Here is a 57,671-nt window from a genome sequence, read left to right on the forward strand (position 1 = left end):
GATGTCATGTTGGCAGGAGTTGCCAACTGGTACGGTGAGTCTGAAGAAGCTGAGGCGATTAAAACACAGCTGGCGAACGATAGAGAGAACCTGCGTGCTCGTCTCGAAGCGGAGCGCATTGCGGAGGAGCGCGAGGCTGAACGTATCCGTCTGGCTGAAGAGCGGGCGGAGCGCCGCCGTCTTTCTGCGCTAAAGCAGAAGCAGATTGATTCTGTGCTTGATGACATGGAAGCAGCTCTTACTTGTAGCTTCTCTATGAATGTCACTGCAATAGGCTCGCAGCTGTCCAGCCTGGCGAAGCTGGATAGTGCAAAAGCCCTGAAAATCCGTCCTGTGGTGGGTGAGGAGCTGGTAAATTGCGCATCAAATCTCGGTACTAAAGATCCACTTCAGACGGAAACGCTGGTTGATCAGTTCAGGGCTCTCTTGCCTGCATATCAACCATTGAAGGATTTCAAGCTGGATTTCTGCGGCCATCTTGTTCCGGGTAGTGGTCGGCGAGGTGAGCGCTATACCTGTCGTGACCGTCTTGCGGATGGTGCTAAAGGCCCGGCAATGGTGGTGATTAAAGGATTAAGTGGCAGGCCTCTGGCAGTTGGTAAGTATGAGGTCAGCAGTGCTGAGCTAGCTCAATTCTGCCGCATAGCAGGTCAGTGCGGAGAGCAGACCCCGGAAGTCTCAGCTCTACCGGCAAATAAGTTGTCCCTGGCAACAGCCGAGGCTTATCTAAGTTGGCTCAGCGATGAGACGGGCTACCGCTACCGCCTTCCCTCCGAACAGGAGTGGTTCGCTGCTGCCAGTGCCAGGGGAGAGGATGAAGTGGCAGATCGAAACTGTCACTTGAAGTATGGCGGCATCGAGAAGGGTGCTGAGTTGGTGCCCGCTCGGGCCGGCTCTTCTAACGGATTTGGGCTGCTCAATGCTGTAGGTAATGTCCAGGAGTGGGGGTTAGGTACAGAAGGTGAATTGCTCGCTTTGGGAGGTAGCCGTATTGATCCGATGAGTCGCTGCCTGGCAACCACCAAGAAGCTTCATAATGGACAGCCCGATGAGTTCACTGGTTTCCGTGTCGTTAGAGATGTTAACTAGGTTAAATAATTACCAGCGAATATCGATACGATAGTCAAGTTGGTTGGAATAAAGAAAAAGAGATTAAATCTGGGGGAAATATGCTTGGGCTAAAAAAGAGTAAGTTGGCATTATTTATAGGTGCTGGCTTTCTTGTATCGCAAGTACCGGTTTTTGCCCAGGAGGATGGATCCAGTTTTCGCAGTCGAGTACGGGAAGCCTTTAACCAGGAAACATCTACTATTAATGAAGTAGATGTAACCAAAGATTTCTTGCAGCGCACTTATGAGGCTGAAGACCCTAACTTAAACACTGAAATTCCTGAAGTCGCCCAGAGAAATCAGGGACCTCGGATTACTGTAAAAGAATTTAAATTTCATCGTTTAGAAGAATATCCCGAGTTTGGTATCTCCCGGGAAACCGTGGAGAAAATGGCAGAAGAGCTTCGGGCTAAATTTATGAAAGAGGATCAAATCCTCGCTAGTGGCTATACCGTAGACAACCTTGAAGAGCTGGCAATATTACTCGGTAACATGAATGCTCAGTTTAACCCGGGTGGTTTAGGGCCGGTAGAGCTTAAAAAACTTGTAGGAGTAATTGAAAAGCAGAATAAAGAGAGAGGCTTAAGTTATGGCGATCTTGAAGAGATTGCTGCCGAATTGACAAGCTTCTATCGTCGCCAAGGGCTGTTCTTGGCCCAAGTGCAAATTCCCGCTCAAGATGTGGAAAATGGAGTGGTCACTCTTACGGTACAAGAGGGGCTCCTCGGACAGGTTGTTGCAGAAGATAACGAAGACTACTCGGACGAAAAACTGGCGGAGCCCTTCGAAGACCAGCGCGGCCATCTGGTAAACCACGAGAATATCGAGGAAGGGTTATATTTACTTAATGACCTGCCAGGATTAAATGTTACTGGCTATTTTAGTGCGGGCGATAACCCCGGCGAAACCAAGCTTAATTTAAAGGTGCGTGAGTCGGATTCCTGGCGCGCGTCTTTCAGAGCCGATAATCATGGTTCTCTCTATACTGGTAGTGAAAGGGTTTATGCGACTGTTGACTGGCTGAATCCTCTTGGCATCGGTGATGCATTAACGCTGGGTTACTTGAAATCCAACCCTGAGTCAGATGAAGATTATGGTTCTGATCTCGGACAGATTAGATACAGCTTCCCTCTATTCGGCCCTCGTACCAGATTGGAAATATCAGCAGATCACAATGAGTTTAGTCTTTTTAATGAAGAAGATGATGGTGACGTAGTTAATTTGCTGGAAATTTCAGGTGTAAACAAAAGCTATGCGCTGTCTTTAGATCATAAGTTTCGACGCTCAAGGGATTTCAACCTCACCGGATCCTTCGGCCTGACAGAAAAAAAATCAGACCTGGATGGCGTTATCGAGTTTACCAATGACCACGTTTATGGCGGGGAAGTTGGTATCTATATGGATAGCCTTTCTAATGGCTTCCTTTCAATGCTGAATGTAGTAAGTGCTACCGCACAGTACGGTGAGCATCAAAATGCGGTTGAACCGGGTAGGGGAGATGACTTCAATAAGCTGGCCATTAACACCAGTTCTCTGATCTTCCTGCCTATGCCTTTTACTGATGACCACTCAAGGCTGATTGTAAAAGGAAGAGCCCAATATAGTGAAAGTAGCCTGCCGGGATTCGAGCAGTTATCCCTCGGTGGTGCCAATGGTGTACGCGCCTTCTCCGCAAGAGATTTTTCTGCGGATATGGGGGCAATAGTCTCCGCAGAATGGTATGTAAACTTCCCTGAATTTATGAATCCCATCCTGTTTAATCAGCGCTTGAATGACATTTTCCAGGTGGCGTTGATTGCCGATGTTGGATATGGCTATGTGAATAATTATGAGGATACCGTGGAGGACGATTGGGCTCGATTCTCCGGTGGCGGAATGCTGTTTAAGATGAATTGGAGTGACAGCTTCTCGAGTAAAGTCTCTGTTGCCTGGCCAATTATGTCGAGCTCCTCGATAGTAAATACTGGAGTTGGTGAAGACGAGCCCACCGTCTACGCTGACTTTTCGATTTTTTATAACTGAATAATTACTGTTTCCTGAATACTTAAAAGTAGCAAGGTTCCTCTTCGCAAGGTGCTGGTATGAAAGCCAAAAACAAAAAGCTTGAGTTAAGAAAATTAGCAAGTGCCATTAAGGTGTCAAGTTTTGCCTATGCTGGCCTGTTTGCAGGGCTAATTAGCCCGATGGTTCATGCTGGACCTGAAGGCGGAGTAGTAACCGGCGGTAGCGGCACCATCGATGTTGACGGGACAACAACAACGGTCGACCAGGTAACGGACCTGTTATCGATCGACTGGGATTCTTTTAATTTAAGCGAAGAAGAACTGGTCCAATTCCTGCAGCCAGACTCCTCTTCTATCGTGCTTAACCGAATCCTGGATCAGGATGTCACCACGATCCAGGGTGCGATAGAGGCCAATGGCCACGTTATCCTGGTGAACCCGCGAGGAGTTCTTTTTACCGAAACAGCCACAGTTAATGTCGGCGCTATAACAGCGTCTGGGCTCGATATGAGTCCTGAAGATTTTATGAATGGTGATTTTGCCTTTAAAGGTGAGTCGGGTTCTTCAGGAGTTGTTATTAACCGCGGTGTGATTAATGCATCCAGCGCGGTTCTGGTAGGTAAGCAGGTTACAAACGCCTCTACTGGCTTGATCAGTGCTGAACTCGTCAGCCTGGCAGCAGCCGATGAAGCCTTATTAACTTTTGATGCTGATGGAATGATCGGCATCAAGGTCACTAAAGAGGTTATGGAAAATGACCTAGGCCTCGATAGTGCTGTATTAAATGAAGGTGCCATCGAAGGCGCTCAGGTTTTAATGGAAGCCAGCGTTTCCGGTGACCTGTTTACTGCTGCGGTAAACAATGAAGGCACAATAACCGCTCGTGGTATTGATACCAGCGGAGGCAAGATTCGCTTGTTTGGATCGGGCTCCGGGGTCGTCAATAATGGAACTCTGGATGCATCCGGCAGTGTTGGTGGTGAGGTTGTCCTGGAGGGGGACTTTGCCGAGCACAGCGGAGATATTTCGGTAGCAGCTGACTCTGGCAGTGGTGGTTACGTTGCTGTTTTAGGTGATGAAGTTGTTGTTAGCGGGAATATTGACGCCCGTGGCACTTCCTCTGGTGGCGAAGTCCTTATTGGAGGTGACTACCAGGGGGACAACGAAGATATTCGCAATGCCGAAACCACTGCGGTCACGGCAGAAGCCTATATCGATGCCAGCGGTGTTGGCGATGCCGATGGCGGCACCGTTATTGTTTGGGCCGATGACACTACCGATTTTGGCGGTACGATTCTTGCCGAGTCAGGGGAAGACGGCGGTGATGGTGGCCTGGTAGAAACCTCCGGCAAGATTTACCTGAATCTGGATGAAGACAATATGTTTGTCTCCACCCTGAGTCATGGGGATGGGGAGACGGGCCTCTGGTTGTTAGACCCAGGTTGGATGGAGATTTCTGATACTTGCAGTGGTAGCAATTGTGTCTCAACAGGGGCTATTGAATATGCTCTAGACAGTAGCAACGTCACTATCCAAGTAACGGATGCAGATTCAGGGTCATTCGATGATGGTGACGGTGCAGATACTCTGGAGCCGGGTTCCGGTGACGATGCGGATGCTTTTTCCTATGGTATCAGTGTTGTTGGCAATCTTGAATGGGCTAATAACAGTAACACTCTTTTATTGCAGTCATATGCCGATGTTTCAATCGCTGATGGCGTTATAATTGAGGCCGATAGTGGAACTCTAGATATTGATGCGGGTGGATCATTTACCAACAGTGGGACAATCGATGTTGCTGTATTTGACCTAGCTGTAGGGGTCGACCCTTTTAGTGGAATGGTATCTGATACCACTAATACACTGGGTGATATTACTGCTGCCACGGCTACTGTCACAGGTGGAAGTGGTACGGATATTTTTATCTTGTCAGATAATGATGATGCAATAACCATCACTGGCGATAACGCATTTACACTAGATACTATTTCCTTCAGTGGTATTGAAGAGGTCGATCTGGCCGGTGGAGACAATAGTATTGCGGCAATTGGTACAACGGTTCTTACCGGTACAGATAACGAAGCCACAACCAGCTTAATTGACTTCAGCAATGTCGATAGTGTGACGGGCGGCAGCCTGGAAGGCTCTGATAATGCGGATACCTTTGTAGTAACCAGCAGCACCAGTGTGACCGCTAACAATATCAGCTTCAGCGGCTTCTCTGGCGATATTGACGCGAAAGGTGGAACAGACAGTGTTACTGGTGCTGATAGCGAAGACTGGGCTTTAACCGGTAATGACTACGAAGCGACTAACAACGGCATCACGTTTAGCAATGTAGAAACGCTTACAGCGACCAATGCAGACCTGATCGGTACAACCGGCGCCGACGACTTCGTGCTGCAGTCTGATGCGGATATTGAAGTCTACAACATGACGATTTCCGGCATGTCTGCAGTCGAAGGCAATGGTGGCGATGACAGCCTGGATGCCAGCGCTTATAGCGCAGGCCTGGCTCTGACAGGCACCGATAATCAGGTGACGGCTGAATCCGGCAGTCTGACCTTCAACGATATTGCCAGCGCCATCACTTCTGTTCTAACGGGTACCAGCAGTGCGGACAGCTTTACGGTCGATGGCGACAATGCAGCCTCGACTTATGGGATTGCCTTCACCGGCCTGAGTACGATTGATGCGGCTGGCGGTACCGACAGTGTTACCGGTGCCGATGGTGCGGACTGGACTCTGACCGGGACTGACAAGGAAGCGACCAGCAGCAGTATTACTTTTAGTGCGATCGAGACCATCACCGTAGCCAATGGCGATCTGGTAGGTACAACCAGTGATGATGCCTTTGTATTGCAATCCGATGCGGATATCGAAATTTATGACATGACGGTTTCCGGCATGTCCGCAGTCGATGGCAATGGTGGTGATGACAGCCTGGATGCAAGCGCTTATAGCGATGGTTTGGCTCTTACAGGCACTGATAATCAGGTGACGGCTGAATCCGGCAGCTTGACCTTCAATGATATTGCCAGTGCAAAAACTTCTACCCTAACCGGTACCAGCAGTGCGGACAGTTTTACGGTCGATGGTGATAACGAAGTTACCAGTTATGAGATTGCCTTCACCGGCGTGAGCACTATCGATGGTGGCGATGACACTGACAGTGTCACCGGAGCCAATGGTGAAGACTGGACCCTGACCGGCACGGATTATCAAGCCACCGGCAGCGGTATGACCTTCAGTAATGTAGAAGCGCTGACGGCAACCAATGCAGACCTGATCGGTACAACCGGCGCCGACGACTTCGTGCTGCAGTCTGATGCGGATATTGAAGTCTACGGCATAACCGTTTCCGGCATGTCAGCGGTAGAAGGTAATGGCGGTACCGATAGCCTGGATGCCAGCGCTTATAGCGCAGGCCTGGCTCTGACAGGCACCGATAATCAGGTGACGGCTGAATCCGGCAGTCTGACCTTCAACGATATTGCCAGCGCCATCACTTCTGTTCTAACCGGTACCAGCAGTGCGGACAGCTTTGCGATCGATGGTGATAACGAAGTTACCAGTTATGAGATTGCCTTCTCTGACGTAAGTACGGTCGATGCGGCTGGCGGTACTGATAGCGTTACGGCACTCAGTGTCGTCACCCTGACCGGCACAGATAATCAAGCCTCAACGAACTCGATGCTGTTTAGCAATATCGATAGTGTGAGTGGAGGCAGTTTGCAAGCCTCTTCCGGTGATGATTCGTTTGAGGTCACCGGTGCCAATGCACTGACGGCGAATGAAATCGACTTTAGCAGTATCAGCAGTGTGAATGCACTGGGCGGTGATGACAGCGTTACCGGTGCCGATGGCGAGGACTGGACCTTAACCGGCAACGATTATGAAGCCACTAACAATGGCATCACCTTTAGCAATGTAGAAATCCTGACGGCGGTTAATGCGGACCTGATCGGCACCAGTGGCAACGATGCTTTTGTGCTGCAGTCTGACGCAGATATTGCTATCTACAACATGACCATTTCCGGCATGTCTGCTGTTGAAGGTAATGGCGGTACCGATAGCCTGGATGCCAGCGCTTATAGTGCAGGCCTGGCTCTGACAGGCACCGATAATCAGGTGACGGCTGAATCCGGCAGTCTGACCTTCAACGATATTGCCAGTGCAAAAACCTCTGTTCTAACCGGTACCAGCAGTGCGGACAGCTTTACGGTCGATGGCGATAACGAAGTTACCAGTTATGAAATTGCCTTCTCTGGCGTAAGTACAGTGGATGCAGGCTCTGGCGGCGGCAGTGTAGCTGCGCAGAGTGTTGTGGCCCTGACTGGTACGGATAACGAAGCTACAACCAACTCAATCGATTTCAGCAATATCAATAGTGTGACGGGCGGCAGCCTGGAAGGCTCTGATAATGCAGATACCTTTGTTGTAACCAGCAGCACCAGTGTGACCGCTAACAATATCAGCTTCAGCGGTTTCTCCGGCGATATTGACGCGAAAGATGGAATAGACAGTGTTACTGGTGCTGATAGCGAAGACTGGGCTTTAACCGGTAACGACTACGAAGCGACTAACAACGGCATCACGTTTAGCAATGTAGAAACGCTTACAGCGACCAATGCAGACCTGATCGGTACAACCGGCGCCGACGACTTCGTGCTGCAGTCTGATGCGGATATTGAAGTCTACAACATGACGATTTCCGGCATGTCTGCAGTCGAAGGCAATGGTGGCGATGACAGCCTGGATGCCAGCGCTTATAGCGCAGGCCTGGCTCTGACAGGCACCGATAATCAGGTGACGGCTGAATCCGGCAGTCTGACCTTCAACGATATTGTCAGCGCCATCACTTCTGTTCTAACGGGTACCAGTAGTGCGGACAGTTTTACGATCGATGGTGATAACGAAGTTACCAGTTATGAGATTGCCTTCTCTGACGTAAGTACGGTCGATGCGGCTGGCGGTACTGATAGCGTTACGGCACTCAGTGTCGTCACCCTGACCGGCACAGATAATCAAGCCTCAACGAACTCGATGCTGTTTAGCAATATCGATAGTGTGAGTGGAGGCAGTTTGCAAGCCTCTTCCGGTGATGATTCGTTTGAGGTCATCGGTGCCAATGCACTGACGGCGAATGAAATCGACTTTAGCAGTATCAGCAGTGTGAATGCACTGGGCGGTGATGACAGCGTTACCGGTGCCGATGGCGAGGACTGGACCTTAACCGGCAACGATTATGAAGCCACTAACAATGGCATCACCTTTAGCAATGTAGAAATCCTGACGGCGGTTAATGCGGACCTGATCGGCACCAGTGGCAACGATGCTTTTGTGCTGCAGTCTGACGCAGATATTGCTATCTACAACATGACCATTTCCGGCATGTCTGCTGTTGAAGGTAATGGCGGTACCGATAGCCTGGATGCCAGCGCTTATAGTGCAGGCCTGGCTCTGACAGGCACCGATAATCAGGTGACGGCTGAATCCGGCAGTCTGACCTTCAACGATATTGCCAGTGCAAAAACCTCTGTTCTAACCGGTACCAGCAGTGCGGACAGCTTTACGGTCGATGGCGATAACGAAGTTACCAGTTATGAAATTGCCTTCTCTGGCGTAAGTACAGTGGATGCAGGCTCTGGCGGCGGCAGTGTAGCTGCGCAGAGTGTTGTGGCCCTGACTGGTACGGATAACGAAGCTACAACCAACTCAATCGATTTCAGCAATATCAATAGTGTGACGGGCGGCAGCCTGGAAGGCTCTGATAATGCGGATACCTTTGTAGTAACCAGCAGCACCAGTGTGACCGCTAACAATATCAGCTTCAGCGGCTTCTCTGGCGATATTGACGCGAAAGGTGGAACAGACAGTGTTACTGGTGCTGATAGCGAAGACTGGGCTTTAACCGGTAATGACTACGAAGCGACTAACAACGGCATCACGTTTAGCAATGTAGAAACGCTTACAGCGACCAATGCAGACCTGATCGGTACAACCGGCGCCGACGACTTCGTGCTGCAGTCTGATGCGGATATTGAAGTCTACAACATGACGATTTCCGGCATGTCTGCAGTCGAAGGCAATGGTGGCGATGACAGCCTGGATGCCAGCGCTTATAGCGCAGGCCTGGCTCTGACAGGCACCGATAATCAGGTGACGGCTGAATCCGGCAGTCTGACCTTCAACGATATTGCCAGCGCCATCACTTCTGTTCTAACGGGTACCAGCAGTGCGGACAGCTTTACGGTCGATGGCGACAATGCAGCCTCGACTTATGGGATTGCCTTCACCGGCCTGAGTACGATTGATGCGGCTGGCGGTACCGACAGTGTTACCGGTGCCGATGGTGCGGACTGGACTCTGACCGGGACTGACAAGGAAGCGACCAGCAGCAGTATTACTTTTAGTGCGATCGAGACCATCACCGTAGCCAATGGCGATCTGGTAGGTACAACCAGTGATGATGCCTTTGTATTGCAATCCGATGCGGATATCGAAATTTATGACATGACGGTTTCCGGCATGTCCGCAGTCGATGGCAATGGTGGTGATGACAGCCTGGATGCAAGCGCTTATAGCGATGGTTTGGCTCTTACAGGCACTGATAATCAGGTGACGGCTGAATCCGGCAGCTTGACCTTCAATGATATTGCCAGTGCAAAAACTTCTACCCTAACCGGTACCAGCAGTGCGGACAGTTTTACGGTCGATGGTGATAACGAAGTTACCAGTTATGAGATTGCCTTCACCGGCGTGAGCACTATCGATGGTGGCGATGACACTGACAGTGTCACCGGAGCCAATGGTGAAGACTGGACCCTGACCGGCACGGATTATCAAGCCACCGGCAGCGGTATGACCTTCAGTAATGTAGAAGCGCTGACGGCAACCAATGCAGACCTGATCGGTACAACCGGCGCCGACGACTTCGTGCTGCAGTCTGATGCGGATATTGAAGTCTACGGCATAACCGTTTCCGGCATGTCAGCGGTAGAAGGTAATGGCGGTACCGATAGCCTGGATGCCAGCGCTTATAGCGCAGGCCTGGCTCTGACAGGCACCGATAATCAGGTGACGGCTGAATCCGGCAGTCTGACCTTCAACGATATTGCCAGCGCCATCACTTCTGTTCTAACCGGTACCAGCAGTGCGGACAGCTTTGCGATCGATGGTGATAACGAAGTTACCAGTTATGAGATTGCCTTCTCTGACGTAAGTACGGTCGATGCGGCTGGCGGTACTGATAGCGTTACGGCACTCAGTGTCGTCACCCTGACCGGCACAGATAATCAAGCCTCAACGAACTCGATGCTGTTTAGCAATATCGATAGTGTGAGTGGAGGCAGTTTGCAAGCCTCTTCCGGTGATGATTCGTTTGAGGTCACCGGTGCCAATGCACTGACGGCGAATGAAATCGACTTTAGCAGTATCAGCAGTGTGAATGCACTGGGCGGTGATGACAGCGTTACCGGTGCCGATGGCGAGGACTGGACCTTAACCGGCAACGATTATGAAGCCACTAACAATGGCATCACCTTTAGCAATGTAGAAATCCTGACGGCGGTTAATGCGGACCTGATCGGCACCAGTGGCAACGATGCTTTTGTGCTGCAGTCTGACGCAGATATTGCTATCTACAACATGACCATTTCCGGCATGTCTGCTGTTGAAGGTAATGGCGGTACCGATAGCCTGGATGCCAGCGCTTATAGTGCAGGCCTGGCTCTGACAGGCACCGATAATCAGGTGACGGCTGAATCCGGCAGTCTGACCTTCAACGATATTGCCAGTGCAAAAACCTCTGTTCTAACCGGTACCAGCAGTGCGGACAGCTTTACGGTCGATGGCGATAACGAAGTTACCAGTTATGAAATTGCCTTCTCTGGCGTAAGTACAGTGGATGCAGGCTCTGGCGGCGGCAGTGTAGCTGCGCAGAGTGTTGTGGCCCTGACTGGTACGGATAACGAAGCTACAACCAACTCAATCGATTTCAGCAATATCAATAGTGTGACGGGCGGCAGCCTGGAAGGCTCTGATAATGCGGATACCTTTGTAGTAACCAGCAGCACCAGTGTGACCGCTAACAATATCAGCTTCAGCGGCTTCTCTGGCGATATTGACGCGAAAGGTGGAACAGACAGTGTTACTGGTGCTGATAGCGAAGACTGGGCTTTAACCGGTAATGACTACGAAGCGACTAACAACGGCATCACGTTTAGCAATGTAGAAACGCTTACAGCGACCAATGCAGACCTGATCGGTACAACCGGCGCCGACGACTTCGTGCTGCAGTCTGATGCGGATATTGAAGTCTACAACATGACGATTTCCGGCATGTCTGCAGTCGAAGGCAATGGTGGCGATGACAGCCTGGATGCCAGCGCTTATAGCGCAGGCCTGGCTCTGACAGGCACCGATAATCAGGTGACGGCTGAATCCGGCAGTCTGACCTTCAACGATATTGCCAGCGCCATCACTTCTGTTCTAACGGGTACCAGCAGTGCGGACAGCTTTACGGTCGATGGCGACAATGCAGCCTCGACTTATGGGATTGCCTTCACCGGCCTGAGTACGATTGATGCGGCTGGCGGTACCGACAGTGTTACCGGTGCCGATGGTGCGGACTGGACTCTGACCGGGACTGACAAGGAAGCGACCAGCAGCAGTATTACTTTTAGTGCGATCGAGACCATCACCGTAGCCAATGGCGATCTGGTAGGTACAACCAGTGATGATGCCTTTGTATTGCAATCCGATGCGGATATCGAAATTTATGACATGACGGTTTCCGGCATGTCCGCAGTCGATGGCAATGGTGGTGATGACAGCCTGGATGCAAGCGCTTATAGCGATGGTTTGGCTCTTACAGGCACTGATAATCAGGTGACGGCTGAATCCGGCAGCTTGACCTTCAATGATATTGCCAGTGCAAAAACTTCTACCCTAACCGGTACCAGCAGTGCGGACAGTTTTACGGTCGATGGTGATAACGAAGTTACCAGTTATGAGATTGCCTTCACCGGCGTGAGCACTATCGATGGTGGCGATGACACTGACAGTGTCACCGGAGCCAATGGTGAAGACTGGACCCTGACCGGCACGGATTATCAAGCCACCGGCAGCGGTATGACCTTCAGTAATGTAGAAGCGCTGACGGCAACCAATGCAGACCTGATCGGTACAACCGGCGCCGACGACTTCGTGCTGCAGTCTGATGCGGATATTGAAGTCTACGGCATAACCGTTTCCGGCATGTCAGCGGTAGAAGGTAATGGCGGTACCGATAGCCTGGATGCCAGCGCTTATAGCGCAGGCCTGGCTCTGACAGGCACCGATAATCAGGTGACGGCTGAATCCGGCAGTCTGACCTTCAACGATATTGCCAGCGCCATCACTTCTGTTCTAACCGGTACCAGCAGTGCGGACAGCTTTGCGATCGATGGTGATAACGAAGTTACCAGTTATGAGATTGCCTTCTCTGACGTAAGTACGGTCGATGCGGCTGGCGGTACTGATAGCGTTACGGCACTCAGTGTCGTCACCCTCACGGGCACAGATAATCAAGCCTCAACGAACTCGATGCTGTTTAGCAATATCGACAGTGTGAGTGGAGGCAGCCTGCAGGCATCAACGAATGATGATTCGTTTGAAGTCACTGGTGCAAATACACTGACGGCGAATGAAATCGGGTTCAGCGGTATCAGCAGTGTGGATGCGCTGGGGGGTGATGACAGTGTTATTGGTGCCGATGGTGAGGACTGGACCTTAACCGGCAACGATTACGAAGCCACAAATAACGGCATCACCTTTAGCAATGTAGAAATCCTGACGGCGGTTAATGCGGACCTGATTGGCACCAGTGGCAACGATGCTTTTGTGCTGCAGTCTGACGCAGATATTGCTATCTACAACATGACCATTTCCGGCATGTCAGCTGTAGAAGGTAATGGCGGTACCGATAGCCTGGATGCAAGCGCTTATAGCGCAGGCCTGGCTCTGACAGGCACTGATAATCAGGTGACGGCTGAATCCGGCAGTCTGACTTTCAACGACATTGCCAGTGCAAAAACTTCTACCCTAACCGGTACCAGCAGTGCGGACAGCTTTACGGTCGATGGTGATAACGAAGTTACCAGTTATGAGATTGCCTTCACCGGAGTAAGTACGGTCGACGGGGGTAACGGCACCGACAGCGTAGCCGCACTCAGTGTTGTCACCCTGACCGGCACAGATAATCAATTCTCAACGAACTCGATGTTGTTCAGCAATATCGACAGTGTGAGTGGAGGCAGTTTGCAAGCTTCCTCCGGTGATGATTCGTTTGAAGTCACCGGTGCCAATGCACTGACGGCGAATGAAATCGACTTTAGTAGTATCAGCAGTGTGAATGCGCTGGGGGGGGATGACAGTGTTACCGGTGCCAATGGCGCGGACTGGACCTTAACCGGTAATGATTACGAAGCCACTAACAATGGCATCACTTTTAGCAATGTAGAAATCCTGACTGCAGTTAATGCGGACCTGTTCGGCACCAGTGGCAACGATGCCTTTGTGCTGCAGTCTGATGCAGACGTTGCCATCTACAACATGACTATTTCCGGCATGTCAGCTGTAGAAGGTAATGGCGGTACCGATAGCCTGGATGCCAGCGCTTATAGCGATGGTCTGGCTCTGACAGGCACCGATAATCAGGTGACGGCTGAATCCGGCAGCCTGACCTTCAACGATATTGCCAGTGCCATCACTTCTGTTCTAACGGGTACCAGCAGTGCGGACAGCTTTACGGTCGATGGTGATAACGAAGTTACCAGTTATGGGATTGCCTTCACCGGCCTGAGTACGATTGATGCGGCTGGCGGTACCGACAGTGTTACCGGTGCCGATGGCGCGGACTGGACTCTGACCGGGACTGACAAGGAAGCGACCAGTAGCAGTATTACTTTTAGTGCTATTGAGACGCTCACGCTAGTCAATGGCGATCTGGTAGGTACAACCAGTGATGATGCCTTTGTATTGCAATCCGATGCGGATATCGAAATCTATGACATGACCGTTTCCGGCATGTCCGCAGTCGATGGCAATGGCGGTACCGATAGCCTGGATGCCAGTGCTTATAGCGATGGTCTGGCTCTGACAGGCACCGATAATCAGGTGACGGCTGAATCCGGCAGCTTGACCTTCAATGATATTGCCAGTGCAAAAACTTCTACCCTAACCGGTACCAGCAGTGCGGACAGTTTTACGGTCGATGGTGATAACGAAGTTACCAGTTATGAAATTGCCTTCACTGGCGTGAGCACGGTCGATGGTGGCGATGACACTGACAGTGTCACCGGAGCCAATGGTGAAGACTGGACCCTGACCGGCACGGATTATCAAGCCACCGGCAGCGGTATGACCTTCAGTAATGTAGAAGCGCTGACGGCAACCAATGCAGACCTGATCGGTACAACCGGTGCAGACGACTTCGTGCTGCAGTCTGATGCCGATATTGAAGTCTACGGCATGACGGTTTCCGGCATGTCAGTGGTAGAAGGTAATGGCGGTACCGATAGCCTGGATGCCAGCGCTTATAGCGCTGGTCTGGCTTTGACAGGCACCGATAATCAGGTGACGGCTGAATCCGGCAGTCTGACCTTCAACGATATTGCCAGCGCCATCACCTCGACCCTAACGGGTACCAGCAGTGCGGACAGCTTTGCGGTCGATGGTGATAACGAAGTTACCAGTTATGAAATTGCCTTCACCGGTGTAAGTACAATCGATGCAGGAAATGGTACGGATAGTGTAACTGGTGCAGATGGTGCTGGATGGACCCTGACTGGTACAGATAATCAGGCAAGTAGCAGTAGTATTACTTTCAGCAACATAGAGAACATTGCTGCGACCAATGCTGACCTATTGGGTAGCTCTGGTGCAGATGCATTTGTATTGCAGTCTGATGCCGATATTGAAGTTTACGATCTGACGATATCCGGTATATCAGAAGTAGATGGCAATGGCGGAAGTGATAGCCTGGATGCCAGTGCTTATAGTGCTGGCCTGACTCTGACAGGCACCGATAACCAGGTTACCGCTGAATCTGGCAGCTTGACCTTCACCGGTATTACCAGCGCAGTAACCTCCGCTCTGACCGGTACCAGTAGCGCGGACAGCTTTGCGGTCGATGGCGATAACGAAGTTACCAGTTATGAAATTGCCTTCACCGGTGTGAGCACAGTCGATGGGGGTAACGGCACTGACAGTGTTACGGCAATCAGTGTTGTCACCCTCACCGGCACAGATAGTCAAGTCTCAACGAGTTCGATGCTGTTCAGCAATATCGACAGTGTGAGTGGAGGCAGTTTGCAAGCCTCTTCCGGTGATGATTCGTTTGAGGTCACCGGTGCCAATGCACTGACGGCGAATGAAATCGCCTTTAGCAGTATCAGCAGTGTGAATGCACTGGGCGGTGATGACAGCGTTACCGGTGCCAATGGCGCGGACTGGACCTTAACCGGCAACGATTACGAAGCCACTAACAATGGCATCACTTTTAGCAATGTAGAAATCCTGACTGCAGTTAATGCGGACCTGATCGGCACCAGTGGTAATGATGCTTTTGTGCTGCAGTCTGACGCAGACGTTGCCATCTACAACATGACTATTTCCGGCATGTCTGCTGTTGAAGGTAATGGCGGTACCGATAGCCTGGATGCCAGTGCTTATAGTGCTGGCCTGGCTCTGACAGGCACCGATAATCAGGTGACGGCTGAATCCGGCAGCCTGACCTTCAACGATATTGCCAGTGCGATGACCCCTGTTCTAACTGGTACCAGCAGTGCGGACAGCTTTACGGTCGATGGCGATAACGAAGTTACCAGTTATGAGATTGCTTTCACTGGCGTGAGTACGGTCGATGCGGGTAACGGCACAGATAGTGTTACCGGTGTCAGCGGTGCTGATTGGGCCCTGACCGGGACTAGCGAAGAAGCGACCAGCAGCAGTATTACTTTTAGTGCGATCGAGACCATCACCGTAGCCAATGGCGATCTGGTAGGCACAACGGGTGATGATGCCTTTATATTGCAATCCGATGCGGATATCGAAATCTATGACATGACGGTTTCCGGTATGTCCGCAGTCGATGGCAATGGCGGTACCGATAGCCTGGATGCCAGTGCTTATAGCGATGGCCTGGCTCTGACAGGCACCGATAATCAGGTGACGGCTGAATCCGGCAGCCTGACTTTCGATGGTATTGTCAGCGCCATTACTTCAGGCCTTACCGGTACCAGTAGTGCGGACAGTTTTACGGTCGATGGTGATAACGAAGTTACCAGTTATGAAATTGCCTTCACTGGCGTGAGCACGGTCGATGCGGCTGGCGGTACCGACAGTGTTACCGGTGCCGATGGTGCGGACTGGACTCTGACCGGGACTGACAAGGAAGCCGTCAGTAGCAGTATTACTTTTAGCGCTATTGAGACGCTCACTGTAGTCAATGGCGATCTGGTAGGTACAACCAGTGATGATGCCTTTGTACTGCAATCCGATGCGGATATCGAAATTTATGACATAACAGTTTCCGGCATGTCCGCAGTCGACGGCAATGGTGGTGATGACAGCCTGGATGCCAGCGCTTATAGCGATGGGCTAACCCTAACAGGCACCAGCAATCAGGTTACTGCAGAGTCTGGCACCCTTACCTTTGATGGTATCGTCAGCGCCGTTACCTCAACACTCACCGCTACTAGCGGTTCAGATAACTTTACGGTAGACAGCGATAACGCTACCACTATTTATGACATTGCCTTTATGGGCCTGAGCAGCATTGATGCGGGAGGGGGTACAGACAGTGTCACTGGTGCAAATGGTGCTGATTGGACCTTAACCGGCAATGATTATGAGGCCACTAACAGCAGTATTACATTTACCAGTGTAGAAACTATCACTGCTGTAAATGCCGACCTGGTGGGCACGGTCAATGCTGATGCCTTTGTATTGCAGTCTGCTGGTGATATCGAAGTTTACGGTATGGCCGTCTCCGGTATGTCTGCCGTGGACGGGAATGGCGGTGATGATAGCCTGGATGCCAGTGCCTATAGCGACGGGCTGACACTGACAGGCAGCGACGGCCAGGTAACCGCCGGTTCTCTGACATTCAGCGGTATTGTGAGTGCTGTAACCTCATCGCTAACCGGTACCAGTGGTGTAGATAGCTTTACCGTGGATGGCGACAATGCTGTCTCCAGCTACGATATTGCCTTTACCGGTGTGAGCACCTTGGATGCGGATGGCGGCACCGACAGTGTGATTGGCGCAGATGGCGCTGACTGGACCTTGACCGGTACTGACAATCAGGCTGTGGGCAGTGGGATCACCTTTAGTAATGTAGATAGCCTCACTACTGTGAATGCGGACTTGGTGGGTACGACAAGTGCCGATGCCTTCGTGTTGCAGTCCGATGGTGATGTTGAAGTTTACGATATGACTATCTCCGGCATTTCCGCAGTTGACGGTAATGGCGGCAACGATAGTTTAGATGCCAGCTCCTACAGTGATGGATTGACACTGACCGGCGCTTCTAATCAAGTAGCGGCAGGCTCCCTGACCTTTGATGGCATTGTAAGCGCGGTAACTTCAGCGCTAGCTGGTACTACTGGTGCAGATAGCATTACCGTAGATGGCGACAACGCTGTTACCAGTTACGACATTGCCTTTACCGGTGTGAGCACAATTAATGCAGGTACTGGTACAGACAGCGTTACCGGCGCTGATGGTGAAGACTGGACTCTTACGGGCTCAGATAACGAGGCAACAGGCAGCGGTATTACCTTTAGCAATGTAGATAGCCTCACCGCTGTGAATGCGGATCTGATTGGCACTACCGGTGCTGATGACTTTGTTCTGCAATCGGATGCCGATGTTGAAGCTTATTCGATAGCAATTTCCGGCATGTCATCAGTTGAGGGTAATGGCGGTAATGACAGTCTGGATGCCAGTGCGTACAACGATGGCTTGACCCTGACAGGAATAGATAATCAGGTGACCGCAGAATCTGGCGCCCTGATTTTCAATGGTATCTTCAGTGCAGTGAGTTCAACCTTAACTGCGACCAGCGGCTCGGATAATTTCACCGTAGATAGCGATAACGCCACCACCATCTATGACATTGCTTTTACCGGCCTGAGCAGTATTGATGCGGCTGGTGGTACAGATACTGTGACAGGAGCTGATGGTGCCGATTGGACCCTGACCGGCAATGATTATGAGGCTACGAACAGTGGAATTACCTTTGGCAGCGTAGAAACGCTCATTGTTACCAATGCCGATCTGTTGGGAAGCAACAGTGCTGATGCCTTTGTACTGCAATCGACTGGAGATATCGAAGTCAACAGTATGACTGTCTCAGGCATGTCGGCAGTTGATGGCCAGGGTGGTAATGATAGCCTGGATGCCAGCTCCTATAGTGATGGGTTGACGCTCACTGGCACTGACAATCAAGTAACGGCGGGTAGCCTGACGTTTGATGGCATCGTCAGTGCTGTAACTTCAGCGTTAACAGGCACAAGTGGAGCGGACAGCTTTACTGTAGATGGAGATAATGCAGCGACCAGCTACGACATCGCCTTTACCGGATTGAGTACCATTGATGCTCAAGGTGGTAATGATACTGTTACCGGTGCGGATGGTGCTGACTGGACACTGACAGGTGCTGACAATGAGGCTGTTAACAGCAGTATCACTTTTAGCGATATAGATAATCTTGCTGCTGTAAATGCAGACTTGGTTGCTACAACCAGTGATGATGCATTTGTGCTCCAGTCTGATGGGGATGTAGAAGTTTACAGTATGACCGTATCAGGTATGTCTGCGGTCGATGGCAATGGCGGTGATGATAGTCTGGATGCCAGCGCATACAGTGATGGCTTGTCATTAACCGGTACAGATAACCAAGTGTCTGCCGGCTCACTGTCTTTCTATAGCATTTCCAGTGCGACCACTTCTGTCCTGACAAACACCCATGATTCTGCTCAGTTCGAATTGCAGGGAGACCAGGCATTAGAAACAGCAGGTATCAGTTTTACTGGCCTTGAAGAAGTGAATACTTCGGGCAGCAATGACACCCTGGTGGCCACTGACAGTGATGATGACTTTACCCTTAACTCCGATGGCGATATCAGTGTTGCTGGCATCGACTTCAGTGGGTTGGAAATTGTAGATGGCGCAGGCGGTAGCGACACCGTCAGTGCTGACGGAGCTACCTGGACTTCGACCAGCTCTGGCAATTCCCTTGTTGACGGCAGTGTAGAGGCTGAAGTTAATAGCCTGACGGTTTATTTCGAAAACCTCGAATTGGTAGAAGGGGCTGGAAGTTATATTGGCCAGGATATCGATGGTGAGTATGAGTTTAGTGCTCTGGATACCATGACGATTGGCGGAGTAACTTTTGCTGACCTGGATAGTGTTGCTGCGGGTTCCGGAACAGATACCGTTTACGGTGCAGATATTGATGCTGTCTGGGATATCACTGACTCTGAACACACTGTTTCCAGTGGTGGAGCATCACTCACGATTACCGGTATCGAGTCTATTACTGCCGGTTCAGGTGCTGACGAGTTTAATTTAAATGGTGGTGAACTCACTGGGATTGATACTGGTGCTGGCAGCGATACGGTTACCTTCTCTGGTACTGTGATTGACAGTATTTCCCTTGGGGCGGGCAATGACCTGCTGACGGTAGAAACTGATATTGGCCAGGATGTAGAGCTTGCTGGTGGTGACGGATCTGATGATTTCCAATACAACCTGTCCGGTGCGACTTGGGAGCTTTATAGCAGTGGCAACCAGGTAGGTAACTTCAGTTTTGCCGGCTTCGAATACCTGGATAACACCTCTGACAGTATTACCGTCCTGACCGATCTGGCGTTTGATTTTGAAGATGGTGGAAATAGATCCGAAAGCTTCAATAAAAATGGTGCCGGGCTCCAGTTCAGCGATATGCGGTTGGGCTACGATGGCGAGGGCGATATTTATGTTACTAGCATTGGAACAGACACGATCGGCGGTAGCCTGACTGCTGATCGTGCCGAACTGGTTGTTGGTGGTGATGTGGATATCGAGACAGATGTGAGTGTCTTGGCTGTTGCCACCTCGGGTGCAGATATCAATATCAGTGTGCAGGCTGCAGGGGATCTCGTTATCGACGAGATCGATGCAGGGCGGGGCACTGTCTCCCTGGCCAGCTCCAGCTTTGGCACTTTAACAGCTGAAACATACGGAGATACCCATATCACAGCATCTGCTGTGACTCTGGGAACGGAAACTGAGTTGTGGACCATTATTGGTGAGGCGACTAACCCTCTCCGCATGGACGTCACCAATACATTGGATATCTATTCCGTCAGTTACTATGAGCCTGACTTTATTGGACAGATCCCGACAGTTACCAGTACTGGTGACGAGCTGCAGTCAGTCGCCGGTGCTCAGGCATCCCAGGGCCTCAAGTCAGCAGTTCAAAATGCGGTAGAGGATTTCAGCCATGTAGACCCCGCGATCTTTAGCGCTGTGAAACCTTACAGCAGTGGAGTTGATGCAGTGAATTCCCCTGAGATGCGTCTCAGGTCCGGGGAGTTGAGTCCGGCTGTAGCTTCAGCTGCTGAGGAAGTTGAAGTTGCACCTAAATTTGATGCTGAACTTGAATTGGACACCAGCGATGTGCCCAGCGACAGTACGGTAGATCTTGGGGACTTTAATGGAGGTAGTGCAGGGCACTAAAGTACACTCCCGTTTGCAAAAAAGCCGGTCTTTAGGGGCCGGCTTTTTTTATGTCCGGAATTTGAGAAGGAAAGAGTTACAAAGGAAAAAGTTATAAGTGAAGGCTGGAAAATTAAATTGCCCAAACGAAAAAAGGCCGACTCTTTCGAGTCGGCCTTTTTGGAATTGGTGCCCAGGAGAGGACTTGAACCTCCACGACCGTAAGGTCACTAGCACCTGAAGCTAGCGCGTCTACCAATTCCGCCACCTGGGCAAATCAACGTGTACTCCGTTGAGGACGCGAACTATAGAGATCTGCCCCCCACGTGTCAACGGTTGCGTTGCGCTTTTTTCAACATTTCATTCTTAGGTCGGGAATATCGGCGAAATCGCTTATAATGCGTTCAATAGCGGCGAATTATTGACCAGGAATCCAACACCCGCGTCGCCTTTCTTTATGGCCGGATCATCTCCGGAGCTTGCCAGACTTAGGCAAGTGCCCAACAACGGATGCTGTTTTGACTCAAAAAAATACCTCAGACCCTTTCAATGCTGACCCTCATGCCCAGCGCGAGGCAGAGAAATATGAAAAGCCCGTTCCCAGTCGGGAATACTTGCTGCAAATTCTGGAAAAACAAGCGGAACCTGTGCCCTGGGAAACGGTGGCAGATTTACTTGAGTTGACCGACGAGGATCGCCGTGAGGGGGTAAGGCGTCGCTTGATCGCCATGTCCCGGGATGGGCAAATTGCCAGCAACCGTGCCGGTGACTTTGGTGTACTGGATAAAATGAGCCTGATACGCGGTCGGGTAATGGGGCACCGGGACGGTTTTGGTTTTGTTATTCCCAGTGATGGCGGCACCGATCTTTTTTTATCCCATCGACAGATGCGCAAAGTCTTTGACGGTGACGAAGTATTAGTGCGTGAAACCCCAGGAGGTTTTCGCGGTAAACGGGAAGGCGCTGTTGTCAGGGTGATTAAGCATAATACCGAGCAACTGGCGGGGCGCTTGTATCGGGAAAACGGTATTTGTTTTGTGCGCCCGGACAATCCCCGCGTTAACCTCGATATTATGGTGGCATCTGAGGATACCGCTGGTGCCGATCATGGCCAGTATGTCGTAGTAAAAATTGTTACCCAACCCGGTCGGGATAAAGTACCGCAAGGTGAGGTAAGCGAAGTTCTTGGTGATCACCTCGCCCCAGGTATGGAGATCGATGTCGCTATTCGCAATTATGGAATTCCCCACACCTGGCCCGGTGCACTGACGGCGGAGGTCAATGAGATCGCCGATGAAGTTCTTGAGGAACACAAAAAGTCGCGGGTAGATCTTCGCCAGCTGCCACTGGTTACTATCGATGGTGAAGACGCACGGGATTTTGATGATGCGGTCTACTGCGAACTTTTACCCGACGACAACTGGAAATTACTGGTAGCCATTGCCGATGTTTCCCACTATGTGCGCCCGGGTAGTGCGTTGGATGAGGAGGCGCATGGCCGTGGAAACTCGGTTTATTTCCCGGATTTTGTCGTACCCATGCTGCCGGAAAAATTGTCCAACGGCCTTTGCTCCCTAAACCCCGATGTCGATCGACTGTGTATGGTGTGCGAAATGCACATCAATCGTAGTGGTGAAATTCAAGATTACCGCTTCTTTGAGGCGGTTATGCGCAGCCACGCGCGCCTGACTTATACCCAGGTAGGGCAAATACTGGATGAGCGAGATAACCGCGACAGTGGTGCCCGCAAGCAATTCGCGACCCTGACTCCGCACCTGGATAACCTGCACGATCTTTACCTGGCTCTGCGCGGAGCGCGGGAGCGCCGTGGAGCCATTGATTTTGAGACGACTGAGACCCGGATAATATTTGACGCCCAGCGAAAAATTGAGCGAATTATCCCGGTGGTGCGCAATGATGCTCACAAGCTGATCGAAGAATGTATGCTCGCGGCCAATGTCTGCGCGGCGAGTCTGATGGAGCTATCGGAACTGCCCGCACTCTACCGGGTGCACGATGCACCCAAAGAGGAAAAACTCAGTAATTTGCGTGAATACCTGGGTGAATTGGGATTGCGTCTTCCCGGTGGCGGTGAGCCCCAGCCCAAAGATTTCCAGGACCTGATGGAGCAGATTGAGGGCCGTGCAGATGCGCATATTATCCAGGTGATGTTGCTCCGCTCTATGAATCAGGCAGTTTACCAGCCGGAAAATCGCGGACACTTCGGTTTGGATTACCCGGCCTATGCCCATTTTACCTCTCCGATTCGACGCTACCCGGATTTGCTCCTGCACCGGGCGCTGCGCTGGCTGATACGCAACGGCAGCGCCAACCAAGCTGCGGTGGTAAAAAAAGTTTACTCCGTGCCCGGTGCCAGACCGATTGCTCGCGAGCAGATTTTACCTTACGACATGCCGGCCATGCTGCAACTTGGGGAGCAGTGTTCCCTGACCGAGCGGCGCGCCGACGATGCGACCCGGGATGTGCTCAGCTGGCTTAAATGTGAATACCTGCAGGACCATGTGGGCGAAACCTATTCCGGTGTTATCAGTGCGGTAACCGGCTTTGGATTATTTGTGGAGTTGGATGATCTCTACGTGGAGGGCCTGATTCATGTCACCGCCCTGCCTAAAGACTATTATCGCTTTGAGCAGGCGCACCAGCGTCTTATCGGGGAGCGCAGTGGCAAGCGTTACCATTTGGGTGATTCTGTCACCGTGCAGGTTGCACGGGTGGATCTCGAAGAGCGCAAGGTGGATTTTACCTTGAATGAACTGGTCCCACGTGCCAAGCGTGAGTCGAAGAAAAAGAAAGAGAGTACGCGGGTGAGTGCCCGCGCGATGGAAATGGCAGTAGAACATCAATTGGAACGCGAGCGCCGGGGCCGCGATAAAAAAGAAAAGCCCAGCAATACCAGTGCTAACCCCTGGGCCAAGCATACCGAGACCACAGCCAAGCCCTCGCCTTTCCGCAAGCGCAAGGTGGGCTCAGATGAGGCTTTGCCAGTAGAGGTCAGTGTTGAAGCCCCTGTAGTAAAACCGGAGAAAGAGCCTGTCAATAATAGAGGTGAAGGCGGGCAAAGTGATGATGCCCAGCCCAAACGCAAGATTAAAAAGCGTACCCCGACGCGCAAGGGCGGAAAGCGGCCTGCAGTGGCTGCCCGTAAAGCCGCACAAAAGGCTGAAAAGGCCAAAACCCGTTCGGGTAAATTAAAAAAGAAGAAAAAGATTTCTTCTAGCAGTAAAAAGAAAAAGTGATCGAGGAATAAATTGAGTCAGGAAGTTATCTATGGCCTGCACGCGGTGCAGGCCCTTCTAAAAGGTTCTCCGCAGAATGTGTCGGAGCTTCTGTTACTGCGTGGCCGCAAGGATCAGCGCCTGCAAAAGATAATTCAGCAGGCGGAAAAAAATGATATTGCTGTGCGCTTTATTGATCGGCGTGCGCTGGATGAAAAAGTTGAGGATGGCGCTAATCACCAGGGTGTTGTTGCCATCTGTTCTGGCAAAACAAAAGTCCACGATGAAAAATTCCTGTTCGACCTGCTGAAACAACTGGATCAGCGCGGAGAGGCGCCTTTCTTATTGGTGCTGGATGGAGTGACTGACCCCCACAATCTGGGTGCCTGCCTGCGCTCGGCAGAGGCTGCTGGAGTACACGCGGTAATTGCCCCCAAAGATAAATCCGCCGGGCTGACACCAACAGCCCGCAAAGTGGCCTGCGGCGCTGCCGAAGTATTGCCATTTGTTACCGTGACTAACCTGGCTCGCGCATTGCAGCAGCTGCAACAGGCGGGAGTGTGGATATATGGTGCAGCTGGTGAGGCAAAACAGAATGTATACCAAAGCCAATTAACCGGCCCCCTGGCACTGGTGATGGGGGCCGAGGGCAGCGGCTTGCGGCGCCTGACTCGGGAGCACTGCGATCATTTGATCAAAATTCCTATGTCGGGAGAGGTAAGCAGCTTAAATGTTTCTGTTGCCACAGGTGTTTGCTTGTTTGAGGCTGTGCGTCAGCGCAATGGCTAAGGGGCCTGTATGACCTGTACGAGCTAGAGAGGATTTACCCCTGGGCGTACAGGTCGGTGCTTATGCTATCCATGATATCTATAACGTTATTTCCAGATAGCCCCTGACGGGCTATCGATAGATTCCCTTTACTCTCCCTATTACTAAATCGAATTGCAAAAAGCAAAGTTCGTGCAATGTTGGTGCGAAAATAGCTTCCGCTATATTTTTTATCTGCAGTAATAACTTGGCTTTAGCATGGGCCATCGGATTTTTGATTTATTCTCATATTCGATATTTTTATTTAATCAAAGTAATAATAAAGCTAGTTGCAGTTAACCTGTTGTCGTTAAAGTGCGGAAATTATTCTCTAAATAATTAGACCTAAAGCCCACTTGATATGTTGGTGAGAATGATCATTTAAGTTTTATTGGTTTTGTAAAGTAACAGTTCTTTTGTAGTTTTTAGGGTGAAGAGAATTTAAACATAAGTAATTGGATATGTTGCAATTACTGATAATGAAAATCCCTAGCGGAGCTATAAATTCAAAAGTGGATTTAAGAGTGTCTGCCGATTGCAAAGATAAGTATAGCTTTCGCCGAGTTTTGGGCCTGGTTTCTTTTAATTAGTACTTGTGTATCTAAATGTTTTGTTCGTTTTTATTTAAATAATAATGTTAAGTCTTATTCATTGGCGTGTCTCATTTTAATAACGTTTATAGATTTAGAGTCGGCTGAAATATTTGTAATTTGTAAGCCATTTTAATTGCTATATAGCACTTGGCTTTTTATTATATCGGCTTTACTGGAGGGGGTTTATATGAATGGAGTTACAGGCCAATATCAATCTTGGCATTTGCACATTTTGCACATTTTACGCTTGGGAATACTAACGCTTACGGTTGGTCTGCTCAGTGCTTGTGGCGGTGGCGGAAGCAGTAGTGGCGATAACGGCACGACAGATACCGTTACATTGGAAAGTATTGGGCTGGAACAAGATAGCTCGAATGAATACCAGTATTTCTTAACAGCCTATTACAGCGACGACTCTTCTACTGATATTACTGAAGATGCGGACTGGTCTGTGAGTGATACTAGCCTGGCAACGGTTGAGGCTGGACTGCTCACCCCGCTTCATAGTGGTGCACTCACTTTAAGTGCCTCCTATGAAGGGATGGATGCGGAGATTGATGTTGAGTTGGCCCCGATACTCCAGAGCGTACAGCTGGACAGGGACGCCTCTAATTTTGATCAATATTATCTCACGGCCTACTATGACGATGATACATCAGAAGATGTCACAGCAGATGCCGAGTGGTCGATAAGCGATACCAGCTTGGCGACGGTAGAGGCTGGTCTTATCACCGCACTGGAGAGTGGCTCAGCCACCTTGATCGCCTCCTTTGGTGGTGAAACAGCGGATATGGAAATTGAACATCTTGTCTATGTACGTGAAATTATTCCTGCCTACTTTAGATTTGCCGCTTTAAAAAATAATGGATCAGTTGTGTCATGGGGTTACACCGACAGTAACGAGGTTAGTTTCAGTGACGTTAGTACCAGTTTATCAAGCGGTGTCGAGTCTGTTTTTTCTACAAGTTCCTCCTTTGCGGCATTAAAGTCTGATGGTTCAGTTATCACCTGGGGCCATTCTGGGTATGGTGGCAATAGCAGCTCTGTGAGTGTAAACCTGGAGGATAATGTTGTTAATGTTTATTCAACAGCCGGTGCGTATGCAGCATTGAAGTCCGATGGGTCTGTTGTGACTTGGGGATATGGGGATGGAGGTGGGGATAGCAGTGCCGTTAGTACTGAATTAGCCAGTGATGTTGTGACAATATTTTCAACAAACTCCGCTTTTGCTGCACTTAAGGCAGATGGCTCTGTGGTGACTTGGGGGCGCGAAGAAGATGGTGGTGATAGCAGTGCCGTGAGCTCGGACATTTCCAGTGATGTGGTGACTATTTATTCGGCCGGTGCTGCTTTTGCCGCACTTAAGTCAGATGGTTCTGTGGTGACTTGGGGGGATGAACAATTTGGTGGTGATAGCAGTGTAGTGAGCACGGAAATCTCAAATGATGTGGTGGCTATTTATTCGAGCGGTTCTGCTTTTGCCGCACTTAAGTCCGACGGCTCTGTAGTGACCTGGGGATTTATTAATGGGGGCGATAGCAGTGCAGTGAGCACGCAAATCTCCAGCGATGTTGTAGAGGTCTTTGGAAATAGCTACTCTTTTGCTGCCCTAAAATCAGATGGCTCTGTGGTGACTTGGGGGAGAGATGAATATGGTGGTGATAGTAGTGCTGTGAGTGACCAGCTGGCAGATGGCGTAGATACCATCTATGCATCGAACGGTGCTTTTGCTGCTGTTAAAATCGATGGTTCTGTTGTCACTTGGGGCAAAGATAACGATGGCGGTGATAGTAGCGCAGTCAGTTCTGAGTTGAGTGGAGATGTAGAATCGATCTTCTCTAATCTTCAAGGGTTTGCCGCGTTAAAAACCGATGGGTCGGTAATATGCTGGGGGGACCCTGTGATTGATGGTAGTAGCGTTAGTGATCAGCTGGCAAGTGGCGTTTTGATTATTGTTTCAGGTCGAGAAAGCTTTGCAGCGTTAAAAGATGATAAGTCTGTGGTGACTTGGGGGCATGAAGTTTTTGGTGGCGATAGCAGTGATGTTGATTTCTATTAGATAGAAATTATATTGCTGGAAGCTATTTACTAACTTGTGATGGTAATATCTCTGGTTGACCTGGTGAATATTACAGATTGGTAAGCCTTGAGCCGACAATCAAAGCAGAAATTGATTGTCGGTTCTCAACGCAATAATTGAAGTGGCTACTTGTAATTTACCTATCCTGTTAATATATCCTGGTGCTAATAATTCCTGATTTAAAATAAGAAAATTATTTCATAGTTTTTATTGGTATATTTCTGTAATAGCTATTTGGGCGAAAGCAGTTTTCTGCTAAAGCTTCTATTGAATTTACTGCTTCAGTCCGATATTAGAACCTGATCCTCTCAGTACTTTAGTCTGCCCCATACTTACTGTGTCTTTTTTTATTGTGCAGGGGCTCCCTAGCTAAAGAACTGTAGCAAATGGATAAAAGCCGGGTATCAATAGCCCCGGCTATATTGCATCTCTCTAGGCCTCTTTAATAAAGGCTGAGTTCAGTGTGCCGTAGTCCAGCGCATTACTAAAGAAATTATTGTCAGTTCTAATCGGTGTCAGTTGTTTTAATGATTCTCTTAAATGCCCGTAGACAGACTGGAAAAAGGTTGGTCCGGTACTAAAGCGCTTTATGCCTACGGCAAAAAACTCCGATATAGGGGCCATGCCGGGAAGCAGCATAATATTTAGTGGCAGGTCGATTCCTGCTGCCAAACTCCTTGCCTCCTCAGTTGAAGAGAGCCCAGGCACAAAGCCGCAGTCAGCACCGGCACTCTTATAAAGCTCTAGCCTCTCTATGCACATATTTATCGCTTTATCACCGCTGGCGAGTGCATTGAGATAAACATCGGTACGGGTATTAATAAAAAGCGGGCGGCCATTAAGTGCTTGGCGAATAGCGCTAATCTTTTTGTCGAGAGATTCCGGGGTATCGTTACCATCTTCAATATTGATGCCTGCGACACCCAGCGCCACCATTTTACAGGTCAGCTCTGCTACCTGTTCGGGGTTTTGGGAATACCCATCTTCAATATCCACGCTCAGAGGTAACGAGGTTACCCGCGCAATCCGTGCGATAGCGTTTAGGTGTTGTTCAACTGGCAGCGCACCTCCGTCGGCATAACCCAGCGACCAGGCGACGGCGGCACTGCTGGTACCTACCGCTTGGGCGCCTGTGTTCTGGCAGATTAAAGCGCTGGCGGCATCCCAGGCATTTGGCAGGATCAACGGGGCAGCGGCTTGGTGCAACTTGGTGAAGGTATTGAATGGGCTGTTGTTCATCGGAATAACCTGCTTGAGCGATGTCGTTTGAGTGATGAATTTACCGCTCAAGAGATTGCTTCACTGGCCACAACCGGAACTGAACCGTGAAAACTGGAAAGGTAGTTAAGATTGTTGACCGCGATGTGGGGGATGGGTGGAGAGGGCAGGTTCTATTAATACATACATGGCTAAGAAAGCCGTGAATCGCTTTCTTAGCCATGCAGGAAAGATAGAAAAAGGAAAATCAGTTGGGAACGGGATCTTTATGTAGCCACTGTTGCACCGCCTCAACTACGGGGGCGGGATTCTTGATCCAGCTGAGGTGTGGATTGCCTTTGGGATAGGTGGGTTGCATCTCCCGGGTTTCGCCGCCGACGATTGCCGCTAATTTACGGGCGGCCTGAACAGGGGCGAAGGGGTCACCATCCAGCGCAATATGCAGGGTGGGCTGGCTTGTTTTTTCCATTTGCCCAAAGCGATCTTCCGGTGCAAAGCGGCCATTAAAGATGGATCGGGACCAGTCTTTCATCAACCTGCGCGCCTCGCGCCAGCCGAATCCCATGCGCGCACCGGGGAAATAACCCAGCAGGCTTGAAGTCACACTGACAATCGAGGCGAAGAGCAGGATGGCGTACTTATGCAGGCCGCTCCAGCTGCGGTGGTCCACATGCCCGGAGGCGATACTGACAACCTTGGCATTACCTGTGAGACCGGCGCGGGCTGCCAATGTACTGGTTTGACCGCCGATACTATGGCCGAGAATCAGTGCTGGCCCCTGGGGGAATTGCTGTTCCAGTAGTTGGATTAACTGTGGAATAAATGAAAACACCAGGTCGTTGTAACCGTAGTCGGCATTTCGGTGGGGGCGCGGCAGGCTCTCCCCAGTGCCGGGCAATTCGCTGATGGCGGTGTTGTAACCGAGCTTTTGCAGCTCTTCCAGAAGCAGGCGGTAGCGGTTGGCCGGTACGCCCATCGCGGGAAGCACCAATACCAGGGGGCCTTCGCCGTTGTGTACTGTGGTTACTGGTACCTGGAAGGCGCCAAATTCTAATTGGTGGGTTTGTTGGGGCATGGTACTTCTCCCTTTAACAGTCCGGCATCATAGGCGAAGCCAGCTTGCCAAACCCATGACCAGACCGAGCAGTGCTGTGTCCCAATCCGCCAAATCCCAGAAATAAGGCGAGTGGCAGGGTAGTCATTTTGATCAACCTCTAACTTGGAATGCGAATGTACTTGCTTGAGGTAATTGATCAACTTGCAACCGGGTGAGCGAAGGCACAGGGCCTGATGCAACTGGTTAACTTGCAACCGGGTTAGCGAAGGCATTGGGCTGAAGTAATTGATCAACTTGCAACCAACCCCACAACTGCCTAGAATACGCCGCCCGCAATGGGCCCGGTTTATCCGTGCCCGTTGTACTCCTTGCCTCATCGGACTGTCCGAGAGGCTGATTAACCCGTAAGGAGCTAAAATGCGTCATTACGAAATTGTATTCCTGGTTCACCCGGACCAGAGCGAACAGGTACCTGGCATGGTGGAGCGCTACACTGCGTCCATCAAGGAGAGCGGTGGACAGGTTCACCGTCTGGAAGACTGGGGCCGTCGCCGTCTGGCTTACCCGATCAACAAGATCCACAAGGCTCACTACATTCTGATGAACGTAGAATGTTCTGAAGAAGCCCTTGAGGAACTGACTACCAACTTCCGTTACAACGATGCGGTTATCCGTAATCTGGTAATTCGTGAAGACGAGGCGATCTCTGAAGAGAGCCCGATCATGAAAGCGGAAAAAGAAAGCCGTGAGCGCAAAGCTGCCCGTGCAGAGCGCACCGAGCGTCGCGAGCGCGCCGGAGAAGAGAAAGCTTCTTCCGACGCTGCAGAAGCTTCTTCCGATAACGCTGAAAGCGAAGAGTAAGGGGATTATCAGATGGCACGTTTTTTCCGTCGTCGCAAGTTCTGCCGTTTCACCGCTGAAGGTGTTAAGCGTATCGACTACAAAGATCTCGATACCCTGAAAGCCTACATCTCCGAGACTGGCAAAATTGTTCCTAGCCGTATTACCGGTACCAAAGCCAAGTATCAGCGTCAGCTGGCCTCTGCGGTCAAGCGCGCTCGCTACCTGGCCCTGCTGCCGTACACGGACAGCCACGAAGCCTAAGCCGCAGTTTGCTTAGACTCATTAATAGAGAAGCTATCTAGATATGCGCGCCGTAGCTGAATTTATTATGCGCGGACGCGTCAGGGCGGTAATCCTCACCATGTTGGGGATTCCGCTGATAAGCCCGGCAATCCTCGCTCTGGTGAGTTTGCGCCGAGGCAGCAGTGAGGGCCTGATGGTTTTGGCCTGGGCACTGTTGCCGATTGTCGTTATGGGCATGAGTGGTCATGTACCGCCACTGGTGACTGGTATATCCGCAGGTCATTTTGCCGCAGTTTTTTGCGGTGCCATGGCATTGCGAAGCAGTCGCTCCTGGGCCGCCGGCCTTGTGGCTGTAACGGCGGCATCGGCAGCAGGCATATTGCTGACCTCTCTCTTCAGTGGAGGGCTTCTGCAAGGATTTTTGCAGGCGGTCGAGAGTGCAGCGGAACAGCCAAACACTGTTCCAATGGACGAACTGAAGCAGATATTTTCGGGCGAATTGCAAATTACTGGTTACTTGAGCCTGATATCGGCGATGAGCGCCACACTGGCTCTGGTACTGGGGCGTTACTGGCAGGCCCTGCTGTACAACCCCGGCGGTTTCCGCCAGGAGTTCCACCAGCTTCGCCTGCCCCTGTGGCTATCAGCGACAAGTATGTTGTTGTGGGTAGTCAGTCTGGTAACCCCAGGCTACGCATTTTGGGGAGCGGTGATCGCGTTCCCGATGGTGGTTGCTGGTATTGCCCTGGTCCACTGGCTGGTTGCAAGTCGCAGTTGGGGGGTAGGCCCCCTGGTGGCGATGTACATCATGCTGGTGATTGGAGGGCTGCCCCTGGCAGGCTTCCTCTGCGGCCTGGCCCTTGTAGATAGCTGGATAGATATTCGCGGACGCTCCTCCAAGTAGGCGCGCCCCGCACAATACAGAAATTGAGGAAACCGAGATGGAAGTTATTCTGCTCGATAAAGTAGGCAAACTGGGCAACGTGGGTGACCGCGTTGATGTTAAAGCCGGTTTTGGCCGCAATTTCCTGCTGCCGACTGGTAAAGCCATTGCTGCTACCGCAGCTAACATTGCTGAGTTTGAAGCTAAGCGCGCTGAACTGGAAGCCGCTGCTGCCGCTAAGCTGGCTGAAGCTGAGAGCCGCGCTACCAAGCTGGCCGATCTGGTTGTTACCATCGCTGCTAACGCTGGCGACGAAGGCAAGCTGTTCGGTTCTATCGGCACTCGCGACATCGCTGAAGCGATTTCCGCTGGTGGCGTTGAAGTAGCTAAAGCTGAAGTTAAGCTGCCGGAAGGCGCACTGCGCGAAGTGGGTGAGTACGACGTAGACGTACAGCTGCACTCCGACATAATTGCTGCAGTTAAAGTCGTTATCGAAGCCGAGTAAGGTTTTGCTGACGAACGGTTGGTGCTTCGAGCGCCAGCCGCGCTACAATCGGGCGCTGCACCCTATCGGGTCCAGCGCCTGTTTTGTTTTTACTATCCAGTAAAGTCCCATGATCGACGAATACGCCGCCCCTGAAGAAGAGATTCACAGCGAAGAGAGTTCACCCCTGCCGCATTCGGTAGAGGCGGAGCAGTCTGTGCTCGGCGGCCTGATGCTGGACCCGGGCCGTATTGATGCCGTTGCCGAACAGCTGAGTGAAGAGGATTTCTTCAGTGCCAGCCACCGCAAGATCTTTGCGGTTATGGGCGAGCTGAGTAATGGCGAACAGCCCCTGGATATCGTTACCCTCGCCGAAGGCCTCGCCAGCCGCGACCTGCTCGGTGAAGTGGGTGGCCCCGCCTACCTGGCGGAATTGGCCGAAAATACCCCCTCCGCAGCGAATATCGTCGCCTACGCCAAGATCGTGCGTGAGCGCTCCATGCTGCGCCAGCTGATCGCCGCTGCCGGTGAGATCAGCCGCACCAGTTTTAATCCCGGTGGCCTCGCCTCCGCCGACCTGCTGCAGATGGCTGAGCGCCGCGTGGCGGAAATCGCCGAGGGGCGCGCCAAAGAGGGCGGCTTTGTCGGCGTGGATACCCTGCTGAAAAAGACCGTCGAGCGCATCGATGAGCTGTTCAAGACCGAGGGTGATATCACCGGTATCAGCACCGGTCTTACCGAGCTGGACCAGCGCACCTCCGGCTGGCAGCCGGGCGAACTGGTTATTCTCGCCGCACGTCCCTCCATGGGTAAGACCGCACTGGCATTGAATTTTATCGAGAGCGCCATGCTCTGCCAGGAGAGCCCGACACTGGTCTTTAGTATGGAGATGCCCTCGGACAGCCTGGTGATGCGGATGTTGTCTTCTATTGGTCGTATCGACCAGGGGCGTATCAGGAATGGCAAGCTGCAGGAAGAGGATTGGCCCAAGCTGTCCAGCGCCGTGCAGAAAATGAAAGGCAAGGCCCTGTATATCGATGATACGCCGGCACTCAGTCCCAGCGAGGTGCGCGCCCGTACCAAGCGCACGGTCCGCGATCACATCAACAAATTGATGCGCGAGAATCCCAAGTTAAGCCGCGAAGACGCCGAGGCCAAGAGTATGCCTGCCATGATTATGGTGGACTACCTGCAGCTGATGCAGGTGAAGGGGTCTACTGAGGGCCGCACCCAGGAGATCTCCGAGATCTCCCGCTCTCTCAAGGCGCTGGCGAAAGAATACGAATGCCCGGTGATTGCCCTGTCGCAGCTTAACCGGGGAGTAGAGCAGCGCCCCAACAAACGGCCGATGAACTCGGACCTGCGGGAATCCGGGGCGATCGAGCAGGACGCTGACGTGATCCTGTTTATCTACCGCGATGAATACTACAACGAGGACAGCCCGGATAAAGGGATGGCCGAGTTGATTATCGGCAAGCAGCGTAACGGTGAGATCGGCACCTGCCGCGCAGCCTTTGTGGGCAAATACACTCGCTTCGATAATCTGGCGCCGGAATACTACCAGGGCGAATAAGCCTTTCTGCTAGGTTTGCGGCTGTCGAATATCCGAGCCTAGGGGAGCCACTTCTTGTTATCCGAGCAAAAGATCCGCGCACTGGTGCTACAACGCCAATTTATCCACAGCTCTTGGACTGAAGGATTGTCGGGGTTGTTGCAACATCTTGGCGCCCTACAGTTGGATGCTATCCAGCGAATTACCCGGGCCCACCACCACCAGCTCTACAATCGCCTACCCGGTTACCGCGAGTCACACCTGGCTGAAGCTGAAGAGCGCCGCGAAATTTTCGAGTACTGGTCCCACGCCGCTGCCTACCTGCCAATGGCCCACTACCCCTATGCGCGGGTGCGTATGGATCGTATCCGCGCCGGTCAGCGCCACTGGTTTGAGAAGAATGCCAAGCTATGTCGCTATGTTCTCGATCGTGTGCGAGAGGAGGGTGCCCTGCGGGCCAGTGATTTTGTGCGCACCAAGAGTGGATGGTGGGAGTGGTCCGATGAAAAGAAAGCCCTGGAGCAGTTGTTTCATGAAGGTGAGCTGATGGTCAGCCATCGGGAGGGCTTTCAAAAAGTCTTCGATCTTCCAGAGCGGGTACTGCCAGCAAAAATCTCGACCAATGCCGCCTCGAAAATTGAGTACGGCAGCCATCTGGTGCGCACTTTTCTGGGGTGCCAGGGGATTGGCCGACCGGAGGAAATTGCTTACCTGCGCAGGGACGACAAACCCCTTATCCAGCTGGCAATTAAGCGCATGTTGGCAACCGGTGAGCTCACTCAATGGGGGAAAGAGCTGATGCTCACCGAGCAACTGGATTGGGAGCCGGTACGGCCATCGCGCAAAGTGCGCCTGTTATCCCCATTCGACCCAGTGATATTGCAGCGTAAACGCCTGCGCCGGCTGTTTGATTTTGAATATCAATTGGAGTGCTATGTACCGGCGGCCAAGCGCCGCTATGGTTATTTTTGCCTGCCGATTTTATACGGCGATCAATTCGTGGGGCAGGTGGATTTGAAGGCTGATCGGGATGCGGGTGTATTGCGGGTAGAGGCCCTGCACTGGGACAAGAAACCCGGTGTCTCGCTGGAGGCGAGTTACCACCGGGCTCTGGGGCAGTTTGCCCGTTTTCACGGGCTGGAAAGCGAAGCCGCGCTTACAGCTTGACGACTACGTAGACCTCCTGGCCATCGCGCTGGGTCGGCATAAAGTAATTGCCGCCATAGCGGTAGTACTGGATGCCGTTGATAATTTCAGCGGCATAGCCATTGGGTAGGGTTTCCACCACTTGTCCGGGCTGGAAGCCCTGGGGGCCAGGGTCCGGGGTTGCAGGCACGGTAGCGGGAGCTGCTGCCGTTGCAACAGGAACGGCGACAGCCGGCGCAGGCGCTGGAACAACCGCCACGGGTGCTGGAGCTACAGCCACTGCAGGTGGTGCTACTACGACATAAGTTCGGGTAGCCGGGTGCCACTGATAGTAGGCATCGGCGTACTGGTAATAAGTAATTCCGCCTACATGGACTCTGACAGCACTAGTTGGCAGGGTGACTACCGAGGCGCCCAGAGGGGCAGCGACAACGACGTAACCACGGGGACCGTGGCGGTAGAAGTGTCCGCCATGGTAGTAAAAAGGACGTCCGCCAACTGCGACACGCACATGGCCAACGGGTAGTACGGGCGCAACAAATCCGATCGAAACACGTGGTCCGCGATAAACACCGCCACGGTGGTGGTGGCGATGATCTCCCCCGCGCTCATAACCGCGCGCATCGGCCGGTGGGCTAAAGGCAAAAGCGGCCAGCGCCAGGAACGCACTGGCGCCAATTACGACATTCAGTTTATTCACAGTCTCTCCAGCGAAGTGATTACTCACATTTGACATACTAACCCTTATCCTGACATTAAAGACAGGTTAATTGGTTAAGAATTGTCAAAGTGCTGGAGGCTGGATCAGTGGTCAGCGGTTGCGCTGGATGATTCCCATCAGCTTATACATCAGCTGTGCGGCGGCAAAATCATAGGCGTGAAAGCCCTCGATCGGTGCAAATTCGAGCAGATCGAAGCCGATAATTTCTCTTTGTCGCGCAACGGATTCGAATAAGTTGAGGGTCTGGTACCAGCCGAGACCGCCGGGTACCGGGGTGCCGGTGGAAGGGAAGACCGAAGGGTCCATACCGTCCACATCCAGTGTAAAGAAGACTTTCTTGGGGAAATTCTCCGGTAACTGGAATTCCTGCACATTGTTGGGCACCAGTTGGTGGGCATCCAGATAGCCCACGTTGTGGTCCTTGCGGGCCTGCACTTCCTCTTCGCAATAGGCGCGGATACCCAGCTGGAACAGGGGGACACCGGCTTCTACCACTAGACGCATCACGCTGGCGTGGCTGTGTTTGTGGCCCTCATAGCGATCGCGAAGGTCGGCGTGGGCATCGATCTGCACGACGCCAAAATCGGTTTCACCGGCGTCCAGTAGCCCCTTGATAATACCCCAGGTCACCGAATGCTCACCGCCAATACCCACCGGCATCTTGCCAAGAGCCAACACTTCTTTGGTGACGGCGGCGATATTCTCCATCGCCTGTTCTGCAGGGCCGGAAACCGAGACCGGCGAGCGGGTATAGATGCCCAGGTCACAGGGGGTGGAGAAGTTGTCAAAAGTTTCCAGTTGCCAGGATGCTTCCAGGATGGAGGCCGGGCCCTTGCCGGTGCCGCCACCGTAGGAGACGGTTTCCTCATAGGGGATGGGGATAATGTGAAAGAGGGCGTCTTCCGGCTTCGGCTGCTCGATTTCGGAGCCGAGAAAAATAGGGTATTCGTTTTCTGACAACATCTACTGGTCCTCTGGCGGAGGCAATAACTTATTGCCTGCCGCATCTATCTCTATCGGCTCTGTTTAGGAGAGGCGTTCCTTAAAATCTTCGTAGCCGAAAGTTTTGATCATCTTCAAGTCGTCGGTATCCGAATTCCACAGGGCGATAGCCGGTAGGGGGATACCGTTAAAAGTATTGGTTTTCACCATGGTGTAGTAGGCCATTTCCTCGAACACCAGTCGCTCGCCAATCCGCAGTGGTTGACTGAAGCTGTATTCGCCGATGCTGTCGCCGGCCAGGCAACTCTGTCCGCCCAGGCGATAGGTGTGGGGTAAGTCACCGGGGCGAGCGGCACCGGTAATTTCCGGTCGGTAGGGCATTTCCAGCACATCGGGCATATGGCAGGTGGCAGAGGCGTCGAGGATGGCTTGGTTTTCACCGTTCCAGGCGATATCCACTACCTCAGCCACAAGGACTCCGGCGAACAGGGAGATGGCCTCACCGGGTTCCAGGTAGACCTGTACATTGTGCTTGTCGGAAAAGCTGCGCACCGCTTCGACCAGCTCATCCACCTGGTAATCCCGGCGAGTAATATGGTGGCCGCCGCCAAAATTAATCCACTCCATTTGTGGTATCAGATCGCCAAACTTCTCCTCCACGGCAGCGATTGTGCGCTGCAGAGGTTTGAAATCCTGTTCACATAACGTGTGGAAGTGCAGGCCGCTGATGCCTTCGAGGGACTCCCCTTCAAACAGCGAGCGCACGATGCCCAGGCGCGAACACGGGGCGCAGGGGTCGTACAGATCAGTGTGGCCCTCGGAGTGCTCGGGGTTGATGCGCAGGCCAAAACGCAGCTCTGGCCGCTGCTGTTGCATATCCAGGCACAACTCCCGAAAACGCTTCCACTGGGAGAAGGAATTGAAAATTACATGGTGGGCAAATTGCAGTATTTCCCGCAGTTCCTCATCCTTGTAAGCGGCACTGAAGACATGAACTTCCTTGCCTTTGTCGCGACCGCCGTACTCTTCGAACCCCAGTTTGGCTTCGTGCAGGCCACTGGCACAGGTCCCGGATAGATATTCAGCCACAATGGGCCCGGTGCTGAACATGGAGAAGGCCTTGAGCGCTGCCAGTACCTTGGCACCGCTGCGTTCCTGTACATCGGCGAGCAATGCCAAATTATTGCGCAGGGCGATCTCATCGATCACAAAACAGGGAGAGGGAACGCGGTAGGGATCGAAGCTGCCGAAATAGTCAACGGGGGGAGTGAGGTCCATGGTGCGTTATATCCTGGTGCGGCGGGGCGGGCACTAGAGTCCGCCCCGCTAGGTCGGGAAAGAAGCGATTTACTGGAAGGGCTTATCCAGCCAGGTTTCCTGCCAGGGCAGGCCGTACTTGTTCAGGTCATCCATAAAGGGATCCGGATCCATCTGCTCCATATTCCACACGCCGGGCTTCATCCACTTGCCTTCCAGCATCATCTTGGCACCGATCATGGCCGGTACGCCGGTGGTGTAGGAGATCGCCTGGGACTGAACTTCCTGGTAGCAGTCCTGGTGGTCGCAGGTGTTGTAGACGTAGTAGATTTTCTCTTCGCCGTCTTTGGTGCCCCGAATAATGTTGCCGATGCAGGTCTTGCCCTTGGTCAGCGGGCCGAGGCTGGCGGGATCTGGCAGCAGCTCTTTAAGGAACTGGATAGGTACAATTTCCTGGCCCTGGAATTCCACCGGCTCAATGCCAGTCATGCCGACGTTCTGCAGAACTTCCAGGTGTTTCAGGTAGCTCTCGCCAAAGGTCATCCAGAAACGCGCGCGCTCAATTTCCGGGAAGTGCTTGGACAGGGATTCCAGCTCTTCGTGGTAGAGCAGGTAGATATCCTTATCGCCAATGCCTTCGGGGAAGTTGAATACGCGTTTCTCTTCCATCGGCTTGGTGGTAACCCACTGGCCATTTTCCCAGTAGCGACCGTTGGCGGTGATCTCGCGGATATTAATTTCCGGGTTGAAGTTGGTGGCGAACGGCAGGCCGTGGTCGCCGGCATTACAGTCGAGGATATCCAGGGTGTGGATACGATCGAAGTGGTGCTTCTTGGCGTAGGCGGTAAATACGCTGGTGACGCCGGGATCGAAGCCGCTGCCCAGCAGTGCCATCAGGCCGGCTTTTTCAAATTTCTCCTGGTAGGCCCACTGCCACTTGTACTCGAACTTGGCCTCTTCCGGCGGCTCGTAATTGGCGGTATCCAGGTAGTGCACGCCGGTTTCCAGGCAGGCATCCATAATGTGCAGATCCTGGTAGGGCAGGGCCACGTTGATGACCAAGTCCGGCTTCACTTTTTCGATCAGCTTTACCAATTCAGGCACATTGTCCGCATCTACTTCAGCGGTGTCGATTTTGCGCGGCAGCATAGCGGCAATCTTGTCGCACTTGCTTTTGGTGCGGCTTGCCAGGGTGATATTTTCAAATACCTCAGCAACCTGTGCGCACTTGTGCGCAACCACCTGGCCGACACCGCCGGCGCCGATGATCAGTACGTTGGCCATAAAGATCTCCTTAAATCTGCGGCTAATGTTACCGCTATATTCTCAAAGGCGTTGGCGCCTCATTTTTAAAATTTATTTTTCAAAGTAGGTGTAACCGCTCATGCTGGCGGTATAGGTTTGCAAAATCTGTTTGCGTTGGGCGGCGGTAATCAACCCCTGCTTGACGGCGCGTTCTGCCAGGCGGCGGAAGCGCTCAAACAGCGCCTTGGGCTGGTATTCCACGTAGCTTAACACGTCAGAAATACTGTCACCGTGAATCTCGTGGCTGAAGTCTATGCTGCCGTCTTCCTGGATGCGCACACTCACGACATTGGTGTCCCCAAACAGGTTGTGCAGGTCACCCAGGGTTTCCTGGTAGGCGCCAATTAAGAAGGTGCCGAGAATATAGTCCTCGCCATCCTTTAGCTCGTGTAAAGGCAGGGTTTTCTGCTCTTTTTCCCGGCCAATAAAGCGGTCGATCTTACCATCACAGTCACAGGTGATGTCGGCGATGATGGCGGAGCGCGTCGGGGCTTCGTCCAGGCGGTGGATCGGCAGCAGTGGGAATACCTGATCGATAGCCCAGATGTCCGGTACCGATTGGAATACGCTCACATTGGCGTAGTAGATATCTGACAGCACCTCCGGCAGGGCTTGCAGGTCTGCGGGAATCTCTTCGGCTTCATCGAGTAATTTGCGAATATCCTGGGCGCTCTGCAGGAACAGGTTTTCCGCATTGGCGCGTTCGCGCAGGCTCACCTGGCCGTGCAGATACAGAGAGCGCACTTCATCGCGGTAGTAGAGCGCGTCGTTGTAACTCTCTTGCAGGTTTTTGGGGGTGATACTGCGCACTGCGTCCTGCAGGTTGAGCAGCATCTGGTGGTCGCCCTCGCTGATCTTGGTGTGCTCCAGTTCCACCGGCTCAAAACGGGTGGTGTCGAGAATATCGAACAGCAGTATGGAGGAGTAAGCCACAGTGGCGCGACCGGATTCGGTGATAATCACCGGATGTGCAACGCCCTCGCTATCGAGGGTGCCCATAATGGCTTCCACTACATCCACACAGTACTCATCCAGGGAGTAATTCTTGGAGTGGGTGTAATTGGTCTTGCTGCCGTCATAATCCACCGCCAGACCACCACCCAGGTCCAGGTAGCCCATGGGTGCGCCTTCTTCCACCAGATCGGCGTAGTAGCGGCAGGCTTCCAGGACCCCGGTGCGGATATCGCGGATATTTGGCACCTGCGAGCCCAGGTGATAATGCAGCAGCTTGAGGCAGTCGAGCATATCGTGGTTGCGCAACTGGTCGACCATCGCGATCAGGTCGTTACTTCCCAGGCCGAAAATACTGCGGTCGCCGCTGGTGGCGTTCCAGTAGCCGCCAACTTTGGAAGCGAGCTTCACCCGGGCGCCGATATTGGGGCGAACCTGCTCGCGCTCGGCGCAACGGATAATAGTCTCCACTTCCGAAGGGGTTTCTACGACGAAGAAAACCTGCACACCCAGGCGCTGGGCCTGTAAGCCGAGGTTGATAAATTCCTCGTCCTTGTAGCCGTTACAGACGATCAGGGATTCAGTGTTATCCAGAATGGATAGTGCAGCAATTAGCTCCGCTTTACTGCCCGCCTCCAGGCCGTGGTTAAAGCGGCGGCCGGCACTGGCAATCTCCTCGATCACCTGGCATTGCTGGTTTACCTTGATGGGAAACACACCGCGAAAAACGTTGCCGTAGCCACAGTCATCGATAGCGCGAGCAAAGGATTCGTTAATCCGGGCGATCTGCGCTTCGAGTAAATTCTCAATACGCAATAGCAGGGGCATACCCAGGCCGCGCTCGGTGGCGCCTCGGGCAATGTCCATCAGCGAAACACTGTGTGTTACCCCGTTGGGACCGTCGACTTGCAGTGAAATTTCACCATTTTCGTTCAAATCGAAATATCCGGCGCCCCAATTGCGGATGCCGTAGAGTTCGGCCGAATCTTCGCAAGTCCAGTCTTTTACTTGTTGCTTCTTCATGGCGCCTTTCTGTTGATATTGGCGGGCGCGAATCTTGGGCCCAGCAGGGCCGGAAAGCAATAACTATAGATAAAAAAACGCTAATTTTTGTGCACTGAAAAGCAAATGGGGAGCGAGTGGGTGGCCAGCTTTTTTGCACTCTGCGACAGGGGGTTGTCGAAGGTAGTTGATCTGCAGAATTTCCAGTGAAAAAAGGCGGCCCGAGGGCCGCAGGGAGGGGGGGTATAGGGTAATCAGTAATAGGCCGGCTTGGGGACAACCCGGTAGCCGCGGTGGCTGTGATCCCACAGGTAGTAGGTGTCATAAGCCACGTAGTAGTTGTGTCCACCCACTACTACGGTCAGTGCTGAGGCCGGTAGGCTGTGCACGATAGCGCCGTGGGGGGCCTGGGCTACTACGTAGCCGTGAGATGCTGGGCGATAAAAAATTCCATCGCTGTAATAGAAGCCCGCTGCGCCAATGCTGATATTGACGAAATTACGCGGCAGGTGACGCCAGCGATAGCCATAACCGTAGTGCGAGGGACGGTAGTGGGGGCGGTGGCCGTGATAACCGTGGCGGTAAACTGGTCTGTGTGCCGCCCGATATTCGTGGCGGTGTCCCTGCCTGTGGCCTTTTCGATGTCCTTTGTTATAGCCTTTGTTGTAGCCTTCTTTGTAAGCGTGGCGAACTTCACGGCGATGCTGGCGCTCCTCTCTGCGTTCACGTCTGCGCTCTTCTTTTTTGCGCTCCTGCTTGCGACGTTTCTTTTCCTGTTGGCGGTCGTGATGCTTGTCGTGTTGTTTTTTGATGTGGCGCTGTTCGCGTTCAGCTCTTCTGTATTTGTGGTGGTCGTCCATGGCGCGCTGGTGTCCGCGATGTGATTCGGACAAGGCAGGTGCTGCGATCAGTAGCAGGCTTAGGGCAGCGATAGCAGTAGTGAGGTGTTTCATAACATCTCTCCCGAGCGTGGGGGCTCTTTTCTTTCAATTCAGGTCTTTTGTGTATCTTGGCGTGAAGTTTGCCCTGGCGGGTCTGAACACTTCCTGAACTGAATGCGTTAAAATTCGGCGGCAATCGGCGGCGCCGATAGTGACCAGCAGTTCAGGTGTTGTTAGGGATTGTCTGTCGGGGCCACAAGCTGGATTCTGCGGCGAAATCTTATTGGGAGCGGCAATTTTGCTATGTTGAGACACCCGGTCTCAGCGAGTATGATGCCGCGCTGATTCACAGTGAGCGGTAGCAAGATGCAAGTCTTCCACCACGTAGCAAGCCTGCGCGAAGCGCTGGCCCAGGCCCGCAAAGACGGCAAGACTGTCGGCTTTGTGCCAACCATGGGTAACCTGCACGATGCCCATATAGAACTGGTCAAAATCGCCCAGCAAAACTGCGACCTGGTTGTGGTATCCATCTTCGTCAACCGCCTTCAATTTGGTTTGAATGAAGATTGGGATAAGTATCCGCGCACTATGGAAAAGGATATGGCCAGGCTGCGCGAAGCGGACTGTGACTTCCTGTTCCATCCGGATGAGAGTGAGATTTACCCCAACGGTATGGATCAGCAGACCCGCGTGGTTTGCCCGGCGATGACCGATGTACTGTGTGGCGCCAGCCGCCCCGGACACTTTGAAGGGGTCACCACCGTAGTGGCGAAGCTTTTCAATATTGTGCAACCAGATAAGGCAATTTTCGGGATCAAGGATTTCCAGCAACTGGCAGTGATTCGCCGTATGGTGGAAGACCTGTGTATGCCAGTGGAAATTGTGGCGGCACCGGTGCACCGCGAAGAAGATGGTTTGGCCATGAGCTCTCGTAATGGTTATATCACTGCGGGAGAGCGTCCCAAGGTCGCTGTGCTCAACCAGTCGTTGAACTGGGCCAAGGATGAAATTGTGGCGGGATGCCGGGACTTTGCCGACCTCGAGAAAGAGGCGCGCAAGCGAATTGAGGAGAGTGGCTTTCGGGTAGACTACTTCTCCATCTGCTACAGCAAGGATTTACAGCCGGCGGCAGATGATGACAAAGAAATCACGATCCTGGGGGCTATGTACACCAGTGCAGCGCGCCTGATTGACAATGTTTCCCTGGAACTCTGAGGGGCATCCAAACATGCAAATTGAAATGTTGAAGTGCAAGTTGCACATGGCCGCAGTGACTCAGGCCGAACTCTGGTATGACGGTTCCTGTGCAATTGATGAGGACCTGGTAGAGCTGGCTGGTCTGCGCGAATTCGAGAAAATCGATATTTACAATGTGAGCAATGGTGAGCGCTTCCACACCTATGTGATCCTCGCCGAGCGCGGTTCCGGTATTATCTCCATGAACGGCGCCGCTGCACGTAGAGTACAGGTGGGTGACCGCATTATTATCGCTTCCTATGCGCAGATGACAGAGGGCGAAGCCGATAGCCATAAGCCCAAGCTTGTCTACCTGGATGAGAACAACAAGGTAGAGCGCAGCACTAATACTATTCCAGTTCAGCTTGCCGAAGCCTGATTCTTCCCGCTACAGGGCATTGGGCCCTGTAGCATCCCTCCGCTTAGCGATCTGACATTAGTAATACTTCCTGATTAAACCTCTTTTCCAGGTAGGACTCGTCCAGGGTGTAGTGCCAGAGATTTTTCTTTTGCCCTTTCGCGAGAGCGATTTCGCCGATTCTGCCAGGGTTATATTTAATCGGTTGGGCGAGTTGGTATTTGGCGATGGGGTCCCGATAGGCCTCCTTTAAAGGAATTATCTCCCAGCCTTCCTGCCTCAGCCGTTCAGCCAGATCACCAATAAACAGGGCTGAAATATCCATTTCATGCAACAGTATGACGTGCTTTGGGGAACGCCCGAGATATTTAATTGCCATATCGTCGTAGTACTTAATACTCGCCATAAGAACGTCGACATAAAAGTTGGAGAGTCTTTCCATATCAACTGGTTTCCCATCTTTCACTGCCGTTTGGAAAAGTTCTTCGATATACCAGTCGTAGTTATTTAAAGTGATATAGGCGTTTTGATAGTTATTTTCTTGTAACAGACCCCGGATACCATCGCGTTTTTCGACAGTTTCGCCCTCGCGCAGATAGGGAAAGCGAAAATAGGGTTTAAAGTTGTCAAATTGTTGAAGCAGCTGGTGGGCCTGCAAAAAATCTGTTTGATAAGTGGATAGCCCTGTTTCCAGAAAATTGGGATGGCTATGGGTGTGATTGCCAATAATATGCCCAGCCTTATCGTAGAGGTGCATCCGCTCCAACCCTTCCTTATCGAAGGATTGAGTATTGGAAAAGAAGGCTACTTTGCCAACTTTATATTCTTCTAAGTTTTCAATTAACGTTTTGGCCCGGGTTGGTCCATCAAAATAACCATCGGCTTTACGGGGGGCATCATCGAAAGTAATTGCCAGTTGTTTGGCGTTAGCGACTGGGATTGCCAACAAGTAAATTATCAATAATATGACTGAACACTGCATGGTTTATTACTCTAATGAGTTTATTTACGAGCTGTTCGCCAGGCTAGGATTTAGTTGTCCTTCTATTCAGGTTTTCTGTCTTAATTTACTTGTCAGATAACCTGCGTTGTCCAGTAGCCTAGGCTCAGTTGCGGTAGAGTACGGTTTCCTATTGTGTCCACTATAGCTTCGGATGTATATGGCCAAAATACTTGTTAGTTCCTGCCTTTTGAACTGCGCCGTGCGCTATGACGGTAGTAGTGTTGAGGCTTGTAGCGATGATTTTGAGTGGCTTGTGGACACTCAGGAAATTGTTTCCTTGTGTCCGGAAGTGGCGGCGGGATTGCCTATTCCGAGGGTGCCGGCTGAGATCTGTGGCGCTAATGGAACAGAGGTGTTAGATGGAACTGCCGGGATTATAGGTAGTGATAAAACAGATCTAACTGAGCAATTTATTCTGGGGGCCAAACTGGCTCTGGAATTATGCAGGAAATACAATATCCAGTATGCAGTACTTACGGAAAATAGTCCCTCTTGCGGAAGTAACTATATTTACGATGGCAGTTTTTCAGGGACAAAAATAATGGGTTCTGGTGTTGTATCTGCGCTTCTTCAAAGGATGGAAATAATAGTTTTTAGTCAACATACTGTTGGGCAACTTAGAGAATTGATAAGTGTATCCAAAGCGAACTAAGTTGTTAGGATCAATAAAATTAGATTGGTAAAAATATGCATTGGTTGCAGTTAGGTCGCTCAGATTGGTCATTATCGGCAAAGCCGATTGCTCCCTGCCGTTAATATGATTAGCGCAGTATCCTGAAAAATTCTCCTTTTGTGACGCAGCACCCAGCCTGCTGGGTTTTGTCATTTTTAGAGTTTAGATTGGCAGTGACTGCTCTGGCAATAAACAGGTAAGACTGAATACCCTGTCAGCTATTTAAATAGCTGCGGGAGGCAGTGGTGGAAGGCAAGTTTTTTAAAGCCAATAGCAAGTTTATCAAAGCCGCATTGGCGCTGGCGATCAGTTCCGTGTTTTACGGCTGCAGCGGAGGCAGTGGCGGTGGTGGTGAAGATCCTGCGCCTGTGGATACCACTCCGCCGAGCCTGACACTGACGCCCGCTAGCGGAGCCTCTATTGCAGCAACTGACACACTACTACTGGATTTTAGTGAAGCGGTGGCATTGGCGGATGTGTCCCTAAGTGGCGCTATTCAGGAAATGGGAGAGCTCTCTCAAGTCGATCAGGACACCCTGATCTTAACTCCGATTGTGGAGTGGACAGAGGGGCTAGAACTCTCCCTGACAATTGCCGCCCAGGATGCGGCCGGCAACCAGATGGCAGAGGTTGTCGCCCATTATACCGTGGAAGGAGTTGCCCCCTCTGTAGTCAGTGTATCCCCAGCACAGGAGCGCTTGGAGAAGGGTGGCGCAATCACGGTACAGTTTTCCAAGTCGATGGATCGCGACAGCCTGCAAATCAGCGGTTCCTTGCTGGATGATGAATACACTCTGACCTGGTCCCAGTCGCGCTTTAACGACGACACCTTGGTGATAGCTCCCAAGAGCCGCTGGCTGTCCGGGCAGGATCGCAGTCTGCAACTTGAAGCCAAAGACCTCGCTGGCCTGGATATCCCCGCTGAACAGCACAATTTTACTGTGCCATTGTACTTTGAGAATTTTGACAGTGCACAGGTCGTGATCGGCCAGGATAATTTTTCCAGTACTTTGACGGCCATCAATGCAAAAAATCTTGGTGAGGGCCCCCAGGGTTCCGCTGCCGTTACTGATGAGGGGAAGTTGTTCTTACCCGATTATACAAATAATCGGGTGTTAATTTTTAATTCGATCCCCACAAGCAATGGAGTGCCGGCTAATGCAGCGCTCAATAAAGATAGTCTCGACGATGGCACCGGGCGAGAGTTTGGTAGCCAGCCCACAAATATCAGTTTTGATAGCGGAAAACTTTTAATAAATTATTTTTCTGGCCCTTGGGACCACAGTATTTATGTTTACGATACTATTCCCGAAGATGGTCGGGCACTGCCTAGTGCCAAACTGCTGAAGGACAGCTGCCAGGGTAACGTCTTCGTATATTCCAGTGCGATGATTGCCAAGGGACGCGTATTCGCGGCCTCGTCGTCTATGGCTCGAGTGGCGGTATGGGATGACTTGCCCTCAATGGAAAATGCGGCACCGGATTGGCTGCTGGGCCAATCCACACTGGAAAACTGCACCGCTAACGACCGTGAGCAAGATGGCTCGATTCAGCAGCCCAGTGCTCGCACATTAGCTATGCCCGGAGATGTGTGGAGCGATGGAGAAAAGTTAGCCATCACCGACTCGGAAAATAACCGGGTACTTCTGTGGAACTCAATGCCTACTAGTAGCTTTGCTCCGGCGGATATAGTTCTGGGGCAAGCAGATTTTGTCAGTAATGAAAGCCAGCCCCCAAGTCGAAAAACCCTGAGTTTATTCGGACGGGGTATCTGGTCGAACGGTATTCAGCTATTTGTGGCGGACAGTGATAATAACCGAGTGTTGATCTGGAACCAGTGGCCACAGGAAAATTTCGCTCCGGCAGATGTTGTCTTGGGGCAGGGAGATTTTGATCGCAGTGCCTTCAACGACAGTAACCAAAATGGGGTTACTGACGAGGGGGAGTTGCCAAGTGCTGCTACGCTGAAATGGCCCGACGGTATTACCGCTTATGAAGATAAGTTGATTATCAACGACTCGGGCAATAACCGCTTTCTTATTTTCCAATCTCGCTAGTTTTCTCTGCTAAATGTACCGGGCTGGTAACCCGGTACAGGCAGACTTAGGGCGGTCTTCCTTCTATTGTTGCGGTCTGGCCCCATCGCAATGCTTCTCAGTTTTTCATCAGTTCTTGTTAGATGTCTGCTTTCTCCCCCCGCTACAGAGCAGTGGATGTAAAGCCGCTGTGCGCTCTGTCGCATTGCGGCGATGTGAAACATTACCACTGTCAGAGGTGATTGTTTCTGGACGGTGATGCTATAAAGGGGAACATCCTGATTCTGGAATGCTTCGCTGCTGTTGTGGTGATAAGCGCCATATTAATAATAAAGGAGAAGATGATGTCTGAAGTGCATACCCGCCCAGTCCCCCCCAGTTTTGCCGGCAACGCGCTTATTGGCGCAGAGGATTACGAGAGAATGTACCGCCAGTCGGTGGAGAGTCCCGAGGCGTTTTGGGCGCAACAGGCCAAGGACTTTTTACAGTGGGATAAGCCGTTCACCCAGGTTCTCGAGGAGGATCTACACAAAGGCCATACTGCCTGGTTTTCCGATGGCCAGTTAAACGTAACTGTAAATTGTATCGATCGGCACCTGGCCAACAGGGGCGAGCAGACCGCAATTCTATGGGAAGGAGATGATCCTGCTGATAGTAAGGCAATCAGCTATCAGAGCCTATACGAAAACGTCTGCCGCTTGGCAAATCTGCTGAAATCCCGTGGTGTTAAAAAAGGGGATCGGGTGTGCATCTATATGCCGATGATCCCGGAGGCTGCCTACGCCATGCTCGCCTGTGCCCGTATCGGCGCTGTGCACTCGGTAGTATTTGGCGGCTTCTCCCCGGTATCCCTGAAAGATCGTATTCTCGATTCTGATTGCCGTCTGGTGATTACCGCTGATGAAGCGGTCCGCGGCGGCAAGCGAGTGCCCCTGAAAGCTAATGTGGATAAAGCGCTGGCGGACTGCCCCAATGTGCATACGACGATCGTAGTTAAACATACGGGCACAGCGGTGGACTGGGACAGTAAGCGGGATATCTGGTATGGCGAATCCATCCGGGAGATGGAACCTGACTGTGCGCCTGAAGTGATGGGTGCAGAGGATCCGCTGTTCATTCTGTATACCTCGGGCTCCACCGGAAAACCCAAAGGGGTTTTACACACCACCGCAGGCTACCTGCTGATGGCCACCATGACTTTCAAATATACATTTGATTATCGTGAGGGAGAGGTTTTCTGGTGCACCGCCGATGTGGGCTGGATCACTGGGCACAGCTATATCGTCTATGGACCGCTGTGCGCCGGAGCCACCAGCCTGATGTTTGAGGGCGTGCCCACTTACCCGGATGCTTCGCGCTTTTGGCAGGTTGTGGATAAGCATCAGGTCAATACCTTCTATACCGCCCCGACGGCGATTCGCGCTCTGATGGGGGCTGGTGATGAGTTTGTAAAAGCCACTGATCGCAGCTCCCTGCGACTTTTGGGCACTGTGGGTGAGCCCATAAACCCGGAGGCCTGGGAGTGGTATTACAGCGTGGTGGGCGATGAGCGCTGCCCAATTGTGGACACCTGGTGGCAGACTGAAACCGGTGCGCAGATGATCACTCCACTGCCTGGTGCCATGGCTCTGAAACCCGGGTCGGCAACCCGGCCCTTCTTTGGTGTACAGCCTGCTCTACTGGATAGTGAAGGCCGGGAGATTGCGGGTGAGGGTGAGGGCTCTCTGGTGATTAAAAAGAGCTGGCCTTCCATGATTCGGGATGTGTACGGCAATCGCCAGAGAATGCTGGATACTTATTTTTCCGCATTCCCCGGTTATTACTTTACTGGCGATGGCGCCCGCCGCGATAGTGACGGTTATTACTGGATCACAGGGCGTATTGACGATGTGTTAAATGTCTCTGGACACCGCCTGGGAACAGCAGAGATTGAGAGCGCTCTGGTACTGCACAATGATACGGCGGAGGCGGCGGTGGTAGGTTATCCCCACGATATCAAAGGGCAGGGAATCTATGCCTTTGTAATGCTTAAATCCGGCCATGAACCCAGTGATGAGCTGAAAGCAGAATTAATTGAGCTCTGCCGCAAGGAGATAGGACCAATTGCCAAGCCTGACTTTATCCAATGGGCGCCGGCACTGCCAAAAACCCGTTCCGGCAAAATCATGCGGCGTATCCTGAGAAAGATTGCCTGCAATGAGTTGGACAATCTGGGAGACGTTTCCACCCTTGCCGATCCCACTGTGGTTGACGCATTGATTGATCACCGCGAAAATCGCTGACCATAGGTGTGGCGCGTGAAGGTTTTATTGGCCGGGCATAGCCCGGCCTTTTCATTGGGGCAAGAGGTTAAATTTCTCCCCGATTTTTGCGCCATTTTCAGCTAAATAGACAAGTAAATGCCTGCTGGTTTGCACAGTTAGTAACCCTCTAACTCCGGATAATGTTTTAAGGGTATTTACAGCTAAGGAGATTCCGTTTGGAACAGGGACAGTACCTCTGCGATCACTACCGCTTCGCTGCCGATCAGCGTCTCAAGGTTTTTAATTTTTTTGTTGTGTTAACCATGTTTGTTGAGGGTGGGATTTTCACTGCCATGGAGAAAGATTTCCACCCCCTAATCCTGGCGTTGCTGGGAGGATTTGTGGTCATACTGGTCACTGTATTTTGGTTGATGGACATTCGCAGCCGCCAGCTTCTCAAGCTTGCAGTTCCGGCACTGAAAACCCTGGAAATGGGATTCCCGGAGGAAGCGAGAATTTTTTCCAACGATGCCATTCGCCGAGGTGACTTGGCCCGTTACACTTTTGCTTTCAGGGTTTTGTTGGTGGGGCAGCTGTTCTTTGGTCTGGGCGTTGCTTCTTACGGTATTTATCACTGGTATATCGCTCCTTAATCCCAACCTTGCAGTGGCGGGTATGACTGCATGAAGTGAACTACCTGCCGCAACCTCTTCTTTCTCTCGCACGTCTAGAAGTCGGCGCGGTCCCGCTCTCTAGGCTATCTTGCAGAAGTATCCGCTTCCCTCCCAAGGTTTATACGATGCTTGATCATATCCGTCTTTATGTGCACAGCTATGAGCGCAGCAGGGATTTCTATCAGCAGGCGCTGATGCCATTGGGATATCAATTGGTGATGGAGTTTGATGACTGGGCTGGCTTTGGATGGGCAGATAAAGCGGAACTCTGGATTCGTGGAGGGACCAGCACCACTCCACAATTGCATATCGCTTTTCGCGCTGAAGAGCGGCAAGTGGTCAGGGAGTTCTATCGCCTGGCCCTGGAGGCCGGAGGCAAGGGCAATGGTGTACCGGCTGTCTACGAACAATATCACCCGGATTATTACGCCGCCTACGTACTTGATCCCGATGGACATAACCTGGAAGTGGTGTGTCATTTACCGGGGGACTTACAGGAATAAATCGATCGAGATTTGGGAGTAAATTATGAATGAGGCAACCCGAGCAAAATACTTGCCAATAGCGCTGGTCGTTGTAGGAGTGCTTTTTATTCTGGCGATTTACCCGATGATGATGTGGATTTGGCCTGAAGGGTGGGGTTGGACCCCGCGGCAGCCGGAATACGAGCAAATGATTATTGGTATTTATGTCACCCTGGGGGTGTTTTTAATACGCGCTGCAAAAAATCCCGCCGCAAATGCCAGTTTAATTTGGTTCACTATATGGTCCAGCCTTGTACACGCCGTCATTATGTTTGTGCAGGCATTGGTGGATAAAACAGAGCGAATCAATTTGATGGGAGATATTCCCGCACTTTTTTTGATTGCCGCTGTGCTTTGGTACCTTATGCCCAGGCAGGAAAAACCTGATTGAACAGTTTCTTTATTTTGACTTGTTAATAAATCTGAATTGCTCTTTCTGACTCACCGTTATTGATCTCTGCTATAAGAGCGATAACAAGGTCTAATTTCCCGCTTATTGTTCTCCCCTATAAGCTCTACTCCTGTAATAGAGATGGCAGTAGAGATAAATAATCCCATGAAATACTTACCCTTATTTGCATTAACTATCGGTCTGATAGGCGGTGCCAATGCAGAGACATTGACTCGTGATAATGGCGCCCCTGTCGGAGACAACCAGAACGCACAAACTGCTGGAGAAAATGGCGGTAATTTGCTGCAAGATGTCCAACTGATTCAAAAATTGCAGCGTTTTGCCCGTGAACGTATTCCCGAGCGTGTCGTTCATGCTCGTGGAACTGGTGTTCACGGTGAATTTGTTGCGACGGCTGACCTCAGTGATTTAACCCGCGCAGCGGTGTTTGAGCGCGGTAGTAAAACGCCAGTGTTTGTGCGTTTTTCAACAGTAATCCACTCAAAAGGTTCCCCGGAAACCCTGCGCGATCCCCGTGGATTTGCCACCAAGTTTTATACGGAAGAAGGTAACTGGGATTTAGTGGGCAACAATCTGCCGGTATTTTTTATCCGCGACGCGATTAAATTCCCGGATATGGTTCACTCCCTGAAGCCCTCCCCGGTGACTAATCAACAGGACCCCAACCGTTTCTTTGATTTCTTTAGCCATGTGCCGGAATCCACCCATATGCTGAGCTGGGTCTATTCCGATTACGGTACACCGGCTAACCTGCGCCAGATGGATGGCTGGGGTGTTCACGCCTATAAATTTATCAATGACAAGGGTGAAGTGAACTATGTGAAATTCCACTGGAAAACCCGCCAGGGAATCAAGAACCTGACTGCGGAAGAGGCAGCGGAAATTCAGAGCAAGGACTTCAGCCACGCAACTCGCGATATGTATGCTGCGATTGAAAAAGGCGAGCACCCCCAGTGGGATCTGTTTATTAAAGTACTGAAGCCCTCCCAGCTTAACAGCTTTAATTACAACCCGCTGGACGCCACCAAAATGTGGTTGGACGTGAAGGAAACTAAAGTGGGCACCATGACACTCAACCGTGTGCCCACTAATTTCTTCCAGGAAACTGAGCAATCCGCGTTTGCGCCAGCCAATATTGTTCCGGGTATTGAGCCTTCGGAAGACCGCTTGTTACAGGGTCGCGTATTCTCATACTCCGATACGCAAATGTATCGCCTGGGGGCCAACCACCAGCAATTGCCTATCAACCGTCCCCGTGTTGCAGTAAGTAACTGGAACCAGGATGGGGCGGGTAATTACGGCCAACAGACTTCAGATGTGAACTATCAGCCGAGCCGTATTGATGCGCGCACCGAGGACCCCAAAGGTCTTTATAGCAACAAGGCATTGAATGGCAGCACCCAGCAAAAGGCCATTGAAAAGAAACTGCCTTTTGCCCAGGCGGGTGCTTTCTACCGCAGCCTGAGCCCTGAAGAGCGCCAGAATCTGATTGAAAACCTCGCTGGTGATCTGGGTAAAGTGAGTGATGAAAACACTAAGCACATTATGCTGAGTCACTTCTACCAAGCGGACAAGGACTACGGACAGCGCTTAACCAAAGCAGTTGGTGGAGATCTGGATCGCGTGAAAAAACTGGCCCGGTAATTTTTACGCAGGTGCGGGCGACCTCTGTCGCCCGCTAAATTTATACAGGTGAAATTATGAGATCATTTTTATTCGCACTACTCTTTCTCACCCTGGGGGTTCAGGCAGGGGAGCCGGAAAAAACGGAATCTGATTTTACCGAACTCTCCCAGTATTATTTTGCCGCAGCCAGGATTGGTGATACCGAGGTGCTGCGTGAATTTTCGCAAGCGGGTTTCCCCCTGGATGTACGCAGCCCGAAAGGTTATACGGCACTGATGATTGCCACTTACAACGGCAACGGGGAGGCTGTGGACTACCTGTTGCAGAGAGGTGCAGATGCCTGTGCCCAGGATCGCCGTGGCAATACTGCCCTGATGGCAGCGATTTTTCGCGGTGAGTTTGCCCTTGCACGAACCCTACTAAAGCAGGATTGCGATTCGCAGCAGGTGAATAAGGCCGGCCACTCCGCAGAGGATTTTGCCGAAGTTTTTGGTCGTGACCAAATGGTTCAGCTATTGCAGCAACAGCGGGCAAATGGCGACTAAGACAGTTTTTTGTGCGGTTGGCATTGGATGGTGTCACCGCTCCTGTCCTGCGTGAAATCCTCTTGAGTTGGCCGCTTTAGCTTGCGGCACATTTCTCAGTTTGTCCCCGCCCCCGCGACCGCGTTAGCATAGCCAGCTGCAATCCAGTTGGTACCCACTATGACCTCGAATCATCATCCCTATGAAGCCCTCACGCCGGACGTGGTGATCGACTGTGTCGAGACTACCGGGCTGATTTCCGATGCGCGTATTTTCCCTCTAAACAGTTATGAAAACCGCGTCTATCAGGTGGGTATTGAGGATGCCGAGCCGTTGATTGCCAAGTTCTATCGCCCGGGGCGCTGGAGTGATGAGCAGATAATGGAGGAGCACCAGTTCACTCTGGAGCTGGCAGAGGCCGAAATTCCTGTGGTGGCACCGATACAGTTTGATGGGCGCACCCTGATGGAGTCCGCTGGATTCCGTTTTGCGCTTTTCCCCCGACGGGGCGGTCGCCAGTTGGAGCTGGATAACTTTGATCACCTGGAGCAGGTGGGGACCATGTTGGGTCGCATTCATGCGGCCGGCAGCGCCAAACCTTTCAGCTATCGCCCATCCCTCACTTTGCAGCGATTCGCAATTGATAGCCGGGAATTTATCCTGAATGGAGATTTCCTGCCACGTGAGAACCAGGAGGCCTACGCTTCCGTCACGGGCCACATTATCGAACAGATAGCCCCGCTGTTTGAGCGGGACTGGGATATGCTGCGCTTGCACGGTGATTGTCACAGTGGCAACTTTCTGTGGCGGGATGAGACTCCCTGGTTTGTGGACTTGGACGACTGCCTGATGGGGCCGGCGATCCAGGATATCTGGATGTTGATTTCCGGCAATCGTGCAGAGCAAACCGCTTACCTGGATGCAGTGTTGGAAGGCTATGAAACCTTCTATAGTTTTGACCCCCAGCAATTGCAACTGGTGGAGCCTCTGCGCTGCCTGCGGCAAATGCATCACGCCGCCTGGTTAGCGCGACGCTGGCAGGACCCGGCTTTTCCCCAGGCGTTTCCCTGGTTTAATACCGCCCGCTACTGGGCAGAGCATATACTGGCATTGCGCGAGCAGCAGTCGGCGCTGCTAGAACCCCCGTTGACCCTGGGGGCTGTGTAACATGGAGAAAGCAATAATGGATGCGACATGCACCGAGGCCGAGGCGGATCTGATTTGGGAGAAGATTCGTATAGAGGTGGCCCAACAAGTAGAGCGGGAGCCGATCCTGGCCAGCTTTCTACACGCGACCATCCTGAATCACAACTCCCTGGAGGCGGCGCTTAGCTTTCACCTGGCCAACAAGCTGGACAATGCGGTGGCACCGGCGCTGTTAATTCGCGAGGTTATCGATGAAGCACTACAAGCTGACCCTTCCATAGGGCATGCGGCGCGAGCGGATTTGAACGCTATTTACCTGCGGGATTCCGCCTGCCACTCCCTGCACGATCCCTTCCTGTACTTTAAGGGCTTCCACGCCTTGCAAGTTCACCGCGTGGCCCATTGGCTGTGGCAGCAGCAGCGCCGCTCCCTGGCGATGTTCCTGCAACATCGCGTCTCTGTGGTATTTAGCGTGGATATCCACCCAGCTGCGCGCTTGGGCGAAGGCATACTGCTGGATCATGCTACCGGCATTGTGATTGGTGAGACTGCAGTGGTGGAAAATAACGTTTCCATTATGCAGTCCGTCACTTTGGGCGGTACCGGTAAAGAGAGTGGTGATCGCCATCCGAAAATCCGCCATGGGGTTTTAATTGGTGCGGGCAGTAAGGTGCTGGGTAATATTGAAATTGGCGAGTGCGCCCAGATTGCCTCCGGCAGTGTAGTGCTGAAATCGGTACCGGCAAAAGCATTGGTGGCCGGTGTGCCGGCAAAAGTTGTCGGGGCGGCTACCTGTGCTGAACCGGCGTTATCCATGGATCAGTGTGCCCTGTCGCAAGTACAGAAGTAAGGCTTGTGGCCCCGTAGTGAACACTGGCTGCGGGGTTGGATCACTGGGGAAATGATGCAACGGCACTGTTCTTGGCACTATCCTTTGACTCATGAAATATAGTCTCAGCGCGAAAAATCTTACCTGCCGAAATTTGGAGGCTTATGCGGACTACCGCGCGAGCCTGGTAACTCCCGATTGCACCAAGGAAATTACAGGTATTGTCCGCAGTGATAGCGGCCTGCCTTCCATTGGGCTCAATCAGGTGATTTCCAATATGGTAATGCCGCCGCGCATTATTCAACGTTTTGCGCTGGATTATTTTGCCGAGCGTCACAGCCCCTTCACCCTTTGGCACAGTGCCTCAAAACCCCTGGATAATGACGCTTTGGATGAACTCGGACTAAAGCGGCGCCAGTCCCTGGTAGCTATGGCCGCCGAGATACCCCGACTCAGTACTGCTGAGATTCCGTTGGTGGAACAGCTGACCATTAGTGTAGTGAAAAAGGGGGCCTTGCCTGATTACGGCGCGGTGCAGGCAGCGGCGGCAGGGGAGCAGGAGGGGGCGCAGTTGGCGCACTTTTATCAGGACCTGCAAGAAATTCCCGAGCAGCGACGCGGGCGACTGAAATTGTTTCTCGCTAACCTGGATGGTGTGCCGGTGGCTGCCGGTTGCCTGTTTGCGGCAGCGGATGCATTGGGGCTCTATGACCTGGTGACGCTTCCGGACTATCGGGGGCGCGGGATTGGCCGGGCTCTGTTCAAGCATCTGCTAACTGCTGCCCAGGGCAGCCACCATAAAAATCTGGTGGCTTTGGTGCCGGCTGATCGCCAGCAGCTATTGCTCGATAGTGGCTTTTTTGCGGTTGGTGAGGTTGCCCGCTATCAATACACTCCGGCGCAGGCGGCCGCTAAGCCCGACTGAAAGGGAAGGCGATAACTTCCTCAATCGATCGGTAACCGTCTTTTAACATCAGCAGTCGGTCGACTCCCAGCGCGACCCCGGCGCACTCGGGCATGCCTTGATCCAGGGCCGCAATCAGACGCTCTTCAAAGGGGTGTAAAGGGCGCTGGTTATTGCGGCGGTATTCCAGATCTTTTTCAAAGCGGCGCTGCTGTTCCGCGCTGTCGGTCAGCTCCCAATAGCCATTGGCCAGTTCCAATCCACCCACATAGGCTTCGAAACGCCTGGCTACGGGCGTCCCCTGTTCGTCCGCCACCACTTTTGCCAGTGCCGCTTGCTCTGCGGGGAAGTCGTACAGCAGGGTGATGCCCTCACTCATGGTGGCTTCCAGGCGGTGGCTCATCAGCAGGTCCAGGCACTCACTGCGTTCACGGGGTACAAAAGACAATTCCATTTCCCGCTTAACGCAGGAAATCAGCTCGGCTTCGCTGGCACTGTGGGGGTCCAGTTGCAGCTCTTGTAAAAACAATTCCCGGTAACTGAGGGACTGGACCTGGTCCGTCGCCAAAATACCGCAGAGCAGCTTGGCGACCTCCTCCATCAGTTGGTGATCGTCCCAACCGCAGCGGTACCACTCCAACATGGTGAACTCGGGGTTGTGTCGACCGCCGGATTCGCCCTGGCGAAAAGCCTTGCCCAAGTAGTAGCAATCTCCGAATCCTGCGGCGAGTAAACGCTTTAAACCAAATTCGGGGCTGGTGGCCAGGTAGGCGTTTTCGCCCCGGCACTCTGTGGTGATGGACTCGATATGGGGGTCGCTGGTGGCGCGCTGGGATAGCACCGGAACTTCGGCTTCCACAACGTTTCGCCCAGCAAAAAATGTGCGTATTTCAGCGAGTAGTGCAGCGCGTTGGCGCAGGGCTGCAATAGTGGCGGTGGGGCGCCAGGTATCTGTGCTCATGGGGAGGTAGCTCTAGACGAGCGGCCGTAGGCCGCTCGGGGGAGGAGGTGCTTAGTCTTCCTTGGCACGGCCCAGGTATTCGGCGGTGCGGGTGTCTACCTTGATGGTTTCACCGATTTCCAGGAACAGAGGAACCTTCACAACAGCGCCGGTAGCCAAAGTGGCCGGCTTGGTGCCGCCCTGGGCGGTGTCTCCGCGCAGGCCCGGATCGGTATCGGTAATCTCCAGGATAACGTGGTTGGGCGGAGTAACTGCCAGCGGAGAGCCGTTGTACAGAGTTACAGTGCAGATATCCTGCTCTTTGAGCCATTTTGAAGCATCGCCCACAGCATCGCTGCTGGCTTGGTGCTGCTCAAAAGTCTCGGGCTCCATGAAATGGTAAAACTCGCCATCGTTGTACAAGTATTCCATTTCGCGATCCATCACGTCCGCCGCTTCCAGGCTTTCACCGGAGCGGAAGG

At 52.1% G+C, this 57,671-nt stretch carries 36 protein-coding genes and 1 tRNA gene (2 of these 37 only partly in view); 25 read left to right on the top strand and 12 right to left on the bottom strand.

Annotated features, from left to right (window positions below; all coding sequences use genetic code 11):
- The 3 genes from BTJ40_RS01590 to BTJ40_RS01600 form a co-directional block, all read left to right on the top strand.
- Window positions 1-1,089, top strand: partial view of a bifunctional serine/threonine-protein kinase/formylglycine-generating enzyme family protein gene (locus BTJ40_RS01590; RefSeq protein ID WP_192879370.1) — the end only. It extends 1,527 nt beyond the left edge of the window; 1,089 of the gene's 2,616 nt are visible here — the last part of the coding sequence; its start codon lies beyond the left edge, outside the window; the stop codon is at window positions 1,087-1,089.
- An 80-nt stretch (window positions 1,090-1,169) separates the two neighbouring features.
- Complete coding sequence (locus tag BTJ40_RS01595) at window positions 1,170-3,131, top strand: ShlB/FhaC/HecB family hemolysin secretion/activation protein (RefSeq protein WP_108731479.1); 1,962 nt, start codon at window positions 1,170-1,172, stop codon at window positions 3,129-3,131.
- A 59-nt stretch (window positions 3,132-3,190) separates the two neighbouring features.
- The gene (locus BTJ40_RS01600) at window positions 3,191-20,881 is read left to right on the top strand and encodes a filamentous hemagglutinin N-terminal domain-containing protein (RefSeq protein ID WP_108731480.1); all 17,691 of its coding nucleotides are present in this window, start codon (window positions 3,191-3,193) and stop codon (window positions 20,879-20,881) included.
- A gap of 166 nt (window positions 20,882-21,047) precedes the next feature.
- On the opposite strand, the gene BTJ40_RS01605 is transcribed toward BTJ40_RS01600, so the two are convergent.
- Window positions 21,048-21,134, bottom strand: a tRNA-Leu gene (locus BTJ40_RS01605).
- A 244-nt stretch (window positions 21,135-21,378) separates the two neighbouring features.
- Between BTJ40_RS01605 and rnr the strand changes: the two genes are divergently transcribed.
- The 3 genes from rnr to BTJ40_RS01620 all read left to right on the top strand — a co-directional run bounded on the left by rnr (window position 21,379) and on the right by BTJ40_RS01620 (window position 27,555).
- Window positions 21,379-24,117, top strand: coding sequence for a ribonuclease R (gene rnr / locus BTJ40_RS01610; RefSeq protein WP_108731481.1), 2,739 nt, complete (start codon window positions 21,379-21,381; stop codon window positions 24,115-24,117).
- Between the two features lie 12 nt (window positions 24,118-24,129).
- A complete protein-coding gene (rlmB, locus tag BTJ40_RS01615; protein WP_108731482.1) occupies window positions 24,130-24,885 on the top strand; it encodes a 23S rRNA (guanosine(2251)-2'-O)-methyltransferase RlmB in 756 nt (251 codons plus the stop codon).
- Between the two features lie 798 nt (window positions 24,886-25,683).
- Window positions 25,684-27,555, top strand: coding sequence for a hypothetical protein (locus tag BTJ40_RS01620; RefSeq protein WP_108731483.1), 1,872 nt, complete (start codon window positions 25,684-25,686; stop codon window positions 27,553-27,555).
- Window positions 27,556-28,008: 453 nt separating this feature from the next.
- Here the strand turns inward: BTJ40_RS01620 and BTJ40_RS01625 are convergent, their stop codons facing one another.
- Together BTJ40_RS01625 and BTJ40_RS01630 are read right to left on the bottom strand one after the other, a co-directional pair.
- Window positions 28,009-28,815, bottom strand: a complete 807-nt coding sequence (locus BTJ40_RS01625; protein WP_108731484.1) for an isocitrate lyase/phosphoenolpyruvate mutase family protein — start codon at window positions 28,813-28,815, stop codon at window positions 28,009-28,011.
- 226 nt (window positions 28,816-29,041) lie between these two features.
- A complete protein-coding gene (locus tag BTJ40_RS01630; protein ID WP_108731485.1) occupies window positions 29,042-29,869 on the bottom strand; it encodes an alpha/beta fold hydrolase in 828 nt (275 codons plus the stop codon).
- 399 nt (window positions 29,870-30,268) lie between these two features.
- On the opposite strand from BTJ40_RS01630, the gene rpsF reads away from it, so the two are divergent.
- The 6 genes from rpsF to BTJ40_RS01660 all read left to right on the top strand — a co-directional run bounded on the left by rpsF (window position 30,269) and on the right by BTJ40_RS01660 (window position 35,023).
- On the top strand, window positions 30,269-30,712 hold the full coding sequence (gene rpsF / locus BTJ40_RS01635) for a 30S ribosomal protein S6 (protein ID WP_108731486.1): 444 nt from the start codon (window positions 30,269-30,271) through the stop codon (window positions 30,710-30,712).
- A gap of 12 nt (window positions 30,713-30,724) precedes the next feature.
- Window positions 30,725-30,955, top strand: coding sequence for a 30S ribosomal protein S18 (gene rpsR / locus BTJ40_RS01640; RefSeq protein ID WP_108731487.1), 231 nt, complete (start codon window positions 30,725-30,727; stop codon window positions 30,953-30,955).
- 43 nt (window positions 30,956-30,998) lie between these two features.
- Complete coding sequence (locus BTJ40_RS01645) at window positions 30,999-31,841, top strand: hypothetical protein (protein WP_108731488.1); 843 nt, start codon at window positions 30,999-31,001, stop codon at window positions 31,839-31,841.
- A 37-nt stretch (window positions 31,842-31,878) separates the two neighbouring features.
- Window positions 31,879-32,325 (top strand): 50S ribosomal protein L9, encoded by a 447-nt coding sequence (gene rplI / locus BTJ40_RS01650; RefSeq protein WP_108731489.1) that lies wholly within the window; start codon window positions 31,879-31,881, stop codon window positions 32,323-32,325.
- Between the two features lie 109 nt (window positions 32,326-32,434).
- Window positions 32,435-33,877, top strand: coding sequence for a replicative DNA helicase (dnaB, locus tag BTJ40_RS01655; RefSeq protein ID WP_108731490.1), 1,443 nt, complete (start codon window positions 32,435-32,437; stop codon window positions 33,875-33,877).
- 54 nt (window positions 33,878-33,931) lie between these two features.
- The gene (locus BTJ40_RS01660) at window positions 33,932-35,023 is read left to right on the top strand and encodes a winged helix-turn-helix domain-containing protein (RefSeq protein ID WP_108731491.1); all 1,092 of its coding nucleotides are present in this window, start codon (window positions 33,932-33,934) and stop codon (window positions 35,021-35,023) included.
- On the opposite strand, the gene BTJ40_RS01665 is transcribed toward BTJ40_RS01660, so the two are convergent.
- From BTJ40_RS01665 to BTJ40_RS01690, 6 genes are all read right to left on the bottom strand, one after another.
- Window positions 35,013-35,702, bottom strand: coding sequence for a DUF6515 family protein (locus BTJ40_RS01665; protein ID WP_108735126.1), 690 nt, complete (start codon window positions 35,700-35,702; stop codon window positions 35,013-35,015). The genes BTJ40_RS01660 and BTJ40_RS01665 overlap by 11 nt on opposite strands.
- A 111-nt stretch (window positions 35,703-35,813) precedes the next feature.
- Window positions 35,814-36,686, bottom strand: coding sequence for an agmatinase (gene speB, locus BTJ40_RS01670; RefSeq protein WP_108731492.1), 873 nt, complete (start codon window positions 36,684-36,686; stop codon window positions 35,814-35,816).
- 63 nt (window positions 36,687-36,749) lie between these two features.
- Complete coding sequence (gene nspC / locus BTJ40_RS01675) at window positions 36,750-37,943, bottom strand: carboxynorspermidine decarboxylase (protein WP_108731493.1); 1,194 nt, start codon at window positions 37,941-37,943, stop codon at window positions 36,750-36,752.
- A gap of 69 nt (window positions 37,944-38,012) precedes the next feature.
- Window positions 38,013-39,206 (bottom strand): saccharopine dehydrogenase family protein, encoded by a 1,194-nt coding sequence (locus tag BTJ40_RS01680; RefSeq protein WP_108731494.1) that lies wholly within the window; start codon window positions 39,204-39,206, stop codon window positions 38,013-38,015.
- Between the two features lie 72 nt (window positions 39,207-39,278).
- The gene (speA, locus tag BTJ40_RS01685; RefSeq protein ID WP_108731495.1) at window positions 39,279-41,201 is read right to left on the bottom strand and encodes a biosynthetic arginine decarboxylase; all 1,923 of its coding nucleotides are present in this window, start codon (window positions 41,199-41,201) and stop codon (window positions 39,279-39,281) included.
- A 233-nt stretch (window positions 41,202-41,434) separates the two neighbouring features.
- The gene (locus BTJ40_RS01690) at window positions 41,435-42,133 is read right to left on the bottom strand and encodes a DUF6515 family protein (RefSeq protein ID WP_108731496.1); all 699 of its coding nucleotides are present in this window, start codon (window positions 42,131-42,133) and stop codon (window positions 41,435-41,437) included.
- A gap of 294 nt (window positions 42,134-42,427) precedes the next feature.
- On the opposite strand from BTJ40_RS01690, the gene panC reads away from it, so the two are divergent.
- Window positions 42,428-43,276 (top strand): pantoate--beta-alanine ligase, encoded by an 849-nt coding sequence (gene panC / locus BTJ40_RS01695; protein WP_108731497.1) that lies wholly within the window; start codon window positions 42,428-42,430, stop codon window positions 43,274-43,276.
- 13 nt (window positions 43,277-43,289) lie between these two features.
- Window positions 43,290-43,676, top strand: a complete 387-nt coding sequence (panD, locus tag BTJ40_RS01700) for an aspartate 1-decarboxylase (protein ID WP_108731498.1) — start codon at window positions 43,290-43,292, stop codon at window positions 43,674-43,676.
- A 43-nt stretch (window positions 43,677-43,719) separates the two neighbouring features.
- Here the strand turns inward: panD and BTJ40_RS01705 are convergent, their stop codons facing one another.
- Window positions 43,720-44,637: a polysaccharide deacetylase family protein gene (locus tag BTJ40_RS01705; RefSeq protein ID WP_108731499.1), complete on the bottom strand. Its 918-nt coding sequence runs from the start codon at window positions 44,635-44,637 to the stop codon at window positions 43,720-43,722.
- A 178-nt stretch (window positions 44,638-44,815) separates the two neighbouring features.
- Between BTJ40_RS01705 and BTJ40_RS01710 the strand changes: the two genes are divergently transcribed.
- From BTJ40_RS01710 to BTJ40_RS01760, 11 genes are all read left to right on the top strand, one after another.
- Window positions 44,816-45,310 (top strand): DUF523 domain-containing protein, encoded by a 495-nt coding sequence (locus tag BTJ40_RS01710; RefSeq protein ID WP_108735127.1) that lies wholly within the window; start codon window positions 44,816-44,818, stop codon window positions 45,308-45,310.
- Window positions 45,311-45,576: 266 nt separating this feature from the next.
- Complete coding sequence (locus BTJ40_RS01715) at window positions 45,577-47,388, top strand: Ig-like domain-containing protein (protein WP_157953856.1); 1,812 nt, start codon at window positions 45,577-45,579, stop codon at window positions 47,386-47,388.
- Between the two features lie 323 nt (window positions 47,389-47,711).
- Window positions 47,712-49,649, top strand: coding sequence for an acetate--CoA ligase (acs, locus tag BTJ40_RS01720; RefSeq protein ID WP_108731501.1), 1,938 nt, complete (start codon window positions 47,712-47,714; stop codon window positions 49,647-49,649).
- 197 nt (window positions 49,650-49,846) lie between these two features.
- Window positions 49,847-50,263: a hypothetical protein gene (locus tag BTJ40_RS01725; protein ID WP_108731502.1), complete on the top strand. Its 417-nt coding sequence runs from the start codon at window positions 49,847-49,849 to the stop codon at window positions 50,261-50,263.
- A 146-nt stretch (window positions 50,264-50,409) separates the two neighbouring features.
- A complete protein-coding gene (locus tag BTJ40_RS01730) occupies window positions 50,410-50,787 on the top strand; it encodes a VOC family protein (protein WP_108731503.1) in 378 nt (125 codons plus the stop codon).
- 25 nt (window positions 50,788-50,812) lie between these two features.
- Window positions 50,813-51,199 (top strand): DUF6632 domain-containing protein, encoded by a 387-nt coding sequence (locus BTJ40_RS01735; RefSeq protein WP_108731504.1) that lies wholly within the window; start codon window positions 50,813-50,815, stop codon window positions 51,197-51,199.
- 165 nt (window positions 51,200-51,364) lie between these two features.
- The gene (locus BTJ40_RS01740; RefSeq protein WP_202862847.1) at window positions 51,365-52,864 is read left to right on the top strand and encodes a catalase; all 1,500 of its coding nucleotides are present in this window, start codon (window positions 51,365-51,367) and stop codon (window positions 52,862-52,864) included.
- Between the two features lie 56 nt (window positions 52,865-52,920).
- On the top strand, window positions 52,921-53,391 hold the full coding sequence (locus tag BTJ40_RS01745; protein ID WP_108731506.1) for an ankyrin repeat domain-containing protein: 471 nt from the start codon (window positions 52,921-52,923) through the stop codon (window positions 53,389-53,391).
- Between the two features lie 159 nt (window positions 53,392-53,550).
- The gene (locus tag BTJ40_RS01750; RefSeq protein ID WP_108731507.1) at window positions 53,551-54,537 is read left to right on the top strand and encodes a serine/threonine protein kinase; all 987 of its coding nucleotides are present in this window, start codon (window positions 53,551-53,553) and stop codon (window positions 54,535-54,537) included.
- 1 nt (window position 54,538) lies between these two features.
- Window positions 54,539-55,366 (top strand): serine O-acetyltransferase, encoded by an 828-nt coding sequence (cysE, locus tag BTJ40_RS01755; RefSeq protein ID WP_369974267.1) that lies wholly within the window; start codon window positions 54,539-54,541, stop codon window positions 55,364-55,366.
- Window positions 55,367-55,457: 91 nt separating this feature from the next.
- Window positions 55,458-56,270: a GNAT family N-acetyltransferase gene (locus tag BTJ40_RS01760; RefSeq protein WP_108731508.1), complete on the top strand. Its 813-nt coding sequence runs from the start codon at window positions 55,458-55,460 to the stop codon at window positions 56,268-56,270.
- Here the strand turns inward: BTJ40_RS01760 and epmA are convergent.
- Complete coding sequence (epmA, locus tag BTJ40_RS01765) at window positions 56,257-57,210, bottom strand: EF-P lysine aminoacylase EpmA (protein WP_108731509.1); 954 nt, start codon at window positions 57,208-57,210, stop codon at window positions 56,257-56,259. The two genes, BTJ40_RS01760 and epmA, sit on opposite strands and share 14 nt — an antisense overlap.
- Window positions 57,211-57,261: 51 nt before the next feature.
- A protein-coding gene (gene efp, locus BTJ40_RS01770; RefSeq protein WP_108731510.1) for an elongation factor P crosses the window boundary here: on the bottom strand, window positions 57,262-57,671 show its 3' portion. 163 nt of this gene lie beyond the right edge of the window; the window shows 410 of its 573 coding nt (coding positions 164-573); its start codon lies beyond the right edge, outside the window; its stop codon occupies window positions 57,262-57,264.

This window comes from Microbulbifer sp. A4B17, from assembly GCF_003076275.1.
Classification (GTDB): domain Bacteria; phylum Pseudomonadota; class Gammaproteobacteria; order Pseudomonadales; family Cellvibrionaceae; genus Microbulbifer.

What these genes read in the sequence shown, in the direction of transcription:
- rpsR (WP_108731487.1), top strand. Translation starts at nt 30,725, where the DNA reads ATGGCACGTTTTTTCCGTCGTCGCAAGTTCTGCCGTTTCACCGCTGAA.
- dnaB (WP_108731490.1), top strand. Translation starts at nt 32,435, where the DNA reads ATGATCGACGAATACGCCGCCCCTGAAGAAGAGATTCACAGCGAAGAG.
- panC (WP_108731497.1), top strand. Translation starts at nt 42,428, where the DNA reads ATGCAAGTCTTCCACCACGTAGCAAGCCTGCGCGAAGCGCTGGCCCAG.
- BTJ40_RS01735 (WP_108731504.1), top strand. Translation starts at nt 50,813, where the DNA reads ATGAATGAGGCAACCCGAGCAAAATACTTGCCAATAGCGCTGGTCGTT.
- BTJ40_RS01690 (WP_108731496.1), bottom strand. Translation starts at nt 42,133, where the DNA reads ATGAAACACCTCACTACTGCTATCGCTGCCCTAAGCCTGCTACTGATC.
- BTJ40_RS01750 (WP_108731507.1), top strand. Translation starts at nt 53,551, where the DNA reads ATGACCTCGAATCATCATCCCTATGAAGCCCTCACGCCGGACGTGGTG.
- BTJ40_RS01645 (WP_108731488.1), top strand. Translation starts at nt 30,999, where the DNA reads ATGCGCGCCGTAGCTGAATTTATTATGCGCGGACGCGTCAGGGCGGTA.
- BTJ40_RS01745 (WP_108731506.1), top strand. Translation starts at nt 52,921, where the DNA reads ATGAGATCATTTTTATTCGCACTACTCTTTCTCACCCTGGGGGTTCAG.
- rplI (WP_108731489.1), top strand. Translation starts at nt 31,879, where the DNA reads ATGGAAGTTATTCTGCTCGATAAAGTAGGCAAACTGGGCAACGTGGGT.
- BTJ40_RS01730 (WP_108731503.1), top strand. Translation starts at nt 50,410, where the DNA reads ATGCTTGATCATATCCGTCTTTATGTGCACAGCTATGAGCGCAGCAGG.
- acs (WP_108731501.1), top strand. Translation starts at nt 47,712, where the DNA reads ATGTCTGAAGTGCATACCCGCCCAGTCCCCCCCAGTTTTGCCGGCAAC.
- BTJ40_RS01595 (WP_108731479.1), top strand. Translation starts at nt 1,170, where the DNA reads ATGCTTGGGCTAAAAAAGAGTAAGTTGGCATTATTTATAGGTGCTGGC.
- speA (WP_108731495.1), bottom strand. Translation starts at nt 41,201, where the DNA reads ATGAAGAAGCAACAAGTAAAAGACTGGACTTGCGAAGATTCGGCCGAA.
- BTJ40_RS01630 (WP_108731485.1), bottom strand. Translation starts at nt 29,869, where the DNA reads ATGCCCCAACAAACCCACCAATTAGAATTTGGCGCCTTCCAGGTACCA.
- nspC (WP_108731493.1), bottom strand. Translation starts at nt 37,943, where the DNA reads ATGGACCTCACTCCCCCCGTTGACTATTTCGGCAGCTTCGATCCCTAC.
- rpsF (WP_108731486.1), top strand. Translation starts at nt 30,269, where the DNA reads ATGCGTCATTACGAAATTGTATTCCTGGTTCACCCGGACCAGAGCGAA.
- BTJ40_RS01625 (WP_108731484.1), bottom strand. Translation starts at nt 28,815, where the DNA reads ATGAACAACAGCCCATTCAATACCTTCACCAAGTTGCACCAAGCCGCT.
- BTJ40_RS01710 (WP_108735127.1), top strand. Translation starts at nt 44,816, where the DNA reads ATGGCCAAAATACTTGTTAGTTCCTGCCTTTTGAACTGCGCCGTGCGC.
- BTJ40_RS01760 (WP_108731508.1), top strand. Translation starts at nt 55,458, where the DNA reads ATGAAATATAGTCTCAGCGCGAAAAATCTTACCTGCCGAAATTTGGAG.
- BTJ40_RS01705 (WP_108731499.1), bottom strand. Translation starts at nt 44,637, where the DNA reads ATGCAGTGTTCAGTCATATTATTGATAATTTACTTGTTGGCAATCCCA.
- panD (WP_108731498.1), top strand. Translation starts at nt 43,290, where the DNA reads ATGCAAATTGAAATGTTGAAGTGCAAGTTGCACATGGCCGCAGTGACT.
- cysE (WP_369974267.1), top strand. Translation starts at nt 54,539, where the DNA reads ATGGAGAAAGCAATAATGGATGCGACATGCACCGAGGCCGAGGCGGAT.
- speB (WP_108731492.1), bottom strand. Translation starts at nt 36,686, where the DNA reads ATGTTGTCAGAAAACGAATACCCTATTTTTCTCGGCTCCGAAATCGAG.
- BTJ40_RS01680 (WP_108731494.1), bottom strand. Translation starts at nt 39,206, where the DNA reads ATGGCCAACGTACTGATCATCGGCGCCGGCGGTGTCGGCCAGGTGGTT.
- BTJ40_RS01620 (WP_108731483.1), top strand. Translation starts at nt 25,684, where the DNA reads ATGAATGGAGTTACAGGCCAATATCAATCTTGGCATTTGCACATTTTG.
- epmA (WP_108731509.1), bottom strand. Translation starts at nt 57,210, where the DNA reads ATGAGCACAGATACCTGGCGCCCCACCGCCACTATTGCAGCCCTGCGC.
- BTJ40_RS01600 (WP_108731480.1), top strand. Translation starts at nt 3,191, where the DNA reads ATGAAAGCCAAAAACAAAAAGCTTGAGTTAAGAAAATTAGCAAGTGCC.
- BTJ40_RS01740 (WP_202862847.1), top strand. Translation starts at nt 51,365, where the DNA reads ATGAAATACTTACCCTTATTTGCATTAACTATCGGTCTGATAGGCGGT.